We start from the raw sequence: 57,671 nt of genomic DNA, 5'->3' as shown, positions 1-57,671 counted from the left end.
GCCGTACTACATCCAGCCCTAAATTTACTTTTCCATAAGCTTTCAGAACTACCTTTTTCATCTGTACTCCTCACTGTCTCCTGCCGCTGAAACTTAGTATTGTATACAGAACATTATAATATTGTTCCTATAAAAATGCAATCCTATTTATCAATTCCATTCAATTTCTTTGACTATTAACAGTTTATCACCTGGCTTTACTTCCTCAATGCCTTCATTTTGATCACGGATATCGTCAACGGTAGTAAAATAACGTTTTGCTATGGACCACAGAGTATCCCCGTCCTTCACGATATATCCGACGATTCCCGGGATCTTCTGCAGTTCTTCATAATCCAGAGGCTGCTCAGATACATTTGTCATAATCTTTTCCGCTTTTTTGTGGAAAGAGATGAAGTCAAATATAACATTTGCTTTGATCTCGATCTCATCCCCTTCCGTTGGAGTGGCGCTGATATGATCCAGCATAACATCCAGCTGATAATCGTCCTCTTTCATCAGACCCTTAGCCTCGATAAAGTAAGAAAACGGTTCCATATATGAGCTGCTCATTACCGGGTTCTGGTCCTCGCTGGACAAAAACAGCACATCCGCCATCAGGACACCCTCCACCTGGAGCCCCTGCTCTTTGACTTCCACATCGTCTAAATTGCAGCTTCCTTTGACAGAAAGCACCTGCAAAAGCTTTCCAGGCTCCTGCTCGATGGAAAAACGCTTCGCCATCTTCATGGTAGCCTGATTTTTTCCGATCAGGGATTCAAAAGCAAAGTCTTTATATTCCGGCACCAGAGTCTTCTGCATCGTATAGCAGTCTCCCACGTAAGAAAGCACCTGATCTTCGTAGACTTTAATATCACACTCAAGAGTTGCGTCAACCGATACCACTCTCTCTTCTCCGTCCACATCCGGACGGATCTCCAGCTGATGGTTTCCAAGGGAAATGTGGATCTTGCCGATCATTCCCGGTGCACATTCATAGCACTCCAATTCTGTGTGCAGCGGGATCTCCCACCTGGCATACTGGACCGGAAGCTGTTCATCCTCTCCGAGATATAAAATAAACACATGCATATCACCCTGTATGTCGATGCTGTGGTCTTTTAACTTTCCCTGTACATTCTCAAGCTCCACCTGGCTCCAGAGAATCTCATAGATGTTGGATTTGTTGGCCGGCAGAACCAGCTCCTCTTTCATTCTGGCAATATCCTTTTTATTGACAATCAGGTCTGTCACCTGAACTTCCTTTTTCAGGGAAGATATCCCGTCACCAAGAACATCGATAATGCCTTCCTCTTTAATCTCCTCGTTGACATGGAGGGTCAGGGTCAGAAGAATCCTTATACTCAGTTTCCTGGAATTGATCAGCACTGTGTTGATGTCATCAATGACATAAGAAACTTTCACATAATCTGTCGGCACAGCGCCGTCCATATGTATATACTCCTCAAAAGGGAGAACAAAATCCAGAGACTCTAAATAGGTCCTGGCGTCAATTGTCCCGTACAGACCTGAAAAATGGAATTCTCCTTTGATCCGGATACGGTCCACCATCATCTCTGTCTCCTGCATGATCACCAGCCCTTTGGTCTGGATCATCTTCTCCACATCCGGCTTCGTATCAGGCACATTGCAGTCCTGGTCGATTGTTATTTGTACCTGCTTTCGTTCTTTTGCAACGATTCCATAAAAATCCTTTTTGTTAAAATCCATAAAAAATTCCTCCCTGTCTTGTATATACAAATATATTCAGACAGGAAGGAATCTATTCCTTCAAGATTAAAATTGTATCCGGTACAGTGTCAGCCTTCCAGCAGCATCATCCTGACATCTTTCGTGATCACGTCCTGATAACTGAAACTGACAGTTTTGCTTTTAGTGCTGCTGTCGTCTTCAATCTCTACCAAAAAAATGTTCGGATATGTCTCCGTAATGACTCCCTGTGATGTTACAAACTTGTGTCTACCTTTATTTGAGCTGATCTTGATTTTGCTGCCAATGCGCTTCTGAATTGACTTACGAATGCATTGAATATCCATCTGTGTCATTCTTTCACCCCATTCTATCTATACAGAACTCGTGACACCTTCTGTATACTGTGAACTTTATTGTATCATTATAACCGAATCCTGTCAAATCTATACATGGGATGTCCAGAATGTTACATATCCTGAGAATTTTTTTCCATATCTTCCGACGGCTGTTCCTGTGCAGGCTCATCCTCTGTCGTGGAGCTTGAGGCATCTTCCCTGGAATCTTCCTCTTCCTGTTCAGAATTTTCTTTCTTGGCATTGAAGATTTCCATAAACTCTTTTCCTGTGATCGTCTCTTTCTCGATCAGGAACTGTGCAGCCTCATCCAGTATGTCCATGTTGTCCCGGATCAGGTAAAGCGCTTTTTTATATGCATCTTTCAAAATTCCCATAACCACCTCGTCTACCTTTGCCGCGGTGGATTCCGCACAATTCATAACGGGACGTCCGTCCAGGTAACGGTTGGTAATGGATTCCAGGCCGATCAGGCCGAATTCTTCGGACATACCGTACTGTGTCACCATAGCTCTCGCGATGGCCGTAGCCCGTTCGATGTCATTGGACGCACCGGTTGTCACCGTGTGGAACTTGATCTCCTCGGCCGCACGGCCTCCAAAGAAGGATACCAGGTCTGCCAGCATCTCGTCTTTTTTATTCAGGTACTTCTCTTCCTCCGGCCTCTGCATCGTATATCCGAGGGCTCCCATGGTCCTTGGCACGATGGTGATCTTCTGCACCGGCTCAGACTCCTTCTGGAGAGCCATGACAAGCGCATGTCCCACCTCGTGGTATGCAACGATCTGTTTTTCTTCCTTGCCGAGGATACGGTCTTTCTTTTCTTTTCCGGCGATGACCACTTCCACAGCCTCAAACAGGTCTGACTGAGACACATACTCCCTTCCTGCTTTGACAGCAGCCAGGGCCGCTTCGTTGATCATATTGGCCAGATCCGATCCCACTGCCCCGGATGTAGCCAGGGCGATCTCTTCAAAGTCTACGCTCTCATCCATCTTAACGTCTTTGGAATGGACTTTTAAAGTCTCGATTCTTCCTTTCAGGTCCGGGCGCTCTACGATGACGCGCCTGTCAAAACGTCCCGGGCGCAGAAGTGCTTTATCCAGTACTTCCGGACGGTTGGTAGCAGCCAGAATGACAAGTCCTTTGGAAGTATCAAATCCATCCATTTCAGATAAAAGCTGGTTTAATGTCTGTTCACGCTCATCGTTTCCTCCGCCCTGGATGCCCGTGTCACGGCTTTTTCCGATGGCATCGATTTCGTCTATAAATATAATACACGGAGCCATAGACTGGGCCTGCTTGAACAAGTCACGGACTCTGGACGCACCGACACCAACGAACATCTCCACGAAATCAGAACCGGACAGGGAGAAAAACGGAACATTCGCTTCTCCCGCCACTGCTTTGGCGAGCAAAGTCTTACCGGTACCCGGAGGTCCCACAAGAAGTGCTCCCTTGGGCAGTTTTGCACCGATCTTTAAATACTTGTCAGGGTGATGCAGAAAATCCACCATCTCGGTCAGGGACTCCTTGGCCTCCTGCTGTCCCGCAACGTCGGCAAAGGTGACGCCTGTCTTCTTCTCCACATAGACCTTGGCGTTGGACTTTCCTACGCCCATCATACCGCTCTTTCCGCGCATCATAAACATCAGCAGTCCAAAAATAATGATGGCAGGCAGAATGCTCACGAGAACACTCATGAGAACCTCAGATCCGTCCTTTGCCTTTGCCTGGTAATTTTCGATCCCTGCCTTCTCCAGCCGGTTGACCAGCTGATAATCAGGTACGGGAAGCTGGACTACTTTGTATGTAGTCTTATACAGCGGGTTCTCTGATTCTTTCGGAATAACGGTGATCACATCACTTTCGAACACAACCTTTTTAATTTCTTTTTTCTCGATCATCTTGACAAACTTGCCGTAGGAAATCTCGGTCTCTGTACCGTTTTTCCATTTGCCCACTACAAAGTTGAACAAGACAGCCACTAAAATAGATGTAATCAAAATCGATATGATCATCTGAATGGAATTCTTGTTATTTTTATCCGGTTTCTTCTGTCTATTATCCACGAATGCTTTTCCTCCTTCGATCTTCTCAAGCATTTATAGACTCCATTATATGGTTTCACTGCTTGAAAATCAATAAAACAATTCTAAAGTTTTTGTGACATATCACAAAAATACTACGTCTTTTTCATAATTCTGGCTCTTGATCACGATATATGGATATGAATATCCTTTTTCCTGCTGCCGCTTCGGAACTCCGATCAGGTTCGTGTCAATATAGACATGGCCTTCATCCATGGTCATCTTTTTCACCCGGACCTTATATCCGCTTCCTGTCTGTTTCCCATATCCGATCACATAGTACATTGTCTCTTTCATAGAATACGTAAAATGAAAAACTTTATCCTTCTGTTCATTAATTCGTGCCGCTAATTCTTTCGGCAAATTTTCTTTTTTGCAGACTGCATAGTCTACATTCTCTTTTGCGCCGTGCTTTTCCTGATTTAAGCATCCGACACACAAACAGCAGCTTACAGCCATCATGATAAAAACGATATATCTTTTCATAGTGCGCTCCGTTTTTTTATTAACTTATGAAAAAAGAAGCCCTCTCATGAATTCTTTTAAGAAAGTATCTCTTTGATCAGCGGCCCCGGCTCCTTCATCTCAGACTCAACCGTCACATTTTTCAGAAAATGCTCTTTTGCTTTTGCCAGTTTTTCTTTATCGTTGGCGTATATGACTGCCAGTCCTTCCCCTTTTCTTACTGCCTCTCCTTTTTTCTTCCGGAGCACCAACCCCACAAACGGATCGACCGCGCTTTCCTTCGTTTCTCTTCCTCCGCCCAGCAGGAGAGAACAGACTCCGATCTCCTGTGTGTTAAAAGCAGTGACAAAACCGTTTTTTACAGAGGGGATTTCTTCTATATAATCTGCCTTGCAGAAATTTTCCGGATATTCGATCCATGACGGATCTCCCCCCTGTGCCGTGACAAATTCCGTGAATTTATGCAGCGAGCTTCCGTCCGAGATCTTCTGTTTTAATATCTTTCGTGCCTCCTGCGGTGTTTCCGCTTTCTTTGCCATACAGAGCATCCGGGAGCCAAGCGTCAGCACAAGCTCCGTAAAATCTTCGGGACCTTCTCCCTTAAGTGTATCAATGGCCTCTTTTACCTCCAGCGCGTTGCCGACTGCTCTTCCCAAAGGCTGATCCATATCCGATATGACCGCTGCCATATTTTTTCCGGCAGTTTTCCCGATCCGGATCATAGCCTCCGAAAGCTTCCTGGCATCCTCAAAGTTTTTCATAAAAGCACCGCTGCCGCACTTCACATCCAGCAGTATGGCATCCGCGCCGGCCGCAAGCTTTTTGCTCATAATACTGCTGGCGATCAGCGAGATCTGATCTACGGTTGCCGTCACGTCACGAAGTGCATATAAAAGCTTATCCGCCGGTGCCAGGTCTTTTGTCTGTCCCATGATCGCTATGCCCACAGATGCTACCTGTTCCATAAACCGCTCCTCTGTGAGCGCTGTCTGAAATCCCGGAATGCTTTCCAGTTTATCAATGGTTCCTCCTGTATGTCCCAGTCCTCTTCCCGACATTTTTGCAACAGGAACACCACAGGACGCCGCCAGCGGTCCCAGCGCAAGAGAGGTCTTATCCCCCACTCCTCCGGTGCTGTGTTTATCTGCTTTGATGCCCGGAATCCCTGACAGATCCAGCCGGTCTCCGCTCTCTGCCATGGCCATCGTGAGTTCAAAAGTCTCCTGTGTGTCCATTCCCCTGAAATACACTGCCATCATCATTGCCGACATCTGGTAATCCGGAATTTTTCCATGTAAATAGTTGTCTGTCATCCACCTGATTTCTTCTTTTGCAAGGGAATATCCATCTCTTTTTTTCAAGATCAGATCATACATTCTCATAGGGGCCGCCTCCTTTAAGCATACATTGCGTCCATTAATTGAATATTTTATCCTTATTGTACCATAATAATAACAGAGTATGTATTGACTTATATACTTATATCTGAGACAATAAAACAATAATAATTACTATTATAAAATTAGGAGGTTATGTGAAATGCCAAATTTAAAAGGAACGAAGACAGAACAGAACTTGATGGCTGCATATGCGGGGGAGTCACAGGCACGTACAAAATACGATTTTTATGCAAGCCAGGCAAAAAAGGACGGCTATGTGCAGTTCGGCAATATCTTTGCTGAAACCGCATTGAATGAAAAAGAACATGCAAAAATCTGGTTTAAACTACTGCATGACGGAATGCCTTCAACAGAAGTCAACTTAAAAGATGCTGCTGCGGGAGAAAATTTTGAATGGACGGATATGTATCCGACTTTTGCCAAAGAAGCAAAAGAGGAAGGTTTTGATGAAATCGCAGCCCTGTTTGAGATGGTTGCAGGCATCGAAAAACGCCATGACGAACGCTATCAGCAGCTTACAGAGAATATCGACAAAGGAATTGTTTACAGGAGAGATACAGAACAGGCATGGATCTGTACAAACTGCGGACATGTACATTACGGAACCGAGGCGCCTGAAGTATGTCCGGTCTGTGCACATCCGAAAAAATTCTTCCAGATTCATTCAGAAGACTATTAAAAAGAAACGGAGACAAAAAGCCGCGGCAGACTATGATGTTCTGCCGCGGCTTTTAAGTTAAAAATTAGCCTTGACAAGCGACCATTGGTCGCTATATAATAAAAGCGAAACAAGAAACGACCGATGGTCGCTATGGGGAGGTATCATAAATATGCCAAAAGGAATTATGCTTACACCAGAACAACAAGAAGAACGCCGAGAAGAAATAATCAGTGTTGCTTTGCAGCTCATAGAGAAAAATGGATTCCAAAAAACAACAATGAGGGAAATTGCGATTTTAGCAAACATGGGAAAGTCCAGTCTGTATGATTTTTTCAAAACGAAAGACGAGATTGTTGTATATGCAGTTGAGAAAGAAATAGAAGAAACAATTAAAAAGGTTCATAGGATTATTGCCGATGAATCCTCGCCGGAACAGTGTCTTAGAAAAATCATGCTGAATCATCTTGGAGTACCAAAGCAGTATCGAACGGTGCTGATGTGGTTAAATACAGAATCTGACTATTTAGAAGAAGATTATCGAAAGCGGCTGAAAACTGCGCGTTACGCATATCAGGATATTATAAAATCTGTAATTGAAAATGGAGTGGAATCAGGCGTCTTCCGTAAGACGAATGCCGATCTTATGACGCATTTGTTAATTAACTCCATTATATCAATCATTTACACATCCCGACCATCAGCCAGTCCGGAGAAAATGCTTGATGAAACAATGGATATATTTCTACACGGAATTATGAATGATCGAGGTTAATTATTATGATTTATTATACTCTACCCTTGTTGCATAAACAGGCAACCCTTGAAATGGTCGGCGGAAAAGGTATGTCTTTATCAAAACTTTTGACAGCGGGTATCCCTGTGCCGGAGGGCTTTCATGTTACGACTACTTCATACAAGATTTTTGTTGAAAAGAACCATATTCAGCCTCACATTAATAAGTTGCTGGACGGTATTGACTCTAACAATACCAGCCAGCTTGAAAATGTATCTACGCAGATAGGGATGCTTTTCCATAATGGAGAAATGCCGCAGGAAGTATCAGATGCAATTAAAACCGCATATGCCGGATTGGGAAATATAGCGGTGGCTGTCCGTTCCTCCGCAACCGCCGAGGATTTGCCCGACGCTTCTTTTGCAGGCCAGCAGGAAACCTATCTTAACATACAAGGTGAGAATGAAGTTCTTGACGCTGTAAAGAGGTGCTGGGCTTCCCTATGGACAGCTCGCGCTATTGCTTACCGCATGAAGAATGATATAAAGCAGGAAATTGTCGCACTTGCTGTTGTAGTACAAAAGCTTGCGTTTTCCGATGCGTCCGGCGTTATGTTTACGCTAAACCCCACCAATGGCAGACGTAGCGAAATGATTGTTAACGCCGCGTGGGGACTTGGCGAATCGGTGGTTTCTAGCTTAGTCACCCCTGATACAATCGTTGTAGATAAAAATGCTGAACGAATTGTATCGTATGAAGTAGCAAACAAAGAGATTATGACAGTCCGCAACTCAGATGGAACAGAAGAAATCCCAACTCCTGAACAGTTGAGGAAAAAACATGCTCTTACTCGCAATCAAGTTATGCGATTGACACAGCTTGGAAAAAAAATTGAGAAGTATTATGAAATGCCTATGGATGTAGAGTGGGCACTGGAAAAAGATAAGTTGTATATTGTTCAGGCTCGCCCCATTACTGTCCTACCGCCGGAATGGACGTTACCGGAAAAGGATGTTATATATACAAGAGGCAGTCTAGCGGAACACTTGCCAAATCCTGTTTCGCCCTTATTCGCCACACTTGGGCTTGAAATAGTCAACCGTGCGTCGGCGCTTTTATGGATAGATATGTTTGGTAAAAGTGCGAAAAAGCTACTGCCAGAAAACGGAGCATATACGATTATTAACGGATATGTTTATCTTTCCGCTAATTCAAAGCCTCTTTTGATTGCTGTCAAATCCCTTTCACCCCGATCTTTACGCCGTGCGCTCACGAACAGTGTTGCACGCTGGGAAACAGCACGAAAAGAATTTGAGAATGTGATTAAACAATGGGAAGAAAAGCCCTTGCATATGCTGAATGCTCATCAAATAATGGAGGGGATTCAGACTGTATTTTATGGAGCGTGTATTTATTTCACGAGGATTCAGCTTACATTGCCAGCCGCCTCTATCAGCGAAACATTATTTACAAAATTTTTTCAGGGAGCGGCTCGTCGCGCTGGTATGACAGATACTTCTGTTTTCCTGCTTGGATTTGATACGATTGCTCTGCAAGCCGAAAAGAACCTGTGGAGTCTCTCGGAATGGGTAAAGCAAAATAATACTCTCAACCTTTATCTGCAAAGTAATCCAACAGCAAAGATAGCGGAAAATTTTATGTCCTCAGTTCCGCCTGACGAAGTTTCGCTGGAAGTATGGATAGAATGGAAAAATCGAATCAATCAGTATTTTAAAGAGTTTGGTCGTACCGCTTATGAATTTGATTTTGCATATTCCACACCGCAGGAAACACTTACACCAACCTTTGAATCCATAAAAACCTTTGTAGAAGGCAAAGGTGAAAGTCCTTTTTTACGTCAATCCAAATTTGAAAAGCATAGGAAACAGGCAGAAGAAGAAATTTTACAACGTATAGGTAGCTCACGCAAAAAACTGTTTTTGAAGTTGCTCCATTGGGCGCAGGAAACTGCTCCTATGCGTGAAAATGCTATTTATTTGATGGGAATGGGGCATCCTCTGATTCGCCAGATGTTTCATGAAATTTCAGCACGCCTTATACGTGGCGGAGCTACTTCGCATATAGATGATATTTATTGGCTCACAAAATTGGAATTGGAAAAACTCATAATACAGTTAGACGAAAATATACCTTTATCCGATAGAAGAAATTCGATACTTGAGCGAAAAGCGGAACTCAAAAAGTATCAGGGCTATGTGCCACCAGCTCAGTTACCTGAGAAGAAAGTAAAAAGCATATCACATGCACCACAGAAACAAAAAGATGGAAAAACCGTGTTGAGGGGTATAGGAACCAGTTCTGGTGTCGTGACGGCTCGTGCCTGCGTACTAAATAGTCCGGCAGATTTTAAAAATTTCCAGCCGGGAAGTGTTTTGGTTGCCGTTACTACAACTCCGGCTTGGACACCCTTATTTGCCTCTGCAAGTGGAATTGTAACGGATATTGGAGGTCCTCTCAGTCATTCAAGTATTGTTGCACGGGAATGTGGTATCCCTGCCGTTATGGCGACACACACAGCCACGAGAAGTATTAAAAATGGACAAATGATAACGGTGGACGGCTCGGAGGGGACGGTGACGATTGATGAATAAAAAGCCGATTTTCGCTTTAAAGCTTGCTACTTTGGTGATTGCGTTAGGATATAGCTTAATTCTTCCGGTCATGCCATTTTACATGGAAAATCTAGGTGCTGGCGGTCGTGAGCTTGGATGGCTCACTGCCGTATATGCTCTGGCACAAACAGTATGCGCACCTTTTTGGGGTGCACTGTCCGACCGAATTGGTAGAAAGCCGATTATCAGCATTGGTATTATAGGATATTCCATCAGTTTGTTCCTGTTCGGTTTGGCTTCATCCTTTTGGACACTATTTATAGCTCGCAGTTTATCGGGTATTTTGTCATCTGCTACGTCCGTTGCATCTTTGGCATATGTTGGAGATTCCAGCTCGGAGGAAGAAAGAAGCAAGAATATGAGTCAACTTGGAGCTTCAATGAGCGTTGGCGTAATGATGGGACCATTATTGGGAGGCATTCTTGCAGGCTATTCGCTTGCGCTCCCATTTTTTACAGGAGCTGGCATTTCATTTATTGCCTTTCTGCTAATTCTAACACTTTTGCCAGAGTCAATTGAGCGTTCAGGACAGACGGAAAAAAGAAAACCCTTTGATTTTTCAGACCTGAAAAGTATAATTTTTGGCTCAGCAGGAATGGTTTTGATACTTATTTTCGTCGTGCATTTCTGTCAAACAGGCTTGCAAGGAATTACGGGGCTGTATGTCGTAGATAAGTTTGGATTTTCCACTAAGCAAGTTGGTGTTATTTGGATGGCTCTAGCAGGTATTTTGATTGTAGTACAAGGCTTTTTGACTGGTCCTTTAGCAAAAAAAATTGGTGAGAAGCGACTAATACTGATAGGTATGTTTTGCAAAGCCTTAGTAGCGTTTGCCATGGTATTGACAACTGGGTTTGTTAGTGTGTTGGTGGTTTTTGGCTTATTTGCGGTATCTTCTGCTATTACAGTACCCACATTAAACGCAACCCTTTCAAAAACTGACAATCAGCATAAAGGAACACTGATGGGATTTGCCAGTACCGCCGGAAATCTTAGCAAAGTTATTGCTCCTTTATTAACTGGGTATCTGTATGAAAGCAATATTGAATTACCATATATAACCACGGGAGGGATAGCCTTAATCGGAGTGGTTATCTGCTATATCTGGATAAAAAATCAAAAGAACAAATGATGGAAGAGGACGTTTATATGGAGGTTATACACAGTAACTAATCTGGTATAGAAATTCAATTGAGGCTTTTCTGCTTTATTAAAGTCTTGCTACTACTTAAACCTATAAAAAGAACTGTCAGCCTCCGAAATATTTTTCCTCATTTTTTCATACTTATGCTTTTCCCCTCTATGTAATAAAAAGCACACAGGAACTATAAATTCCTATGTGCTTTTTATACTTATTTTTTCTTCACGGATAAAATCTGCATGTTTGCCTGGCCTTCTAAGGCTCCATAAGTAAAGGAGATCTTTGTGCCCGGTTCCATGTCATTTAAAGCGTCCATGACCTTCTCATCCTCTATGATGAACGTCTTGTATTCCCCGCTGGACATCTTTACTTCCACTGAATTACTGTCGCCGAAACCATTGTATACTCCAGTTGCACTTATCGGTTTCTTCTGCTCATCCTTTTTGTCTGCGATCGTAGCTTCAGTTGTGGATTTCGCAGCTTCAGTGGTTGCTTCGGTCTCCTCAGTAGCTACCGTGGACACTTCCTCGCTGGCGGTTGTCTCCTCTGTTTCAGCCGTTGTGGCTTCTGTGGAACCCTCGGAGCTTGGGCTCTTCTTTCCACATGCCATCAGGCCAACAGCCCCGATCATCAGCATACATGTTATAAATAAATATTTTTTTCTCATATTTTTGTTCCTCCAATTGTACTTCTGTAACATTTGTAACATTTAGATTAATACCAGTATACCTCATTTTTTTCCGAATTACAAGACGATATCATATCCGGCACCCCGGGCACATACAATTAGAGGTAGAACTTTGAGGAGGGCATATTGTGAACGACAAATACAAAATACTTTTAGATCAATATGATCTGCATATTGATTATTTAAAAAGAGGCCGCGGCGAGATCATCTGCGGCACTGATCAGGGGTTATTTGCCCTGTCTGCTACGAAACTGTCCGAAGAACGTCTGGCTGTCGAACATCAGTGGAAAGAAGAATTGATTGACCAGGGATTTACAAAAATTGACCAATATATCGTAAACAAAGAACATGAATTTATTTCTTATGATAAATACTATGAGCCTTTTGTTATGAGAAGGACTTTCAATGGTACAGAATGCAATATCCACTCTCCTTCCGATCTGTCTTCCGCCTGCAGGAATCTTGCCTCTTTCCATCGCGCGTCAGGCAGAATTCCCTACCATGCGGACTACGGGACGCCTCATTTCTCCCTGACAAAGAGCTATCATCAGCGGAGACGGGAGCTTAAAAGTATTTGGAAATATATCGGGAGCAGAAAGAACAAAGGAGACTTCGAGTATCTTTTTTTGCAGGAGATTCAGCCTTTTTGGAAACAGCTTGAGGATTCCAGCGCGAAAATGGAAAAACTTACAGGGTTAAGGGAAGGCTGGTGCCACGGTTCCTACAACCATCACAATGTGCTGATAGGACCCCATGGGACTGCCACACTTCACTTTGAACATTTTTATTATGGCTATCCTCTGACCGATCTGTATTATTTTATCCGAAAGGCTCTGGAAAAAAATGATTATCAGTTCAGTATCTGTGAGACTATGCTGAAAGGCTACAATAAAGTTCAGCGCCTCACAATGAATGATTATTCTTTTTTGTATGTGCTTTTTTTATACCCGGAAAAGCTTTGGAAAATCTCAAATCAATACATGAATCATAAGAAACACTGGGTATCTCCAAGATATCTCAATAAGCTTCAGGATATTGTTGATTTAAAAGAAAAAAGAGAGAAATTTCTTTTACAATATCACAACTTTTATAATGTTTTTTAGGCCCAAATAAGTTATAATAAAACATAAGGAAAAACGTAAAGGAGGAGCACTACTATGAACTATCAGGAAACATATCAGGAATGGCTTAACAATCCATATTTTGATGAAGCTACAAAAGAGGAACTTAAGAACATTCAGGATGATGACAACGAGATCAAAGAGCGGTTTTACTCTGACCTGGCTTTTGGAACAGCAGGCCTTCGCGGGATCATCGGTGCCGGCATCAACCGTATGAATATCTATGTTGTCCGCAAGGCGACTCAGGGACTCGCAGACTATATCCTGGAACAGGGCACGGACAAAAAGCGCGTTACCATTGCTTTTGACTCCCGGCATATGTCTCCGGAATTTGCTGAGGAAGCAGCCCTGTGCCTGGCAGCAAACGGCATCAAAGCATATATTTTTGAATCACTTCGTCCGACTCCGGAATTGTCCTTTGCAGTCCGTTACTATAACTGCATTGCAGGAATCAATATTACCGCCAGCCACAATCCTCCGGAATATAACGGCTATAAAGTATACTGGGAGGACGGTGCCCAGTTTACGCCGCCTCACGACAAAGGGGTAACCTCCAAGGTAAACGCCATCACAGATATTTCCAAGGTTAAGACAATGTCCAGGGAGGAGGCGATCAGAGCTGGATTATATGAAGTAATCGGCTCCGAAGTCGACGATGCATACATCACCGAAGTAGAAAAGCAAGTACATAATCAGGATGCGATCGACCAGATGGCATCAAAATTAAAAATTGTCTATACTCCTCTGCACGGAACAGGAAATCTCCCTGTCCGCCGCGTATTAAAGGATTTAGGCTTCCAGAATGTCTATGTAGTGCCGGAGCAGGAACTGCCCGACGGGGCTTTCCCAACCGTAAGCTATCCAAACCCGGAATCCAAAGAGGCATTTGAACTTGGCCTGAAGCTTGCCAAAGAAAAGGATGCCGACCTTGTATTGGCAACAGACCCTGATGCCGACCGCCTCGGAGTCTATGTGAAAGATTCAAAGACCGGAGAATATATCGCACTGACCGGCAATATGTCCGGTTCTCTTCTGTGTGAATATGTTTTAAGCCAGAAGAAAGCCATGAACGGATCTCTCCCGGATGACGGAGCCATTGTAAAATCTATTGTCACAACCAACCTGGTGGACGCAGTGGCCGAGGGCTACGGCGTAAACCTGATCGAAGTGCTCACAGGCTTCAAATTCATCGGACAGCAGATGCTGAACTTTGAAAATACGGGCAAAGGAACTTACCTGTTCGGTCTGGAAGAAAGCTACGGCTGCCTGATCGGAACTTATGCAAGGGATAAGGATGCGGTATCCGCAACCGTAGCCCTCTGTGAAGCTGCCGCATATTATATGACCCAGGGTAAGACCTTGTGGGATGCAATGACCGACATGTATGAGAAGTACGGCTATTATCTGGATAAAGTCAAAGCCCTTGAATTTGCAGGGCTGGACGGAGCTGAAAAGATCCAGAATATGCTCAAGTCTCTGAGAGAGAATCCGCCGAAAGAAATCGGAGGACTCAAGGTATTAAAATCCCGGGATTACCAGAACGACACGATCACTGATCTTACCACTGGTGAGACAGTTCCAACCGGTCTTCCATCTTCTAACGTGCTCTACTACGAACTGGAAAACAACACATGGCTTTGCGTGCGTCCTTCCGGAACAGAGCCTAAGATCAAGTTCTACTATGGAGTGAAAGGTTCCTCCATGGAAGATGCAGAGGCCATCGGTGGCAAGATCGAGACCTGGGTAGGACAGTTTTCTTAATCATTAAACTATGACGGAAAAGACGGATCAGGAGGATGCCTGCTCCGTCTTTTTTCTGCCCTGTTTATGTGATAAAATAAATGTAATAAAACTTCTACACAAGCATTGCAGACAGTGGGTTGATTATGGGCGGATATCAGATAAAAAACAGAAGAAGCCGCTCCCTCTTTCTCTTCCGATTCCCTCAAGGATGCTTACCTTCAGTATACAAAGGATGATCTTCTGGAGATCGCCCATATCCATCAGCTGGATCACTGTTCACAGATGGAGAAGCCTGATCTGGCCTCATATCTTTCTGAATACATCTTAAAACCCGGCGCCATGAATACAGAGAATTTCAGGAAACGCAGGGAACTGACATGAAAACAGATCCAGTACTGCTACTACTGTGTCCGTATTTACGGAGCCGCACCGCTTGAGCATATCGCCGAACTGTACAACGAGTATGAGCAGGCAGATACCTTTGCCGGGAAGATGATGGGTCTGTACGCAGACACCCGTCTGTTCATAGCTTCCGGCCATACCCCGGCAGAACTGGAGCATATGAAACACCGGGAAAATTCCTGAAATCATTCACCTTTTTATGATTACAAATGTTTCTATACTAGAAGGTATCATGGAAATTATAAAAACTTTTTCCCCTGAATATCATATCATTGGCCACAAACTCTCAAAAACGTGATATTTACATATTCAGGCATATACTTTCTGTCAAAAAAAAGACCCTGCCCTTTAAAGGCAAGGTCTTTTTTCTGTTATTTGGTTGTGCTGCCGAATCCGCCGTTGCGGACTTCCTTTGCATCATCGTCTATGGTCACACCATATTCCATAAAAATGCCCTGTACGATCCCGGTTCCCGCTTCTACTCTGACAACCTTTCCTTCATTAGAATCGTTGGTGAGCTTTACAAAGATATGTCCCTCGTTGTCTGAATAAAAGTAATCACTGTCAATGATCCCTACCGTATTGTTCATCTGAAGGCGGAATTTAAACCCAAGGCCGCTGCGCGGAAACAGGTTCAGTACCCAGCTTTGCTCCATATACACACGGATGCCTGTCGGGATCTTGATCGTCTCACCCGGTTTGAGTTCAAAATCAACCGGACTGTAAAAATCGTACCCGGCGGAACCTCTGGTAGCCCTTCTGGGAAGCTCAATGCCGTCAAAAATCTGTCTCACTTCATCCTCGGAGGTACCTTCAAAGGTATCCTGCCAGCTTTCTAAAAACTGTCCAAAACTTACTTTATGGAACTGTGCAATCTTTTTCATTTGTTCTCCTATAATCTCTTTAATAAGTCTTCTCTTCTGTCTTCAAATCCAGGTTTTCCAAGCAGGGCAAACATATTTTTCTTGTATGCTTCCACTCCCGGCTGGTCGAATGGATTCACGCAGTTTAAGTAACCGCTCATACCGCACGCAGACTCAAATGTGTAGAACAGCTGCGCAAGATGGTATGCATCCATCTTAGGAATATCAAATCTTAAGTTCGGAACGCCTCCGTCCACATGAGCTAAGATGGTTCCCTTCATAGCGTTCTGGTTTACGAAGTTCATAGACTTGCCTGCCAGATAATTTAATCCATCCAGATCGTTTTCTTCTGCTTCGAGCACAATATCTAATTCCGGTTCTTCCACGTTCAGCACGGTCTCAAAGTGGTTGGAAGATCCGTCCTGGATGAACTGTCCTAAAGAATGAAGGTCTGTGGAGAAGTCAACGGATGCAGGGAAGATACCTTTTCCGTCTTTTCCTTCGCTTTCTCCGTATAACTGTTTCCACCACTCAGAGATAAAGTGGAGGTTCGGCTCGTAGTTTGCAAGTATCTCCATGCCCTTTCCTCTGCGCATGAGAATGTTTCGGATCGCAGCATACAGCATAGCCGGATTTTCCTTAAACGGCGCGTTAAGGAACATCTCTCTTCCGTCCTGGAATCCTTTTACGAACTCATCAATATCAATTCCCGCAGCTGCGATCGGAAGGAGTCCTACGGCTGTCAGGACTGTAAAGCGTCCTCCTACATCATCCGGCACAACGAAGGTCTCGTATCCCTCGTCTGTGGCAAGTGTCTTCAATGCCCCCCTTGCCTTGTCTGTGGTAGCGTAGATGCGCTTGTTTGCTTCTTCTTTTCCGTATTTGTCTTTGAGAAGTTTTTTGAAGATACGGAATGCAATTCCGGGTTCTGTCGTCGTTCCTGATTTGGAGATAACATTTACAGAGAAATCTCTGTCTCCGATCACGTCGATCAGCTGTTTTACATATGTACCGCTGATATTATGTCCGGCAAAATATACTTCCGGAGCTTTTCTCACTTCTTTGTCCAGCTTGTTGTTAAAGTTGTTGGACAGCCCTTCGATCACGGCTCTGGAACCAAGGTAGGATCCTCCGATCCCAATGACAACCAATACATCGGAATCGCTCTTAATCTTGTCAGCAGCTTTTTTGATTCTCACAAACTCTTCTTTATCATAATCCACAGGAAGATCTATCCATCCTAAGAAGTCATTTCCCGGGCCTTTTCTTGACAGCAAATACTCTTTCGCATCCGAAACCTGCTTCTCGATCATATCGATCTCATGGTCCCTGATAAAATCTTTTGCGTTGCTGTAATCAAACTTAATTTTTCCCATGTCTTTCTCCTTTACTGTTGTCTCTCTTGTTTAAATGCGTTATCTATATTTTAACAAATAACACCCTTCTATTCAATAGTCCGGGAGCTTTTTCAGCGACCGGAATTCAAATCCTTTTGCCCTCATATTCTTGATAACGGTCTCCAGTGCTTCCGCGTTAGACTGGGATACATTGTGCATCAGCGGAATGGCTCCATTGTGGTAATTTTCTTCAAAATGCCGGACCACATAGTCTTTGCCCGGCTGGCTGTTCACATTAAAATCCACATATGCCATACTCCAGAAAACTGTCTTATATCCGAGCTTCTTTGTCAGCGCCAATGTATGTTCGCTGTATTCTCCCATAGGCGGGCGCATAAACATATCCATATCATAACCGGTTGCTTTTTTGCAGTATTCCGCACAGTCAATGAGTTCCTGCTTATTGTCCCTGTCTGAGACCGTCGGCATGCTCTTATGGTGGACCGTATGATTTCCCACCACATGTCCCTCTTTCTTCATTCTCTTTACTAAATCCGGATTTTCCCGGATGAAAGGCTTTGTCACAAAAAATGCCGCCGGCACTTTCTCTTTCTTCAATACATCCAAAATTTTGGGCGTAAAACCATTTTCGTATCCGCAGTCAAAGGTCAGATACATCACTTTCTTATTTTTCGCCTTCGTATCCACCGAGTATGCATCATATTTGGACAGATCCACATTCTGTGAAAATTCCGGCTGCTGATGTTCTTTATTTCGTTTCAGCCACCATCCTTCTTTTGTATTGCTTCCCTGGCTGATCACTTTCGTAGTCTCCACCTGTGCCTCTTCCTTTTGGCAGCCGGCGAGACCAAGCATGCAAATGATACAGAATAATAAAAAAACTTTCCTCATGTTTTGATTTCCTGCTTTTTTATTATTCTATTATGTATACATTAGATTTATAATCCATTTATAAAATCTTTCACCGCCTGCATTTCCTCATCAGTCAGTTCAAATTCTCTGGATGCGGCAGCTTCCTGCCAGTGTCTTTCTATTTTTTTTGCCTCTTTCTTTTCTTCCTTTACCTGCTCCTTTTCTTTCTGCTTCTCCTTCTGCTTTGCCTGTTCTTCTTTTTCCTGTTTTTTCACTGATTTCAGATAGCGGTTAGGGAGGATATTTTCGAGGAAATGGATCAGATTGGCCCTGACGAGCTGTTTTCTGCCATCAAAGGTGATCAGCCTGTCCACAAACACGAGAAACAATCCGGCCGACAGGCTTAAAAACAGACTCTCTGCCACAACACTTAAATCGGCTCCTTCTATGTACCCCCAGACTGTGCCAAGACAACCCATGAAAAAACTCAGGACAGCACACAGCCCGGTGATCTGTTCCATAATCTCGGAAGACACTCCGGCTATCTTGTGATTTTTCATATACTTGTCCACAACACAGGGAATGTTGTTCAGGTTTGCTTCCAGCTGATAGTAACTTTCAAACTTTTTTTTCAGCACTCCCATCCACTGTTTCTTATTCCCGTCCATCTCATAAGAATCTCTCAAAAGCCTGCGGTAATTTCTCCAGACAATAAGCTTTGACAAGACACCTGCTGCCATGACTGCAATCAGTCCCGGTAAAAAAAATGCGTTTTTTAATACATCCATGATATTTCTCCTTCTTCCTTTATGATTCTTATATTATAGAATCACAAAGAGGGGAATACACGGATTATTGCCTTACAAAGTTTGACGCTTCTTTGTCTAAAATACCGTGAATGAGTCTAATTATATGCTTTATTGCAGCTTCCTCAAATTCGCTGTAATTTACTGTTGCTGTGTCGTCGCACTTGTCGGAGATGGCTCTTAAAATCACAAAGGGTACGTCATTTAAGTATGCTGTCTGGGCCATGGCCGCCCCTTCCATCTCCGCACAGTACCCGCCAAAATTTTCGATCAGCCAGTGTTTCTTTTCGTCGCTGGAGATAAACTGGTCGCCGCTTAAAACCCGCCCGGTAAAGCATTGGATATCCGGATTGGCCTTTTTGCAGGCTTCCTCCGCCTCTTTTATCAGTGCAGCATCCGCCTGGAACACAGAACACTCCATACGCGGGATCTCTCCCAGCTGATAACCAAATCCCACGGCATCCATATCGTGCTGTACAGCATCGCTTGAGATCACAATATCCCCGATCTCAATATCCTTGTACAGGCCGCCTGCGACCCCGGTATTGATCAGTTTTTCCACACCAAAGCTGTCGATCAGTATCTGTGCGCAAACAGCCATGTTTACTTTTCCAATGCCGCTCATAACAACAACCGTGTCATTTCCCCAGAGCCTTCCCTCATAAAAATCCATGGAGGCTTTTGTCTTCTTTTTTACATTCTCCATAGAAGAGATCAGGGATTCCACCTCTTCTTGCATTGCCCCGATAATTCCTATTTTCATAAATCATTCTCCTTTTTACTGTCATTATTTCCGTCTGATAAAAATTATAACACAGCTTCCCCATCTATGTATTCTCCGATTTTTATGATATAATACGGATTACCCATTTGGTATACAATAAAAAAATCAGGAGGTAACTACGATGGTTTACAAAACAAAAGGCGTCTGCAGCAGCGCTATTGAATTTGAGATAGAAGACGATATAATAAAAGACATACAGTTCCGGGGAGGCTGCCAGGGAAATACCACAGGCGTGGCAGCCCTTGTAAAAGGAATGTCAGTAGACGAGGTGATCGAACGGCTTTCAGGCATCCAATGCGGTTTCCGCGGTACCTCATGTCCTGACCAGCTTTCCAAAGCTTTAAAGGAATATAAAGAGACTCATTAACATCTGTTTAATTGATGGAGGTATTATGAAACGAATCGTATTGACCGGAGGGGGTACTGCCGGACATGTCACTCCGAATATGGCATTGGTACCTGCACTGGAGAAAGAGGGATATCAAATCAGCTATATAGGCTCCAAACAGGGGATGGAAAAGAAGCTGATCGAAGACATTGGTCTTCCCTACTACGGTATTTCCTCCGGTAAGCTCAGAAGATATTTTGATGTGAAGAACTTTACGGATCCCTTTCGGGTCATGAAAGGTTATTTTGACGCTAAGAAAATATTAAAGCAGTTGAAACCCAATGTCGTGTTTTCCAAAGGCGGATTCGTCACCGTACCTGTGGTCATGGCGGCTAAGCATCTGCGGATCCCTGTCATCATCCATGAATCTGACATGACACCAGGTCTTGCAAATAAATTAAGCATTCCAAGTGCCAATAAGGTTTGCTGCAATTTTCCGGAAACCGTAAAACATCTCCCAGAAGGAAAAGCTGTACTTACTGGTTCACCGATCAGAGAAGAGTTGTTTACCGGTTCTAAGGAAAAAGGCCTTAAGCTTTGCGACTTTACATCTTCAAAACCTGTACTGCTGATCATCGGCGGAAGCCTTGGTTCCGTTGCCATCAACAATGCGGTCAGGGAAAATATTGATGAGCTGTTGGAGGATTTTCAGATCATCCATATCTGCGGGAAGAATAACCTGGAATCCATGCTTGCAGGCAAAAGCGGTTACCGCCAGTTTGAGTACGTGAAAAAGGAACTGAAGCATCTCTTTGCCTGTGCAGACGTTATCATCTCCAGGGCAGGGGCCAACGCCATCTGTGAGCTCCTGGCCCTCAGGAAGCCAAATATCCTGATTCCGCTGGGATTAAACGCCAGCCGGGGAGACCAGATCTTAAACGCCCAGTCATTCCAGCGGCAAGGCTACAGCTATGTACTGAACGAGGAGGAGGTCACCTCTAAGTCCCTGCTGAACGCAGTGCACGAGGTTTATGACAACCGGGCAAGCTATGTGAATGCCATGAATCAGAGTGAGCTTTCCGATCCCATCGGAACCATCGTTAAGCTGGCCAACGAGCTCGCAAGAAAATAGACGGATCAATTAAGTATTCCATGCAAGAAAATAGTCAAGCCCTTCAAAATGATAGGAAGGGCTTGACTATTTTTATTCTTGATTATTTTTTTCTGTTGAACTGTCTACTTCACGATGCTCTCAAGCTGGGGCAGGATTTCATCTTCCGGATGGCTGCAGCCGTGCTGTCCGATACAAATAGACGACTTGGTCTTCCCGTGGTAATCACTTCCGCAGGTCACAAACAATTCATACTTTCCGGCCTCATGGCTGAAAAACATAGCATCCTCCGGTGAGTGATAGCTGCTGAAGGCTTCTACCCCGTCAATGCCGGAAACGGCGATCTCTTTCCAGAGTTCCATGTGGTCCTTTAAGTTCACTCCCGGATGCGCCAGCACTGCCTTTCCCCCGCTTTCATGGATCTGAGTTATCACCTCTTCCATAGAAGGGAACTTTATACCCACATGACAGGGTTTATCCTGGGAGTAATAATCCCAGTAAAAATTCACGTAGGGATTGCTGCTTCTGTCTCCTCCCGGACGGTAAGGCAGGAGCAGTTCATGTTCCTTATATTCCGGTTTATTTAATAGAACTTCCGCAAACATCTCCCCTGTCCACCGGTTTTTCCAAAACATAGTTTCCGTCAGGGCTTCCATGTCTTTCTCAGACACATCAAATCCTAATTTTCTCGTCCCCTCAAGCATCTTAACCGATGCTTCACTGCTCTGCTCTGATATATTGTCCTCGATCTTTTGAAAAGCCGCGTCCCTTTCATCTATTCCATACCCAAGAACATGCAGATTAACCCCTTGAAAGGTGCAGTCGATCTCTATCCCTGAGATAAAATGAATCCCCTCTTTCTGGGCTGCCTTTCTTCCTTTCTCCACGGCCCGGACACAGTTATGGTCTGCAATGGCCATATACCGGATGCCCTTTTCCTTGCATTTTTGCACTAATTCTTCCGGCTGAAACTCCCCGTCATCACTGTAATAAGAATGCATATGTAAATCTATCATAAAAACCCATACCTCCTGTATATCTGCACACCAGTCACCTTAATATATAAATACCGTCTTTTGCTGATTGAAACAATATAAATTTGGACCTATAATATAAAAAAAGCGACAAAAAGGAGGAATCTCTATGCCTTTGCAGGATTGTACAATCTATACTGACCAGGACAGGCGGGAAGTGCGGCCCCATGGAACCATCGAATTCCCGTGTGCCGGCTATGACTCTGTCTATTCTGTTGACAACGTCAGCAGGATCCCTTGGCACTGGCATGAAGAACTGGAAGTCATCTATCTGTACTCCGGGACTTTAGAGATAAGGGTCCCCGGCAGATCCCTGCGCATGAATGCAGGAGACAGCCTGATGATCAATTCTAATATCCTTCATGAGGCTGAAACCTCCGGCACCTGCCGGCTTCATTCTCTTGTATTTCATCCGGATTTCATATGCGGCTCTGAAAGCTCTGTTTTCTATATAAAATATATCCAGCCGCTCATCAGCTCCTGTGCCATAGACTGTCTGCAGTTTTCTCCAGTAGACGATACTGTGCCGGAATCCACACAGTGCATCTTAAAGGCTTTCGAGGCCTTTTCTGAAGGTTCACAGGGCCATGAATTTACAGTCAGGGAACAGCTCTCCCGCCTTTGTTTTCTTCTATATCAAAGCCATGAATCTGTGATCTCAGAAACCACGGCGAGGCCGGACCAGGATTCCTGCCGCATCAAAACAATGATTCATATGATTGAGGAGCGGTTTGCGGAACCATTAAAGTTATATGACATCGCAAAATCCGCCAATATTGGTGAAAGGGAATGTTTACGGTGCTTCCGACGGACACTGGGGATCCCGCCCATGCAGTATCTGATCCGCTACCGTCTGTCCAAAGGCGCCCTTCTGCTCACCAAGACCAGCCAAAGCATCTCAGAGATCTCCATAGGATGCGGTTTTGACAGCCCCAGCAACTTCTCCCGGATGTTTAAAAGGACTTACCAGTGCTCGCCCCGTGAATACCGGAACCGTAATAAAGAACAAAGTGGGCAAGCCCGCCGTCCTGTTATAATATAAAATGCAGGGAGGAAACCTGATTCAAAGGCTCCTTCCCTGCTGTTCATTTATAGCTGACCCTGAAGTTCCCGTTCTGTCAGTTCCTCCATGATCGTTTCATATTTTTTGTCCAGTTTGTATAGGACAAGTGTTATGATGACTACGACCCAGACAATGATCGGTCCCATTTTATAAATGTTTATAATCATATCAATGGCCGACTGGGGCTGGGTGACTGCTCCTGCCGCAGAACTCAGATAGCCTGCCAGTGAGAGAAGTCCCGTCATGATGGCTGAGGCCAGGCCGGAACCAATCTTTGTTCCCACTGACCCGCCGGCAAATATCAGGCTCTCCTGGCGGATATGGTGCTTCCACTGTCCGAATTCCACCACATCGCCCAGCATGCCAAAGACAATAGCATTTAACGGCGATAATCCGATACCCCTGATGATACAGCACAAAAGCATCCACTGAAAACTGTAGGGATTGGCAAAGAACACAAGCTGTCCGGCCAGCGCTAACACCGCCCCCGCAAGCGCCATATTTCTCTTGCCGAAGTGTTTTAGCAGGATAGGGCATACGATACACGTGGATGCCACGATGGTCAGAGTTTCCGTCAGATACAGTGTACTGTACATCCATGTATCGTTGTGGAATATGTACTTGCAGTAATATGGCAGAATGGTCCCTGTCACACCGTAGATCACATTCTGCATCATCCAGAGGACCAATACGGCCCAAAAATACTGATTGGTCACTAAAAGCTTTAATGCCTTGAGCGCAGGTATCTTTTCCTGCTTCTCACGGGCTTCGATCTTTACGGTCTCCTGGCAGTTGGCAAAACAGATGATTAAAAGGACCATGGCGATCACAGCCCATATGCCCATGACGATCACCCATGAGGACTGGGTATCCCCGAACAGCTTTACTAACGGCATGGTGCAGGTTACTGCCAGAATACGCCCGAACGGTGACATTCCCATTCTCACGATACTGAGCATGCTCCGCTCCTCAGAACTTCTGGACATCATAGCAGATAGGCTTCCGTAGGGCAGATTGATGGCCGTATAACAGATGGTCGTACAAAAATTATACGTCACAAACATATACAGAAACTGCAGAAAGTTTGTCGTGTGGGGCACTGTGAATAACAGCACGGCTGAGACGGCATACGGTGCCGCCATCCACAGGATCCACGGCCTTGATTTCCCCCATTTGGAGTTGGTTCGTTCCACAATAAATCCCATGATAACGTCAGAGAATCCGTCAAATACTCTGGAGAGCAGCATGACCATTCCGACTGTTGCGGCAGAGACTCCCACGTAATCTGTGTAAAACAGCGTCAGCACCGTGCTGATCATCCCAAAAACCACATTGCACGCCGTATCTCCGCATCCATAAGAGAATCTTGTTTTCCATGATAATTTTTCTAATATCGTTCCTTGCTTCTTTTCCATTCTCACTCTACCCTTTCAGCAGTTCCCGTTCAATGCGTTCTCTTGCCTCCGGCGCCTGCTTCTCCATCTTTTCCGGGAATCCGAACATGGATACACATGCAATGTTGTCTCCTCCGGCTTTCGGTGCATCTTCCCTTAACTGGCTGTTTGCGAAGTCCATCTCTCTTAACGTCTCAAAGATACCGTCAAAGTCCACGTCTCCCTCTCCCATGGCTAAATGCTGGTGGATGGTCACATCCGCTTTTCCTCTTCCGTTTAACCACGGCGGGTTGGCGATATAGCGGCAGTCCATGGTCTGGTTGAACGTATCCGCAAACAGTACGTGGGTCAGTTCTTCCCCTGCGTACTGTAACATGGAGCGCACATCCCCTTTTCCCTCGTCATAGAAGAATCCATGTGGGGAAGAATACACATATCCAAGGTTCGGGGAGCGGAAGGATTTCACCAGATCACAAGTCTCATTGTTTAATTCGCAGAAGTCATACGGATGGGACTGGATCTCCACCCGGAGCCCTTCCCTCTCAATGATCGGCAGAAGTTCTTCCATAGAATGGAACCACATGCCGTTGCAGATCTCCTGCTGGTTGGGATCCCCGGAGAGTTCCGTGTTAATCACCGGCACACCCATGTCCACGGCAATCTCAATCATCCGCTTCCAGTTGGCTACTGCCATCTGTCTCTGCTCCTCTGTAGGTCCGGACCAGCGGTACACTACGATAAAGGAGGAGATCTCCACTCCGGTTTCCCGGAGTGCTTTCCTGTATTCTGCCTCACATTCCCTGGAGAACAGCGGGTGTTTATAGAATGGATTGATCCTTGGATGCGGAGACTGTTCGATGTATTTATAACCCCAGTCTGCCACCTGATGCACCATCCGGTTGATATCCATCTGCTTTGCCAGCACATCCACGTCAAATGCTATTTTCATCTCATCAGCTCCTTACTTATAATCTACCCACTGTGCGCCCTGATCTGCGGATTGTACACAGTTTTCTACCCAGCGCACGCCCTCTGCCCCTGCGTGTACATTGGGATACCAGAACTCCACGTTCTCTCCTCTGTCACATGCGTCCATGGCCTGCGCAAAGCGGCTATATAAGTTACTCCATGCCTCAAACAAACCTTCCGGATGCCCTGCCCCAATACGGTCTTCCTCCAGGGCAGAAGGTGCCAGATATCCCATGCCTCTTTCCAGAACACGTACAGGTTCATTCTGCACTTCATAGGTCAGCTGGTTCGGATGCTCATCCCACCACTCAATAGATGCCTTTTCACCGATGACACGAATCTTCTGCCCATGCATGGAACCGCAGTTTACACAGCATGACCAAACGTATCCCACGGCACCATTGTCATATTCCATGATGGTCATAGCGTTGTCCTCCAGAGGTTTTCTGGACTCGACGAAGGACTGTCTGCTGCACATCAGCCGTTTGATCTTCATATCCGGAAGCATGACTTCAGATAAGTACAGCGGATGGGTTCCCACATCACCCAGCACATAGGACGGTCCTGCAACCTTTGGATCTACCCGCCATTTTGTGGAGGCTGTATTTTTTTCGACTGCCACGTTGTGGAATCCATGGGAGAACTGCATATTGACAATACGAATCTTTCCCAGCTTTCCTTCGGCGATCAGCTGTCGTGCCTCCTCGATGACCTGATGTCCCGCATAACCGTAAGTAACACCTACGATTTTATTTTGTTTTGTGGCCAGTGCCTCTAATTCCTCCGCCTCTTCGGTTGTAAAACAGAGAGGTTTTTCACATACAACATGAAGCCCGGCAAGCAAGGCTGCCTTTGTGATCTCAAAGTGTGTTCCGTTGGGAGTTGCAATGGAGACCGCCTGGATCCCGTCCTGGCGCTTAGCTTCCTTTGCAAACATAGTCTTATAATCTGGGTAACATCTGTCCTCATCCACATGAAGCTGCTTACCAAACTCTCTGCCCCTCTCCGGGTCAATGTCAAAGGCACCTGCAACCAGGTCAAAATTAAAATCTCTCATTGCGGCAGACCGGTGGATATAGCCAATCTGGCTTCCCTTTCCTCCCCCTACCATAGCCCAGCGGATCGGTTTTTCAATTTTCTTTTCTCCGTAATACATAGTTTTGCTCCTTTTCAGAATTAGATTTCATATCCTACACTTTTTAAATATGTAACACTGGCCTTCACGTCCCGGAGGCTTGTGTCTGAATTTCTTGGATCACGTTCCTGTTCTATGGTGATATATCCGCTGTACTGGATATCCTCCAAGGTCTGCTTGATCTCAGGGTAGTCCAGTGCGCCTTTTCCTATGGGACACATGGCTCCTTTACCACAGCCCTCAAAAAAGCGGATATGTTCTCCCAGAACTTCCCGGTATACCTTTTCATCCACATCTTTAAAGTGGACATAATCCAAGCGGTCCGCATACTTTTTCAGCCATTCTGCCGGATCCATGCCGGAGTAATAAAGATGCCCTGTATCCAGGCAGAGACCTGCCAGCTCATAAGGAATGTCCCTTACCACCGCTTCGATCTCATCTGCAAACTCAATATAACCTCCAGCGTGAGGATGAATGACCGGCCGCACACCGTATTCTTTTGCTTTTTCACAGATTCCCCTGATGTGGCCCATCATCGCTGCCCATTTTTCTTCTGAAAGCCTCGGCGCTTTGTCAGGATGTCCGGCCGCATAATCCCTCTCATCATGACCCCAGTCCATGATGGTCATATAAGGCGCAGCAAAATGCTGGCCCTCATGTACCGGAAGCGGCGGAAGCTTTGTGACCAGAGAACAGATCTCTTCTGTCTGTCTCAATACGTTTTCATAGTTTTCTTCACTCAGCAGATCGTCGAAGATCGTCCCTGCCACAATGGCTAATCCATTCTTTTTTAACTCCTCAGAGACTGTCTCCACATCAATCGGAAGATATCCGTAAGGTCCAAGCTCAATGGCCCGGTAACCCGCCTGGCCTGCCTCCTTAAGTACCCTCTGCCATGGCGGCAGATAAGGGTTCTTTACATCATCCACGCCCCAGCAGCAAGGAGCTCCGCAGATATTCATACTCATGTTAAAACCTCCTGTTTTGTTTGTTCAGCATCGCTTTCTGTAATTATTATTTTAGAAAAAACAAAGGTCCTCCGCCTTTACTATTTTGTTCGCTGTGAGATCAAAAACAGGGGCATTTCAAAGAAATATATTAGAAATGAGAACAAGGACTCCACTATCTTGTATAAGACACAAACAAAGTACCCACAAATTACTCATATAATGATTTTTAAAAAGACATGAAAAACCATTGACTCTCACGTAACGTGATAATGTAAGATAGAATCAAAGATACACAACAGATTGGAGATGATGTCTTGAGAACCATAAAAGAAGTTGCAGTACTTTCAGGCGTCAGCGTGCGGACCTTACAGTATTATGATGAAATCGGTTTATTAAAACCCGCAAAGGTCACCGGCGCCGGTTATAGACTATACAACGATGAATCCATAAACACTCTACAGCAGATATTACTTTTTAAGGAGTTGGAATTTCCTCTGAAGGATATTAAAAGGATCATGGAAAATCCCAATTTTAATAAAAAAGAAGCTCTTAGCAGGCAAAAAACACTGCTAAAAGCAAAACGAGACAGGCTGAACAGACTGTTAGACCTGATTGGCAGACTGGAACAAGGAGAAACCTATATGAGTTTTAAAGAATTTGATTTAAGTGAATATATCCAGGCATTGGAGCAGTTTAAAAAAGAGAATACAGAGGAGATTATGAAATACTGGGGAAGTACCGAAGCCTTCGATGAATTTATAAAAAGAGCCAGGGATCATAAGTCCAGCATCGCTCAAACGGCGGTGGAGTATTACGGCAGTGTTGAAAAATACACAGATGCCATGAAAGAGAGCCTAAGCCATTTCTCTGAGAATATGGAGAAGATGCGGAAGATCAAAGAAAAAGGGTATGTAGAAAAGAATAAAGACTTGATGGAGCAGCTGACAAGTGACGTTTCAAGGGATGTCAAATCTGAAGAAGTACAGAATATCATCGGCCAGATGTTAAACCTGCTGGATGAAGAAGACCAGCCTACAATGGATCTGGGCGAGAACTACTATGATAAGCTGATTGACGGATATCTCCACAATCCAAAGCTGATCGAGGCTATGGATCAGCAGTACTGTAAAGGAGCTTCAAAGTTTATAGGGGAAGCATTACAATATTATCTCAAGAAAAAAACATGTAACTCTAAGTTTAGAATTATTTGATTGCTATCTGTCCTACTACCTTTTTAGAATTAGAATCTATCAGAAGTATTCTGAAATCATGCCCTCTTGTATGTATTCCTGCTCTTTTCACTCTCATGACTGGTCTCTCCTGCCCCTCAGCTTTTCCAGATACATGTTCCGGTACCGGATCGGCGTCATACCAACGGTCTTTGTAAACAGTGTGCTGAAGTAATTGGTGTTGTCGTATCCCACCATAGTGGCGATCTGGGTCGCCGTGAGATCGGTAGAGATCAGCATTGTCTGGGCAAGGCCGATCCGCCTGCGGATAATATAATTGATGGGAGTCATACCCGTGGCTTTTTTCAGGCCGTGGGAGACATAAGTGGCAGAGCAGTGCATGTCCTCAGCGATCTTGTCCAGATTTAATTCCTCCGTGAAGTGTTCATTCAAATAATCCAGAATTCTTGAGATAAACTCTTCCTCCCTCGTCTCCGCGGCCATAGCCTGCGGAAATGTATCCAGCTGGCTGGCAATGACCACCATGGAGGCGCAGAAAAGCTGCGATGCCAGCTGGCCTGCCGGATTCAGCTCTTCCATCATGTAGATCTGATCACACATCATCTTTAAAAACGGAAACAGGGATCCTGCATGGCGGATATAGGGCCCTCCCTCCGGCACCATCTGGTTTTTCTTAAGTTCCTTTAAGTGAAGGTTTGTAATACCGATACAATAATGGCCGATGTTGGTCTTCTCAGCCGTTGCGATCTCATGAAGGTCTCCCTGGTTATAATAAGCCATACAGCCTTCTTCTATGGGATAAATACTGGTGCCTACCTGATAGGTTCCGGTCCCCTTATATACAAGCAAAAGTTCACAGATAGATTCATGGCTGTGCAGCGGACGGCTTATTTTCTCCGGGGTGCTCTCCTGTCTGGATATGTATACCATGGCTGGCAGCTTTCCGTCCTCAAAAACTTCTTTTAAATTCTGGTTAATATCAAATCGAATCAAAGTTTCACCCCTTCTCCGTGACCACAAGGTCCATTGGCACATCATAGCTGTCTGTAGGAATCTCCTCCCACAGAAGCTCTTTTCTGCATAAAACCACCTTCAAAAATTCTGTATCGCTTAGATACCGGTCATAATACCCGGCTCCATGTCCGAGACGTTTTCCACAGAAGTCTGCGCTGATACAAGGAATAATCCCCAGGTCAATCTCTCGTTTCTCCACAATGGGAGTATTTCTTTTTGGCTCCATGAGTCCGTAGATGCCGTGTTCTAACTGGTCCATACAGGTGATCTGCCTTACTTCCATGATTCCGGGAGCTGTGCACAAGGGCACTCCCACCCGTTTTCCCTGTCGGAAGCATTCTGTTAAAATCAATTCTGTGGATACTTCCTTTCCCACGGATATGTAGCAGAAAACAGTCTCCGCCCTCTTAAATTCCGGCAGCATAAGGATCTGTTTCTGAATCTCTTCTTCCGAATCCCGAAGATATCTTGTGGATAACTTCTCTGTTTTTTGTTTGATCTGTTGACGGATGTACTGTTTTTCTTTCATATCCTCCACACCTCTGTCTGACCTTTCTTTACCAAAAAGGATAGCATATGAAAACAAAGTGGACAAGCCCATCATCTTTCCATCCAGCCATACAGACCGGTACTAAAACATATTTGAGATCACCTCACCTGCGATCTCACAGATTAAATCCGCTTCCTCTCTCATCTGTATAAACGGCTCAGTGATACAGGATATCGCAACTGTAAGCTTTACTTTGTTCTTCATTGTATCCTCTAAAAGTCCGGTAGACATTAACCTTTCAGACAGGGTGTTCGTTACGATCAATGGAAGCGGCAGTTTATGTTCGTCTTCATGCAGATATGGAAAAGTCTTTTCCAGACGTCCAAAATCAAAATCCTCCAGGAACTTTTTCACAAACATCTTTGGGTTTGTAAAGAACTCCATATAATAATCCAGATTTCCAAGAGTTCCTTCTATGTGCTCCAGGATCACTTCTTCATATAAGTCATAGATATCTGAGTAATGCAAATAAAACGTTCCCTTATTGATCACAGCCTCCCTGGCCAGTTCCGTCACTGTGATCTTACGGATGGGCTTTTTTCTCAGAAGCTTCTTTAAGACCCCTTTTAAATTTGCCTTTGTCTTTACAACTCTTAAATCTTCCCGTTTTTTCATGGTTTCAGAATCCCTCCTAAAAGTTCTGTATTCCTATCTGTGAAAGGTAATGAACACATCGTACGATGCCGTAGATTAATCAACGATATTTAAAAACCGTTGATTGAATAATAGACGATTGTTGATTATTATATTAATTTGTATAGAGAAAAAAGTAAAGGAGAAATGTTATATGATTCAAACATTAGGAAAAAGTATAAGGCAATATAGAAAAGAATCTATTAAAACACCGGTTTTTGTGACCTTGGAAGTTATCATGGAATGTATCCTTCCTCTGGTTATGGCAGAACTGATTGACGAAATGACTGCAAATTCAATGAATCCGGTCATAAAATACGGGATTGCTTTATTTATCATGGCAATGCTGTCGCTTGTTTTTGGTATCCTGTCCGGAAAATATGCGGCAACTGCATCCTGCGGATTTGCAAAAAATCTGCGAAAAGATATTTATTTTAAAATACAGGATTTTAGCTTTGCTGATATCGACAGGTTCTCGTCATCCTCTCTTGTGACCAGACTTACAACAGATGTCACCAATGTACAAAACGCTTACCAGATGATTATCCGTATTGCGGTGAGGACTCCGCTGATGATGATTTTTTCAGTGATTATGAGTATGGCGATCAATGTAAAAATGTCTCTCATTTTCCTGGCTATGATCCCTGTCATCGGTCTGGCTCTTTTAGGAATCGCATGGTTTTCCTTTCCGGTTTTTCAGAGGATTTTCCGAAAGTACGATGCATTAAATAATTCGGTTCAGGAAAATGTCTCCGGCATCAGAGTTGTGAAATCCTTTGTCCGAGAAGACTATGAGAAAACAAAATTCCAAAAAGCGTCTGAGGATGTCTGCAATGACTTTACAAAGGCCGAAAAACTGCTCGCCCTGAATAACCCGATCATGATGTTTGGGATTTACCTTGCAATCTTCCTTGTAAGCTTGATCGGTGCCCAGATGATCATCAAAACACAGGGGAGTGTGTTAACTACGGGCCAGCTTTCTTCTCTTATCAACTATGGCGTTCAGATCCTGTCCTCCCTCATGATGCTGTCTATGGTGTTTGTCTTATGTTCCATGGCCGCAGAATCTGCCAATCGTATCTGTGAGGTGCTCACCCACGAAAGCAGCCTGGTATCTCCTGAAAATGGTATTACAGAAGTGAAAGACGGCAGTATCCGATTTGACCATGTTTCGTTTAAATATAACAAACACAGCAAAAAGGACGCTCTATCTGATATTGACCTTATGATACCGTCCGGCGCTACTATAGGGATTATGGGCGGAACAGGCGCTTCCAAAACAAGTCTGATCCAGCTTATTTCAAGACTTTACGATGCCACAGAAGGGACCGTGTATGTCGGCGGAAAAGATGTACGTGAATATGATCTTGAAGCGTTGAGAAATGAAGTGGCGGTTGTACTGCAGAAGAACATTTTATTCTCCGGAACTATTAAAGAGAATCTCCGATGGGGTGATCCGAATGCAAGTGACGAAGAACTCAGACACGTATGCAGGCTTGCCCAGGCAGATGAGTTTATCAGCCAGTTCCCGGACCAGTATGACACCTACATAGAACAGGGCGGAACCAATGTTTCCGGCGGGCAGAAGCAGCGTCTCTGTATTGCCAGGGCACTGTTAAAGAAACCGAAGATCCTGATCATGGATGACTCTACTTCAGCGGTAGACACCAAGACCGATGCCCTGATCCGGCAGGCCATGAGAACAGAAATCCCTAACACCACAAAGATCATAATCGCACAGCGTGTTTCTTCCATAGAAGATGCTGACTTAATCCTTATTATGGAGGGCGGCCGGATCAAAGAATCTGGAAGCCATCAGGAGCTCATGAAACAGAAAGGTGAATACTATGATGTCTATGTTTCACAGAACAGCGGAAAGGAGGAACAATAGATGGACGAAAAAAAGAAGATTCATAGTTTTAGAAGGCTGATAGCCTATATTTTTCATCATTATCCGGTTCAGTTAACCGTTGTAATGATTTGTATCGTAATCAGTTCCTGCGCTTCAGTGGTAACTACATTTTTTCTTCAGAGACTGATTGATGATTGTATCACCCCGGGAATCACTGGAGGTTTGTCCAGCGTGTGGGTTACCTTCACCTCTATCCTCTGTATTATGGCTGCATTTTATGTGACGGGCATTGTCTGTGCATTTCTGTATACCAGAATCATGGCCGTTGTGACACAGGGTACACTGCGGAATCTGCGCGATGATATGTTTAAGCATATGCAGAAGCTGCCTATCCAGTACTTTGATACCAATGCCCATGGGGATATTATGAGTACCTATACCAATGATACGGATGCGATCCGCCAGCTGATCGGACAAAGCCTTCCGGCCCTGATACAGTCTATGCTGACCGTAGCCGTTATGTTTGTCATGATGCTTTACTACAGTCTTTGGCTGACGATTACTGTTCTGGTCATTCTGGGAATCATGATTGCTTTAACCAAACGGCTGGGAGGCGCCAGCTCCAGATACATGATGCTTCAGCAGAAATCCCTGGCCAAAGAGGAAGGCTTTGTAGAAGAGATGATGAACGGGCAAAAAGTAGTAAAAGTCTTTTGTCACGAGGAAGAAAGCAAGGAAGCTTTTACTGCGCTGAATGAGCAGTTATTTATCAATGGGGAAAAGGCAAACCAGTACGGCAATATCTTAATGCCGATCCTAAATAATATTGGAAATATCATGTATGTGTTGTTGGCTGTAGTTGGCGGACTGCTGGTTTACTTCCATGCCTCTAATTTCTGCCTGACAGGTGTAAGCCCTGTCACCGTCGGTATTATTGTTTCATTTTTAAGTATGGCAAGGCAGCTGTCGCAGACCATCGGGCAGGCCTCTATGCAGATTTCTATGATCGCTATGGGAGTTGCCGGAGCCGGAAGAATCTTTCAGCTTTTAAATGAAGAAATTGAAGAAGATCATGGATATGTCACTCTTGTGAATGTGACAAAAAATGAAAACGGAGATCTTAAGGAATCTTCTGTCCCTACAGGAATGTGGGCATGGAAGCATCCTCACAGAGAACAGGGCACCCTGACCTACACAGAATTAACAGGAGATATCCAAATGGAAGAAGTGGATTTTTCCTATGTACCGGAGAAGCTGGTCCTTCATGATATCTCATTGTATGCAAAGCCAGGACAGAAAATCGCTTTTGTCGGAGCCACCGGGGCGGGTAAGACTACGATCACAAACCTCATCAACCGCTTCTATGATATTCCTGACGGAAAGATCCGTTATGACGGAATCAACATTAATAAAATCTGCAAACCGGATCTGAGAAGGTCCCTTGGTGTAGTGCTTCAGGATGTAAACCTTTTCACCGGAACGGTGATGGAGAATATTCGTTATGGAAAACTGGACGCCACAGATGAAGAGTGTATTGCTGCTTCAAAACTGGCCAATGCAGATGATTTTATCACAAGGCTTCCTGACGGGTATGATACGGTTCTCACGGGAAATGGCTCAAGCCTGTCACAGGGACAGCGGCAGCTGATCTCTATTGCAAGAGCCGCTGTGGCTGATCCTCCGGTAATGATCCTGGATGAAGCTACTTCCTCCATTGATACAAGAACAGAGGCTTTGGTACAGAAAGGAATGGATAATCTGATGAAGGACCGGACCGTATTCGTCATTGCACACCGCCTGTCCACCGTAAAAAACAGTGATGCTATCATGGTTCTGGATCATGGCCGTATCATTGAACGCGGAGACCATGATGAACTCATTGCACAAAAGGGAGTATATTATCAGTTGTATAGCGGTGCCTTTGAACTTGAGTAGGTTGTTCGCAATACTCTTGTTTTAGGAGTATCCTCATATTATAATAAAATTGAATACTTGCTTTGGCTTTGCCCATAATCTTTATGAAAGGATGTGTTTCCATGCCCTTAGTAAAAGAAAAACTTTATACAATAGAAGATATTTATGGTCTTCCTGACGGTACGAGGGCAGAACTAATCAACGGGCATATTTACTATATGTCTCCGCCTTCAAGAAATCATCAGAAAATTGTAAGTAAGCTCAATCAGAAAATTGCAAATTATATAGACAGCCACGATGGTTCCTGTGAAGTATATCCTGCTCCATTTGCCGTTTTTTTAGAAAATGATCATATAAATTATGTGGAGCCTGATTTATCCGTTATCTGTGATAAAGACAAACTGGATGATAAAGGCTGCCATGGGGCTCCGGATTGGATCATCGAAGTTGTCTCCTTAAGCAGCAGACGGATGGATTACAGTATTAAGCTTTTCAAATACCGCACTGCCGGTGTACGGGAATACTGGATTATTGATGTTGAGAAAAACAGAATCATGGTTCATGATCTTTCCCATGAAGATATCCATGAATATACGTTTAATGATTCCGTACCCGCCGGAATATATGAGGATTTGGTCATAGATTTTAATCAATTTAATTTATAAAAATTTAATAGAAAAACACATTGGATCTCCGTACACAACATCCAATGTGTTTTTCTTTTTTACAGTTCTCTCGTTATCTCACTTAAATCTTTCACAATGAGATCTGGTTTTATATCTCCATTCTCCACATCTTTCAGGGTACTCTCACCGCTTAACACAAGAATGGATGTCACTTCGCTTTGATCGGCCACGGCAATGTCTGTATACAGCCGATCACCTACAATGGCGATTTCATCCGGGCGGTATCCCGTCTCCTGAATCATATAATTTAATGTATATTTTGAAGGTTTTCCGAAAAACTCCGGGTACCGTCCGGTGGAAGCCTCCACAAGCCTTGCCATGGAACCGCAGTCCGGGATAAACGTACCTCCCTCCATGGGACAGTTTAAATCGGGATTGATTCCGTAATAGATGCAGCCGTTCCGGATAGAATGGCAGGCCCTGGACAGCTTTTCATAGGTCAGAGTCGTGTCAAATCCCAGAACAACAATATCCGGATCTTCTTCCACCAGAGGTATCCCAAAGCTTCTGAATTCGTTCAGCAGAGAAGGTGTTCCCACGACATAAACACTTTTTCCAGGATGGTTTTCCAAAAGAAACCGTATCATCACATGGCTGGAGATCATCATCTGCTCTTTGGAGATAGCAATGCCCATATTGGAAAGCTTTTCAATATAGGCCTGCTGGCTCTTGGAAGAGTTATTTGTGAAGAAGTAAAATTTTCTGCCTGTCTCCTCCACTCTGGAAAGAAAGTCCTTCGTAAACGGAAACAGTTCATTTCCAAGATAAATCGTTCCGTCCATATCCAGGACAAAAGCTTTGATATTTTCTAACATAGCCCCTCACTTTCCGGCGTTTCCGTAGTAGGCATTGGGGCCGTGTTTCCGGAAAAAATGCTTATCCTGGATGGTCTTGGGCGCCTCACCCACTTCTATCTTCAGCTGCTCTGTCCTGGCAGCCATTTTTGCCACCTCTTCCATCACGACAGCATTGTGTACTGCCTCCTCTGCATCCTTTCCCCAGGCAAACGGTCCGTGGTTTGTGCAGAGAACTCCTGGAACATAGGCTGGATTCATTCCCTGAAATGTCTCGACAATGACTAGCCCTGTATTTTTCTCATATTCCGTTTCAATCTCTTCCGGTCTCAGACTTCTGGCACACGGGATCTCCCCATAAAAATAATCTGCATGTGTGGTTCCGTAACATGGGATTGGCCTTCCTGCCTGCGCCCAGGAGGCTGCCCAGGCAGAGTGGGTGTGGACAATGCCTCCCACCTGCGGAAATGCTTTATACAGTTCCAGATGGGTCGGTGTGTCGGAGGAAGGCTTATAATCTCCCTCCACACACTCTCCGTTTAAATTCATAAGAACCATATCAGATGGTTCCAGGTCTTCATAGGCAATGCCGCTTGGCTTGATGGCAAACAGCCCTTTTTCACGGTCGATGCCACTTACGTTTCCCCAAGTATAGGTAACCAGTCCCTTTGCGGGAAGTTCCATATTTGCCTCATAAACCTGCTGTTTTAATTCTTCCAGCATATCTTTCACCCTCCCTGATTCTTGATCACTTCTTCATAAAAACTATAGAACTTGAGAAGCCTCATAAACGTGATCCTGGCTCTCACATAAGGAGACAGCCTTGCGGTCTTTTCCTGGAAGCTCTCGTCAAATCCAAGATCCTCAAGGGATCTGACCCCGTCCACCTTTGCGAGCATCTCCGTAAGAGCCTCGGCAGAAGGAATCTCGTCAATGACAGCTGCGATCTCATTCTTTTTATCCAAAAGCTTTTGGGAATCAACCTTTTCCAGAAGATTCGGTGTATTTTCCTCCATAATGGACTCGTACATACCGAGCTTTGTAAAATTCACTCTGATCAGTTCTTCTTCCACCGGCATGGATTCTTTTACCGTAAATGCCCCGCTGCGCATTTTCTGGGCTGCCTTGTGATAGATCTTAGAAGCGAGGATCAGACCCACGCCCACTTTTTCTCCGTGGTAAAAATCAATGTAATCATTCAGCACTTCCATCTCCCACAGATGGGACATATGATGCTCCGCCCCTGAGGCCGGCCGGGAGTTTCCTGTCATCTGCATAGCCAGTCCTGAGAGCAGAAGCCCATACATAAGCTCCTCATAGGCTCCGGCATCTCCCCTGGCCAGCCCGGAAAGACTGTTTGTCAGCGCATCCAGCGCCTTGTACTCCATCTCACATATTTCTTCACAAATGTATTCCCCGGTCAGGATATGTGTGATCTTCCAGTCTGCCAGAGCCGTATATTTTCCAAGCAGATCTGCAACCCCGGAAGCTGTCAGACGCATCGGCGCCTTGCTGAAGATATCAGTGTCCGCGATCACCACAACCGGTGACACGGCAGTAAAGCTTTTTTTAAATCCATGCCATGTCATAGCTGCCACCGTGGACACATAGCCGTCCACACTGGCCGCTGTAGGTACAGAGAAGAACGGGATCTTTCTCTCATAGGCATGATATCTTGTGATATCGTGGATCGTTCCTGATCCGACGGCGATCATCAGATCCACGTCTCCGATCTGGTCAAGCTGGTTTTTGGCTGCCTCCACGCCGTGTTCATTGGCGTGAAGGTTGGCTGGGTCAAGAACTGCCTTTTTCAGACCCGGCACAAGGCGTTCCACCGTCTTTCCCGCTGCCTCATAAGTATTTTCATCACAGATCATGACAATATTCTGGAACTTCTTATATGCGTCCCTTGAAAGGATTTCCGGGAGCTTTGAGACTGCCCCGCTTTCTATGATTATATCGTCCACGACGATCTCATGTTTTCTGCCGCAGCTGCACGGTTTCAAAAATTCTTTTACATCCACTTTCATACTCTACACCCCTGCCTCTTCTGCTGATTCATTTTTATCTGCCTGACGGTCTAAGTAAGCTACGATTTCCTTGTTTTTTAATTTAAATACTGCAAACATTGCCGCATAAACTGCCACCGCGATGGCGATGAATACCGGATTTCCGGAAAGGAACGCGAGGAATACGAAACCAAGCATCGGTTTTCCAAGAATGTTAAAGCTGGTGATCATAGCTGCTCCTGCCGGAATGGCAAAGCCTGCAGCCATGGCTACCTGTGTGAACAGCGGCGCTGTGTAGGTACACATCAAAAGCCCTAAACTGAACCAGATGGTTCCTGCCACAAGAATCTTTGACATATTTCCTTTATACACGGCTACCAGACCCTGTACCATGTATGGAATTGCCAGCAGATCCACGACCGGCAGCACCTGGTTGCCCGGAAGAATGGTGGAAACCACGATCATGATCGGGATCAGGAGAAGTCCGCTTGTAAGAGTCGCAGGTTCTCCGTATCCTACCGCGTCATTGACTGCAATGTACCATTCTCTGTCTCCCGCTTTTCCCATAAATCTTCGTGCGGCCTCTGTGATCGGCGCAAACGCCTGGGCAAACATACTGGCGATCTTAGGGAAAATGGCCATGACTGCACTCGTTGCAATGGCAGCTTCTAAGATATCACCCCATCCAGCAATCGTTCCGAGCTTATTTACGCTTCCAAGTATTCCGATAAACATTCCAAGGAAAAATCCAAGTGTCATCGGCTCACCGAGGAAACCAATTTTCTTTTCTATGGATTTCGGGTTCAGCTTTAATTTATTGAATCCGAGTTTATTTAAGATCGGGTCAAACAAGATGGCAAAAATAGCCGGTTCCACGTTGTGCATGGCGATGATCGTACAATTCGGATAGTTATAATACTTGGACCACCGCTTTGCCACCAGCTCGGATATGAGCAGGCTGTACAGATTCAAGAGAATCATACATGCGATTCCGAGGAAAAAATTATGGGTCTTGAAAATAACCATGGCACCCCAGACAATATAGGAATAGTTATTCCAAAGGTCAGACGGCTGAAAAATATTTGTCCACTTCACAAGGAACAGGATCGTCTGCAGCAAAATACCCAGGCCTAAATAAATCATTCCCGCACTGGTGGCAAAGGCAACTACTGATGTTGCCTGCCAGCCCACATCGAATGTATTTAAGTTGACTCCCGTGATACCTGCCATAACCTGGGACATATTTTTAACCATCGGTGTGATGATTGGTGTAAATGCTCCGAGAATCAGCGTAAATCCCATCAGGGATACTCCTGCATAGAGCGCCGATAAAAATGCTTTTTGAACTTTTACTTTAAATATTAATGCAATGATAAAAATAATAAATGGTACGATGATAGCCGACCCGAAGTTGTCAATGATTGCTTTCAATGTTGTAAGAATTGCTTCCATATGTATTTCCTCCGTTTTACTCTCTTTTTACTTTCCGACAGACTTCAGTGCCTCCACAATCTGATCAAAAAATTCCTCCTCTCCCATACCGGTAATGCATGCGAAAGCATTGACTGTCGGGATGCCGTAATCCCCGTCCGGAAGCGGACTGGTATGGGCAAGGATATGAAATCTACCTGACTGTGCTAAATTTAAAGCCTCGGTAGGTCTTGCCTCCGTGGTGGATACAGAGTATCCTCTCTCTCCTAATTTTTCTTTCAGCTTTGCTGCTACCATGGATGAAGTTACGGTTCCTGATCCGCAAACGGATAAAATATTTACAACTGACATAATATATCTCCTTTCGGTTTTCCCTGTTTAGGAAAGTGACTGTTCTTTGTCTTTAATTATTTGGATCACGTCCTGTTTCGCCTTGCATTCAGTCAACCCTCTCAATGTCTCTGGATCCTGCAGTACCTGCAGTATTTTTTGTAAAAATACGAGATGTTCCTCTGGATCGTCCACGGCGAGCATAAAGATGAGCCTTGCCATGACAACTTCATCTGTGGTGCCCATCTGATAAAACTTCACAGGCTTTTTTAACACTCCGATAGCCACAGCGCCCTTATGCACATGGCTTTTGTCCGTATGCGGTATGGCGATCCCGATTCCTGCCATATTAACTCCTGTAGGAAAATCCTTTTCTCTTGCCTTCAGAGCGTCAATATAGGAATCCTTACAATAGCCTTCTTTTATCAATGTCTTACCCAGACGTTCAAAGACTTCCCCGGAGCTTTCGGCATCCAGGCCTGTGAGCACCAGTTCTTCTTTTAAATCTTCCCAAATCATGTTGAATTACCTCATTTCATATTCATATCGTTTGATCGCGTTATAGACTTCTTCCCCGCTCCCTGCATCCCGTATCTCATCTCTGAACTTCTGGTTATGGAACAGGTTCACCAGATGGAACATAGCCTTTAAGTGGGTTTCCTTGTTGATAGCACTTAAACAGCAGACCCATTCAACCGGGTCAAATTCAGGCTTGCCGAACACTACCGGCTCTGCCAGTCTGATCAGGCTCATACCCACCTTCTTAGCCCCCGCATTTAAGGCTTCATGGGGAAGGGCGAAGCCCGGCGCCACCAGAATATAAGGGCCGTTCTTTTCCACGTTCTCAATCATAGAGCTTATATACCGCTCCTCGATGCAGCCGTTTCTAAGAAGATACTGCGCAGACTGCCTGACAGCTTCCTGCCAGCTTTCACAGCTTACATTTAACCTGACTGCCTCGCTGGGAAGCATAGCTAAAAGCGGCATGCTCACTTCCTTGTGGCAAAACTCATTTACAACCTCTTCAATTTGAAATACCATCTGTTCCGGGGGCGTATCCGCGGCAAGGATCTCCTTGATCCGCTTCATGTGCACAGCCTCCGGCTTCTCTTTTACCTTTGGCCTGCTGATGGCTTTATGGCTTCCCTTCAGCCGTGAAAGCTTTTTTCCCACATTGATACAGTCCTCATCATTTAACAACGGGTCCACTTGGATGTATTCCATATCGGTATCCAGCGCTACTGTGGAAAGGATCACATCCGCCTCGTTTATGTCTGCGTTTTTCAGGTCATGTGCCGGTATGATGTCCGCCACGTCGAAATTAAAATACTTCTTCAGCCTGGCCAGCAGAAGCTGGGATGTTCCGATGCCGCCGTTGCACACAAGGATCACGGAATAACGCTCCGTAGAGTTTTTGTTCCGTTCCATGGCAGCACAGATATGCACTACAATGTACGAGATTTCCACCTCATTCAGCTTCCGTCCGATATATTCTTCCAAAACAGATACGTTATTCTGCACTGCTTCCTGAATCTTCGGATAACGCTCCAATACTTCTGTCACAACTGAATTTACCGTGTTATCCTGGATAGCCGATGAAAACATGGATTCCAGATGGTTGATCAGATTTTCATAGAAAATATAATCCCCCTGTAAATTCAGGTCGATGTCAATGGACACATGTTCAATGAAGGTTCTTGTGATCACCTGCATCTTTACGATTTCCTGGTTGCTGGTCGTTTTTTTGATATAACGCATCTCATTTAATATTCTGCCGAGAAACTTAATCTCCTCCTCCATAACCTCAATCCCTGCAAAATCACTGAGCTGTTTTAAGATGTAACCAGCCATCTCGTATTTGCTGTTCTTCTTGCTGTCCTGCTCCGCATACTTTTTTAGTCTCATGCGGTACAGGCTTAACACCAGGAAGTATTTCAGGTTTGTAAAAGAGGTATCTGTGAGAAACCTTCCTGAGAAATGTTCCGCCAGATTAATCACCTTTTCCATAGTCTTCAGATCTTCCATGTCCACCCGGCACTCTTCTTTCAGAGAACGGATGAGCCTCTCAAAGACCGGTGCCTCCCGGTAGACAGATTCGTTGCTCTTTATCATGGATAACAACAGCAGCCTTTTATTTTTTTCCTCACCTTCCAGTATCAATCCTTTGTTGGAATGGGAAACAACATACAGCTTATGTTTCTTAAAAAATGCCTTCAGTCCGTCCAGGTCCTGGACCACTGTGGACCGGCTCACATACATGCAGTCCGCCAGATTCGAAAGGGTCCGATAGTCCCTTTCACAGATTAATAAAGTTGCCATAAACATCTTTCTTTCATGTTTCTCCAGCTTATAGGAGTAAAAGTCATCTTGGAAAAGGTACTGCCTGGCTCTTTCCATGTCTTTTCCTGTCTCAATGACTCCCTGTTTTCCGAGACTTACGCCGGATAGTTTGTTCTTATTTAGAAATTCATTAATCTGCTCCAAATCATTCCTGATGGTCCTTGTGGATACTTTGAACTGCTCCGCAAGCTCTTTCATATATGCCGCCTGCCCATATTCTTTTTTCTGAATCAGAGTAGATAAGATTACCCGAGATCTCTTGTTCATATTCATCACCTCATCTATGTTTTGAGTATATCATTCCAACCCTTTTAAAAACAGTTTGAGGTATTTCATCTTTTGTGAAAAGAAATGTCACCCGTACATTTTCTTTCACAAAAAATGAAACAAAAAGAGCAGGGTATATGGTTTTATACATACCTTGCTCTTTTCGCAGTCTCTAAATTATAAACCTGCTTTAGCGGTATTGCCGCAATACAGGACCTTTTATTTGTTGAGTGGTTTTCTTGTGACGGACATAATCAGCATACCGATCACGGCCCCGATGGCTACTGCGGCCAGATACATCCAGCGATTTGTTACAACGCCTAAAACAAACAGTCCGCCGTGAGGTGCCGGAAGCCCACACTTAAATGCCATAGACAATGCTCCTGCTGCCGCAGATCCTATGATACACGGAGGCAGGATATGGATCGGATCCCCAGCCGCAAATGGAATCGCTCCCTCTGTGATGAAGGACAACCCCATGACGTAGTTGACAATACCTGATTTGCGCTCACTCTCTGTAAAGCGGTTTTTAAAGAATGTGGTGCACAGTGCGATGGCCAATGGAGGAACCATACCTCCGGCCATGACTGCTGCCATGATCGCATACTGTTCCGGTCCCGCATTTGCAACCGTAAGCTGTGCTGTTCCGAACACATAGGCCGCTTTGTTAAACGGTCCGCCCATATCCACAGACATCATTCCGCCCAGCACTGCCCCTAATAAAATAGAACTTGTGCCGCTCATGGAGGATAAGAAGTTGTTAAGGCCCGTATTGATGGCTCCCATGATCGGGTTGATAGCGATCATCACAACACCCATCACTAAAATCCCGCACACAGGATAGAGGAGGATCGGCTTAAGCCCTTCCAGAGCGTTTGGAAGCTTATTAAAGATCTTCTTTAACAGGACAACAATATATCCGGCCAGGAAACCTGCCAGCAGTGCACCGAGGAAACCTGAGCTTACCGGTTTTGCCTCTGCAAAATTCATTACATTGCCAAAGGTATAGCCGGCATTGGCCAGTGCGCCGCCCACAAAACCTACCGCTAATCCCGGGCGGTCCGCAATGCTCATGGCGATGAAGCCGGCCAGTACAGGCAGCATGAATCCGAATGCCTGCTCACCGATGGTCTTTAAGACCGCCGCGAGCTCCGTGTTCTTTCCGAAGTTGTTTGGATCAATGGCCTGGTTATCAAATAGGAATGCCAGTGCGATCAGGATACCTCCGCCGATAACAAAGGGAAGCATATGGGACACACCGTTCATCAGATGCTTATAAATGGTTCTTCCGATGCCTTCTCCCTCTTCGTTGGCTGTATCACCCTCAGCGGCTCCGCTGTGGTGGTAGACAGGGGCTTTTTCATCGAGGATGGTCTGGATCAGTTCTTCCGGCTTATGGATGCCGTCAGCGACCTTTGTCTGAAGCACCTGTTTTCCGTCAAAACGTGCCATCTCTACATTTTTATCCGCCGCAACGATGATACCGTCGCAGTGCTCGATCTCTTCCTTTGTGAGAACATTCTTTGCCCCGCCGGAGCCGTTTGTCTCGGCCTTTAAGGCAATGCCCATTTCCTTGGCCTTGTTTTCCAATGCTTCTGCGGCCATAAATGTATGTGCGATACCTGTCGGGCAGGCAGTGACCGCCAATACCCTGAACCCGTCCTTTTTCTCTTCCCGGACATCAGGCTCCGCCTTATCTTCTTTTGCCTCTTCAGGAAACTTTGCCGTCTCCTTCTCGTCGATATACTTTAAAAACTCTTCCTTTGTGCTGGCATTAATCAATTTGTCCAGAAATGCCGGATCCATTAAAATCGTTGAAAGTCTTGCAAGAGCCTCCAAGTGTACATCACTTCCCTCTGCCGGGGCGGCGATCATAAAAAATACCTTGGTAGGTTCCCCGTCCATAGAGTCGTAGTCAACTCCGTCCGGCACTGTCATAGCCGCAAGACCTGCTTTTTTTACTGCTGCGTTCTTTGAATGGGGAATGGCGATTCCTCCTCCGATCCCGGTGGTGCTCATTTCCTCTCTTGCGAGGATCCCTTTTTTATACTCTTCCCTGTCAGATAGATTGCCTGTCTTATCCATAAGTCCGGTCAGACGGTCTATGGCATCCTCTTTTGAGTCGACCGAAACCCCAAGTTCGATCCCTTCTGTCTTCAATAATTCTGTAATACGCATGTAATCACTCCTTTTCATCAATATCCCTCACACATTAAGTCATATATCAGTCAGCAGAAAGTCAATTATAATTGCTCATATAATTCCATGATCTTTTCTTTTGTTGCAAGATCCTCAGAAAATGCGCTGGCGCTTCCTGTTGCGATCCCCATCTTTAAGGCCTCTTCATAATCTCCGTTTTTCAGATAACCGGTCAGGAAGCCTGCAACCATGGAATCCCCTGCTCCCACTGAGTTCTTCACTTCTCCTTTTGGACAAGGTGAGATGTGCACATCACCCTTTTCCGTGATCAGGATCGCTCCGTCTCCCGCCATGGAGATCAGTACATTTCTCGCACCCTTCTCCTGAAGCTTCTTTCCATACTCAATGATCTCTTCATTATTCTTCAGTTCTACCCCGAACATTTCTCCCAGTTCATGATTATTCGGTTTGATCAGGAACGGATGGTATTTCAGAACGTTTAATAACAGATCTTTTGTAGCATCCACGACAATTTGGATCTTTCTGCCCTGAAGCCTTTCCATAATCTTTTCATATACATCTTCAGGAAGAGTGTTCGGAATACTTCCGGCCAAGACCAGAATATCTCCGTCTTTTAATGTATCCAGCTTCTGATACATCATTTCCAGCTCATCTTCATGGATATCCGGTCCCTGCCCATTGATTTCGCTCTCCTCATTTGACTTGATCTTGACGTTGATCCTTGTCATGCCTTCTCTGAGGCGGATAAAGTCCGGCTTAAATCCCAGCTGTTTTGCCCCTGTCTCAATGGCATCTCCCGTAAAACCTGCAATAAATCCGAATCCCACACTGTCGATTCCTAAATTGGCAAGTACATTTGATACATTGATCCCTTTACCGCCGCAGTACATATCTTCCTTTTTGGTCCGATTTACCTTCCCAAGAGTGAGATCATCCACCTTGATGACATAATCGATTGCCGGATTAAATGTTACTGTGTAAATCATTCTAATACCTCCTTGATAGCTGCATATTTTAAAAAGCTTGGTTCCTTAAGTTTCCCTGTGACTATGACTGCCTGATCCAGCTCGGCCACGCAGACTGCCGAAATCCTGCCAAATTTAGATTCATCCGCTAAGATATAGGCATCCAGACAATGACTAAGAGCTGTTTTTTTTACCAATGCTTCGGTTACATCCGGTGTTGTAAAACCGGTTTTTTTCGAAATCCCGTTGATTCCAAAAAATCCTTTCGTAAAGTTATACTTTCTAAGACTTTCCAAAGCTTCTTCTCCGACTACCGCTTCAGTTACCGCACGAAGTTCTCCTCCGATCAAATATACCCTAAAACCATTGTCCATGAGTTTTTTTGCATGCATAATTCCATTGGTGACATAAGAGGCTTTTTTCTCTGTAAGAAAATCAATCATCATCTCTGTGGTTGTTCCGGCATCCAGATAAATAAAGTCGTCCGGCCTGATGATCTCTGCACAGTATTGTGCGATCCGGCGTTTTTCATCCACATTTTTCAAAGATTTCTTCGCAACTGTTTCTTCTACGCCAAATCCTGCATCAATAGAAGTGGCTCCTCCGTGAACCTTATGAAGCAGACCTTTTTTATCCAGAGCCGCCAGGTCTCTTCGGACCGTTGACTCAGATATCCCGATCTGTTTTACCAGTTCCTGCACTGTGACTGACTGGTTTTTCCGTATTATCTCTAAAATCCTCCGAAACCGTTCATCTGGCAGCATGAAATCACCTCTTTTTCTTTTATTATAGCACCATTTCATTCAAAGTCAATCAATATCATGCATTTTCAGTCATTCAAATTTTTCAAAGGCCAGCATGATAAGCTCCTTTTAAGAAATAAAAAACAGCAGATATATAAAAATCTGCTGTTTTTTATGATTATAAAGTATTTATCTGTTTTTATCCTTGATGACAGCCTTGCTTCCAAGATATGTTGCCAGCATATATCCTCCGTAAATTACAAGGATAGCGCCTCCCGAAGCCAGTATGCCGTTGAAAGCATTTACATTTCCCAATGTTGAGATAACATTGCTGGCAACCTTCACACCGATATAGGAGTGTACGAGAGCGAGGCTCAGCGGAACCATGAAGTAAATAACAATCTGTGCCAGCATTGCATGATTGATCATTCGTTCATCCGCTCCTATCTTTCTCAGCAGATTATACCTTTCCACGTTATCTGAATTTTCACTGAGCTGCTGCAGTGCCAGAACGGCAGCACATGTAATCAGGAAGACGGCTCCTATATAAATAGCAATGTAGGTAATCACGGTGCTCAGTCCCGCGCTCTGTTCGATCATCTCTACCTTATAGATTGCTGTGTGATACGGCGCTTTATTTCTTTCCTCCATTGTTTTATTCGGATACACACTTTCCATAAGTTTACTTAGTTTATGGGTATTTTCTTCTGCATCGCCTTTTAACTGACAGTTGTACACAACTGTATGCACAGGGATCTTTTTTGCAACATCGTCAGGAACGATCAAAGTTCCCATGTCCATTGGCAGAGCAGATGCAGAATAATAGGTGCTGTCGATCATAGAACTTTTTGCAGTTAGAGCTTTGCCGCCCATTTTGATCTCTACCCTATCTTTACATACGTCTTCCCACAGCTTCCTCATATTTTCAAAATTACAGTTTACTGCGTATTCATCCGACTTCAGACTGATCGTCTGTTTCCCCTGCTTTCTCATTGCTTCATTGTAGTCTGATAAACCTATAATTTCAGGTGATGACTTTTCCATCGATGCTTTTACACCTTTAGGATAATCTACAAGTTTATCACGGCCGTTTAAAAATATCTTAAATTTAAGTTTTTCGTAGAGCCTTGTGGAAATCATACATGATTTATCAACAAATTTGTTCATATCGATTCCTTTTGACTTAAACTCTTTTCTCATGTCTGTCTTTACTTCAGAGTTCTTTTCATCTTCCGGGAAGTATTTAACATAAGATACATCATATGGTGTTGCCTTCTTCATATCTCTGCCCATTGTCGTTGCCAGTCCGGCCCCGGTAGAAAATACACCGATTGCCACTAAGAGCATCAGACAGAGCAGTGTCATAGACACGAAGGTTGTAGTAATCTTTGAATTGATCTGTCTTAAAATAAACATATTAAGCTTCCGGTAATAAAACTTCTTGTTTGTTTTCAAAATTCTTAAAAAGAATCCGGAAAGAGACAGGAAAAACAAAAATGTCCCAATCGTACCAAATATAATACTCATCCAGAACTGATCGTCTGTCTGCATCATGCCGTTTTCCCGGATACAGTGATATGCAAATCCGATGCAGACCACAGAAATCAAAAACAATACAACAGAAACTCCCAGTTTCTTAACTTTTAAAGCTTCATTTTTTTTGTTCGCTGTTAAAAGTTCAATGACCTTTACCTTGGATATACTGAACGTATTAAAGATCATAACAATCAGAAAAATAACTGCAAAATAAATGATCGTCTTTATAAATGCTTCTCCGGAAAATACAAAAGTAAATTCCTTCATCTCTACCATAAACATTTTTGCAGTTACCGCAGCCAGTCCCTGAGATAAAAATACTCCGGCCAAAAGTCCTGCTGCCAGTGCAAACACTCCAATGAACAACGTTTCAATGATCAGTACTTTAGAAACCTGGCGTTTATCCATTCCCAGACACAGGTAAAGTCCAAGCTCTTTCTTCCGCCTTTTGATCAAAAACCTGTTGGCATAGATCACAAGAAATCCAAGAATCACTGCAATAAACACAGATAAAGAACTGATTGCCATCTGAAGCATTTCAATGATACTTTTCTGTGACTCATTAATTTTAAGCATCGCTTCCTGACTGCCAATAGAGTTAAATACATAAAACAGGCAGACACCGAATGTCAGTGTCAAAAAATATACCGTAAAATCTTTCATGCTCTTTTTTACATTTCCAAATGCTAATTTAGAATACATTGGTACTGTCACCTCCAAGCAATGTCACCACTTCAATGATGCGGTCAAAAAACTCTTTTCTGGAATCCCTGCCTCTCACAAGTTCATTAAAAATCTTACCGTCCTTGATAAACAGAATCCGCTTACAGTAGCTTGCCGTAAACGCATCGTGAGTTACCATGAGAATCGTGGCATGAAGTTCCGCGTTCATAGTTTCCATACTGTCTAAAAGCATTCTTGCAGACTTGCTGTCCAGTGCTCCGGTGGGCTCATCGGCCAGGATCAGGGTCGGGTCGGTCACCATAGCCCTTGCACTTGCCACTCTCTGCTTCTGTCCTCCGGAAAGCTGATACGGATACTTGGACAGTTCTTTTGTTATCATTAATTTTTCTGCGATTGATTTTACCCTGTCATCAATTTCTTTGGCCGGAGTTTTCATAATTGTCAGAGCCAGCGCTATATTTTCATAAGCAGTCAGTGTATCCAGCAAGTTGAAATCCTGAAAAATAAATCCCAGCTGTTCCCTCCGGAACTTGGAAAGATGTTTTCCTTTAAGTTTTGTAACATCCATTCCGTCGATATAAATGTATCCTGATGTTACACGGTCGATTGTGGAAATACAGTTTAGAAGTGTGGTTTTTCCGCTTCCGGAAGCTCCCATAATACCGATATATTCACCCTTTTCCACGTCAAAGCTGATACCGTCCACGGCCTTTGTCACATTTCCTTTGTTTCCATAATATTTTTCCATATTTTGAACTTGCAATACTGTTTTCATATCCCAATTCTCCTTTGCTTTCTTTATGTTATCCTTACTATATCACTGTCTGTGCACTCTATCCATCGAACTTCCTTACAGCAAGCTTACACTTTTGTCACTTTCTATTTTGATTGTAATTTAAAAAGCTATCCTCTATACTGATACTATAACCAAGAAAAACGGAGGTAAAGCTATGTATTTAAAAAATGAAGATGTAAAGTATGAGAGCGTAGAAAATGCACGGGGAGGCAAAGGAACGATCCGGAAGACTGCTTTTCTTACAAATGAAGAGATGAAAGACAGCAGTCGTCTGTTCGGCAAGATCATCATCCCTCCGGGATGTTCCTTCGGATACCATGTCCACGAGAATGAAGGAGAAGCCTATCATATTTTAGCCGGAAAAGGCATGTACAATGACAACGGTACCGAATATGAAGTTAATGAAGGGGATACTACATACACTATGAGCGGATGCGGTCACGGCATTGAAAATATCGGTGACACAGACTTAGAAATCATTGCGTTAATATTGTTAGACAAGTAAAAAATTTAGAAAAATCTTCTTGAATGATATTTTTTTCATAGACCAACCATACTAATTGTATCTCAATAAGGAGGTTGATGTCATGAAAAAGAAAAAAGAGCTGACCAATGAAGAGATCGACGAAAATATTTTTGACATGTGTTCTACCTGTTCTACTACCGACTGCACCGGACTGATTCCTGCAAAACCAGTATCCGATGCGGAGATGGAATCCTATGAACAGCTGTATCCATTCCGTCCGCCGGTAATGAATATCGAAGACTGTCCAAATACAGACGAACATGATCCTGAATAAAATAAAACCGCTGACATCCACGTGTGCAGCGGTTTTGTTTTACATAGAGGTTGGGTATTTTGACCCTGGTATCTTACATATAAACAAATGAATTTTTTGGAAATGTTATTTTTATCTGTGTTCCTTCTCCTTCTTTTGACCGGACAGCAAATCCAATCCCAAGCTTATCTGAGAGCTTTTTGCAAAGATACAATCCCATTCCCGTGGATTTGGCATACTTCCTTCCTGTGGTCCCTGTATAACCCTTTTCCATGACTCTCGGAAGATCTTTCCCTGATATTCCGATACCGTTATCCTTTATAAAAAGCTGTACCTGTTCCTTTTCGTCCACTGCCGTAAACTGAATTTCAGGATGATCTTTGCGGTACTTTACTGCATTGATCAGCACCTGCTTTAAAATAAATGACATCCATTTTTCATCTGTATAAACATCATAATACAGATTTTCAAGGCTTACCTTTACCTTTGACTGGATCAGAATCTTTGAGTTACTGCGGATCAGTTCCTGAACCATAGAATTAAGATTCATACGTTTTACAATATAGTCCTTCTCTACTCCGTTGCTTCTGGAATAATACAGTGCCTGTTCAAGATAGTATTCCACTTCCTCCAGTTCTTCGCTGATATTTTTTGTTACCTCAGACGGATTATTTTCTATCATCAGCCTGGAAGCGGCGATGGGAGTCTTCACTTCATGAATCCACATTTCTACATACTCTCTGTAATCCTGGGCAGAGATCTTATACTCTGCCACCTCATCGCTCATAGATTTATTGGTCTGCGACAGACAGTCATAAAATATTTTCCCCTCTGTAAAATCGGGCCTGTCAAGAAGCTCTGGCAGCATGAATTTTTTATCTAAGGAATCCATACTTTCCAGTGCCGTCTCATAAAAACGTTTTTTCTTAAAATATTCATTTCCCAGTGCAAGAACCATAAGAATAAAGTACAGGCAAAGCAGGTAAATAATAGCAAAGGTTGTGGCGTGGAACAGATTCAGCATCCATACAAGAAAAGCCAAATAAAATATTTGAAGTCCGAAAAATAATGACTTATCTCTTAAATATGCCCTGAAGCTCATACAAGATACCCCTGCCCTCTCTTTGTGACAATATAATCGGCAAGCCCGATGGAATCCAGTTTCTTTCTGAGCCTGTTGATATTTACCGTCAGTGTGTTGTCATCCACAAATTCATTGGACTGCCACAGTTCTTCCATCAGATTATCTCTGGATACGATCTCCTCTTTATGCTTCATAAGTACAGACAGTATCTTCAATTCATTTTTGCTCAGTTCTATCTGCTCTTCTCCGTGGCATGCCGTACTGTTTGACAAATTAATCAAAAGTCCTTTATGGGTGATCTGCCAGTCTTCTTTCACATGCTTTGTGCGCTTGAGCAGAGAAGATATCCGGGCCACAAGAATCTGCGTATTATATGGCTTAGAAATAAAATCATCGGCTCCCAGATTCATGCTCATGAGCTCGTCCATCTCGCTGTCTCTGCTTGTGACGACGATGATCGGGACATCCGATTTTTCTCTGACCGCACGGCATATATAATATCCGTCGTACACAGGAAGATTGATATCCAGAAGGACCAGGTCAGCCCCTTCCTTCAAGATATCTTCCACTATATTTTCAAAGTTATTGAGTGCTTTTGTCTCATAATCATATCTTCCCAGAAACTCACAGAGTTCTTTTTGGATCTTCTGATTATCTTCCACTAAAATAATCTTTGCTTTTTCCATATAAAATCCTTTACTGAATGACTTTCATTCCGCCCATATAAGGCTGAAGTGCCTCCGGTATCTTCACACTGCCGTCTGCCTGAAGATTATTCTCCAAAAATGCAATCAGCATCCGAGGCGGCGCAACGACCGTGTTGTTCAATGTATGCGCGAAGTACTTGCCGTCTTCTCCATTAACACGGATCTTTAATCTCCGTGCCTGTGCATCTCCGAGATTAGAACAGCTTCCCACCTCAAAGTATTTTTTCTGGCGCGGAGACCATGCCTCTACATCTACTGATTTTACTTTGAGATCAGCCAGATCTCCGGAACAGCACTCTAATGTCCGGACCGGGATATCCAGAGATCGGAACAAATCTACAGTGTTTTTCCACAATTTTTCGTACCAGTCCATACTTTCTTCCGGTTTACATACAACGATCATTTCCTGTTTTTCAAACTGATGGATTCTGTAAACTCCCCTCTCTTCCAGTCCATGAGCTCCTTTTTCCTTTCGGAAACATGGAGAATAACTTGTCAGAGTCTTTGGAAGTTCTTCTTCCCGGATCATTGTATCAATAAATTTACCAATCATGGAGTGTTCGCTCGTTCCAATCAGATACAGGTCTTCTCCTTCGATCTTATACATCATGGCATCCATCTCGTCAAAACTCATGACACCGGTCACTACATTGCTTCTGATCATAAACGGCGGCACACAATAAGTAAACCCTCTATTGATCATAAAATCACGGGCATAAGATATGACTGCGGAATGAAGCCTCGCAATATCTCCCATCAAATAATAAAATCCCTGGCCTGCCACTTTTCTTGCGCTGTCGAGATCAATACCGCTGAATTTTTCCATAATTTCCGTGTGATAAGGAATCTCAAAGTCAGGAACAACCGGCTCTCCGAATTTCTCGATCTCTACATTTTCACTGTCATCTTTTCCAATCGGCACTGAAGGATCAATGATATTCGGAATTGTCATCATGATTTTTAAGATTTTTTCTTCTACTTCTTTTTCTTCCTCTGTCAGTTCCTCAATCCTGCCGGCCTGATTTGACACTTCCTGTTTCAGCTGTTCCGCTTCTTCCTTTTTTCCCTGTGCCATCAATCCGCCAATCTGTTTGGAAATCTTATTCCTGTTGGCTCTCAGAGACTGTACTTCCTGTTTGATCTCCCTGTTTTTTTCATCTAATTCTAAAACTTCATCTACCAGAGGCAGTTTACGGTCCTGGAACTTATTTTTAATGTTCTGTTTTACTGCTTCCGGGTTTTCTCTCACAAATTTAATATCTAACATGACTTCCTCCTGATATATTTATTTATTCATACAATCTTCCAACACAATCTGCTCTTCCTTTGAAAGCGCCACCTCTGAACGGCCCTCTTTAATTTCTTTTACATACATATAACTTCCGTAGCGGTTGCTCATGGCATTCAATACGATTCCATTGTTCCTGTGATCCAAAAGTGCAATCGCGAAACTCGTCTCTCCGCCCATCTCTTTAAATGCATTATATTTTAAAACCTGCATTTTGGAATATGATAATTGAAGCTTATCTTTCAGTCTTCCCATTTCTTCATCAAGTATTTTATGATTCTCTTCAATTCTTTCCAATTCATCAAAATGTTTTACAAAAGTCTTTTCAAGGGACTTTCCATTTTCCCCCTTCATAAACATGCGGTACTTCTTTTTTAAGCTGCTGGTCTTCACCAACAAAACAACAATCAGCAGTAATGCCAGGGCACATACGCCGGCCAAACCACATAAAATATAAAATAAGTCAATCCCAAAAATTGTAATACCTGTTGTCATTTTATTCCTCCTATAACGTTCTCAGCATATCTACTAAACGGTCCAGTTCTTCTTTTGAGTAATACTCTATCTCAATCTTTCCTTTGTTATTTCGATTCTTTATATTCACTTTACTGCCGAGTGCCTGTTTCAAGGATTCTTCTATATTGGCAAACAGATATTCCTGAATTTTATCCTCCTCTTTAGGAGTTTCCTTCTTTTTCTTTGACATTTGTTTTACAAGCTTTTCAATCTCTCTGACACTGAGTTTTTCATCGAAAACTTTCATCGCAGTCTCATACTGCTGATCGGGATCATCGATTGCCAGAAGCGCACGGGCATGCCCCGTAGTGATCATTTCTTCCGACAGCAAATTTTGGACTCTCTGATCCAGCTTTAAAAGTCTCAGTGAATTCGTGATGGCAACACGGCTTTTTGAAACTTTGGCTGCCACCTGGTCCTGCTTCAGCGAGAATTCTTCCATAAGCCTTTTGTAGGCCAACGCTTCTTCGATAGGATTTAAATCTTCTCTTTGAATATTTTCGATCAGTGCAATTTCTACTATTTCATTTTCTGCATAATCTCTGATTAGTACCGGCACTTCCTTTAAGCCCGCCAGTTTGGCCGCTCTCCATCTTCTCTCTCCCGCAATAATCTCATAAAATTTTTCGTGTTTTTTTACGATTAGCGGCTGAAGAATTCCATACTGCTTGATCGAATCTGCCAGCTCCTGAAGAGAGTCTTCATCGAACTGTCTCCTGGGCTGATCTGGATTTGGTTCTACTTTCAGTATCGGTACCATAATCTCCGATTTTATCTGCTCCTCTTTTTTTAAAATCTTCTCTGATTCGGCATCTTTGGCGGGAGCACTTGGTATCAGTGTATTCAATCCCCGTCCCAATCCTGTTTTCTTTTTCGTCGTCATTCCTCTTTTCCTCCGTTTGCAATTACCTCTTCTGCCAACATCTGATAGCTCTCTGCACCGACTGATTTAGGATCATACAGATTAATTGGAAGTCCATGGCTAGGTGCCTCTGCCAAACGCACATTTCTCGGAATAATTGTCTTATAAATATTTTGGTTCAAATATGATTTTACATTTTCCACAACTTGCAGCGATAAATTCGTTCTGGCATCATACATGGTAAATACCGCTCCCTCAATTTCCAAATCAGGATTGAGACTCTTTTGTATCAATTCAATGGTATACATTAACTGGGTCAATCCGTCCAAAGCATAAAATTCACATTGAATCGGTACAATTACGGTATCCGCAGCCGTCATAGCATTAACTGTGAGCATTCCCAGGGCAGGCGGACAGTCTATGATAATAAACTCATAGTTTTCCACAGTCGGCTGAAGTTTCTCTTTTAGTATGTACTGCATCCGATCCACAGTCATCAGTTCAATTTCTGCCCCTGCCAGATTACGGTTAGCCGGAGCCAGCGACAAATTTTCAAAAACTTCAGGACAAATACATTCATCAAATGTAATTTCATCTGAAATCACTTCATAAACTGTATGTTCTAATTTGTTTTTGTCCAAGCCCAGACCGGTTGTTGTATTTCCCTGAGGGTCCATATCTATGATGAGTGTCTTTTTTCCTGCAGCAGCCAGGGCAGCAGAAAGATTCACCGCCGTCGTTGTTTTTCCGACGCCGCCCTTTTGGTTAGCAATTGCGATAATTCTTCCCATATTATATATTCTCCTTTTAAAAAATATTATATCACTTACAACTTTTCATTTCCATATGTTTCACGTAAAACATAAAAATAAGTACAATAATGTTTCACGTGAAACAAAAAAGCAGATATGAAATTTCATATCTGCTTCAAACAACTTTATACTCTTACTACATCTGTTCCGGACATTTCATTCCAAGAAGATCAAGGCCATCTTTGATTGCTTTCTTTGCAATTATCACTAACTTAACTCTTGCTCGTTTGAGTTTCTCATCTTCCACATTGCACTGATTTTCATGATAAAAATGATTGAATGCCTGGGCAACCGACATAACGAACCTTGCGACAACCGATGGTTCCAGACGTTCAGCTGCTGTCTTCACGACTTCTGGAAAACGAATCAATTCTTTTAATAAAGAAACTGATGCTACGTCTGTCAATAAAGAAGGATCTATATCTTCAGGCACATCCGTTATCCCTGTCTTTCTCAAAACACTGGCGGCACGCGCATAAGTGTATTGAACATAAGGTCCTGTCTCACCGTCAAAACTATGAATCTTATCCCAGCTGAATGTGACATCCTTTATTCTCTGGTTATAAAGATCATTAAAAATGATAGCACCAATACCAACCATCTTTGCAACTTCGTCTTTGTCCTGAAGATCCGGATTTTTATCATTGATGACTTCTTTGATCTTTGATACAGATTCACGGAGAATATCTTCTGCATAAATAATATTTCCGCTTCTTGTAGAAAGCTTTCCGCCTTCCAGACTTACCAACCCATAAGGAACATGAATTAGATCTGTTTTGGCCCACTCATACCCCATAAGTTCCACCACTTTAAATACCTGTGCGAAGTGAAGTTTTTGTTCCATACCTGTGACATAAATACATTTTTCAAAATCATAAGTTTTTTTGCGGTAAAAAATTGCAGCCAGATCCCTCGTAGCATAAATAGAACTTCCGTCTTTTTTCATAATCAGACAAGGAGTCATATCATACTCTTCCAGATCAACAATAAAAGCGCCTTCGCTTTCTTTCAGCATTCCTTTTTCCTTTAACTCATCTACCACGGCAGAAGTCTTGTCCCTATAAAAACTTTCACCAGCATAAGAATCAAAATCCACATTCAAAAGTTCATAGATCCTTTTGTATTCGATTAAACTAATATCTTTAAACCACTCCCAAATGGAAAGAGCTTCTTGATCACCTTGTTCCATTTTGACAAACCATGCCCGGGCCTCATCATTTAAAGTATCGTCTTTTTCTGCTTCTTCATGAAATTTTACATAAATCTTCATCAGTTCAGAAATACCGTTCTGTTCTACAGCCTCTTTGCTTCCCCACTTTTTATAAGCCACAATCAGTTTTCCAAACTGGGTTCCCCAGTCACCCAAATGATTGATTCTCTCGACCCGATAACCAAGCTTTTTATAAATACGGTAAATAGAATTGCCTATCAAAGTGGTCCTCAAATGACCGACATGAAAATTCTTTGCCACATTCGGAGAAGAATAGTCAATACAGATAGTTTTTCCGCATCCCATCTCAGAACTGCCGTAATTATCCACAGAAACCTGATTCAACATCTCACTTACAAACATCGTTCTGTCAATAAAGAAATTTACATAAGGACCCATAGCCATAACTTTAGAGACAAAATCTGTTTTCTTTATTCTTTCTGCTACCTCTTCTGCTATCATATTCGGAGCTTTGCGGAAAATCTTAGCCAGCTGAAAGCATGGGAATGCAAAATCGCCCATATTCTCCTGGGGAGGTATTTCTAAAATTCTGCTTACTGTCTCTCTGTCCAATTCTTCAATAGAATCTGTGATTAAATCAATTATCTTATCTTTCATTTTTATATCCATTCCTTTCGCTTCGCTCAGGCACAAAACGTTATGAAAATATTTCCCTGAGCTTATTTTTTCTTTATAATTCTTCTTTGTAGGGAACTCGGTATACTACAAATCACGAGGAGGTGAGTGGGC

At 43.7% G+C, this 57,671-nt stretch carries 55 protein-coding genes (1 of these 55 running past the window's edge); 15 read left to right on the top strand and 40 right to left on the bottom strand.

Annotated elements, in window-relative coordinates:
* The 6 genes from ispE to CI597_RS10555 form a co-directional block, all read right to left on the bottom strand.
* Positions 1-61: the beginning of a 4-(cytidine 5'-diphospho)-2-C-methyl-D-erythritol kinase gene (gene ispE / locus CI597_RS10580; RefSeq protein WP_024729116.1), read on the bottom strand. Its footprint begins 812 nt before the window's first position; 61 of the gene's 873 nt are visible here — the first part of the coding sequence; its start codon is at positions 59-61; its stop codon lies off the left edge, out of view.
* Between the two features lie 89 nt (positions 62-150).
* Complete coding sequence (locus CI597_RS10575) at positions 151-1,710, bottom strand: DUF3794 and LysM peptidoglycan-binding domain-containing protein (RefSeq protein WP_024729115.1); 1,560 nt, start codon at positions 1,708-1,710, stop codon at positions 151-153.
* Positions 1,711-1,799: 89 nt separating this feature from the next.
* Entirely contained in the window at positions 1,800-2,045 is a 246-nt protein-coding gene (locus CI597_RS10570) for a Veg family protein (protein WP_024729114.1), read from the bottom strand.
* A gap of 113 nt (positions 2,046-2,158) precedes the next feature.
* Positions 2,159-4,150 carry an ATP-dependent zinc metalloprotease FtsH gene (ftsH, locus tag CI597_RS10565; RefSeq protein WP_034550578.1) on the bottom strand — a complete coding sequence of 664 codons (1,992 nt, stop codon included), beginning with the start codon at positions 4,148-4,150 and terminating at the stop codon, positions 2,159-2,161.
* Positions 4,151-4,219: 69 nt separating this feature from the next.
* A complete protein-coding gene (locus CI597_RS10560) occupies positions 4,220-4,621 on the bottom strand; it encodes a protease complex subunit PrcB family protein (protein ID WP_024729112.1) in 402 nt (133 codons plus the stop codon).
* A gap of 56 nt (positions 4,622-4,677) precedes the next feature.
* The gene (locus tag CI597_RS10555) at positions 4,678-5,982 is read right to left on the bottom strand and encodes a pyrimidine-nucleoside phosphorylase (protein ID WP_024729111.1); all 1,305 of its coding nucleotides are present in this window, start codon (positions 5,980-5,982) and stop codon (positions 4,678-4,680) included.
* Between the two features lie 157 nt (positions 5,983-6,139).
* Here CI597_RS10555 and rbr point away from each other — a divergent pair, with 157 nt between their 5' ends.
* From rbr to CI597_RS10535, 4 genes are all read left to right on the top strand, one after another.
* A complete protein-coding gene (rbr, locus tag CI597_RS10550; protein WP_024729110.1) occupies positions 6,140-6,679 on the top strand; it encodes a rubrerythrin in 540 nt (179 codons plus the stop codon).
* Positions 6,680-6,830: 151 nt separating this feature from the next.
* Positions 6,831-7,433, top strand: a complete 603-nt coding sequence (locus CI597_RS10545) for a TetR/AcrR family transcriptional regulator (RefSeq protein ID WP_034550574.1) — start codon at positions 6,831-6,833, stop codon at positions 7,431-7,433.
* A gap of 5 nt (positions 7,434-7,438) precedes the next feature.
* The gene (locus CI597_RS10540) at positions 7,439-10,006 is read left to right on the top strand and encodes a PEP/pyruvate-binding domain-containing protein (RefSeq protein ID WP_024729109.1); all 2,568 of its coding nucleotides are present in this window, start codon (positions 7,439-7,441) and stop codon (positions 10,004-10,006) included.
* Positions 9,999-11,159: an MFS transporter gene (locus CI597_RS10535; protein ID WP_024729108.1), complete on the top strand. Its 1,161-nt coding sequence runs from the start codon at positions 9,999-10,001 to the stop codon at positions 11,157-11,159. Before CI597_RS10540 ends, CI597_RS10535 begins: the two co-directional genes overlap by 8 nt.
* A 220-nt stretch (positions 11,160-11,379) precedes the next feature.
* Here CI597_RS10535 and CI597_RS10530 read toward each other — a convergent pair whose 3' ends face one another.
* Positions 11,380-11,835: a nucleolar protein 3 gene (locus CI597_RS10530; RefSeq protein ID WP_235824603.1), complete on the bottom strand. Its 456-nt coding sequence runs from the start codon at positions 11,833-11,835 to the stop codon at positions 11,380-11,382.
* A 149-nt stretch (positions 11,836-11,984) separates the two neighbouring features.
* Between CI597_RS10530 and CI597_RS10525 the strand changes: the two genes are divergently transcribed.
* Complete coding sequence (locus CI597_RS10525) at positions 11,985-12,959, top strand: phosphotransferase (protein WP_024729106.1); 975 nt, start codon at positions 11,985-11,987, stop codon at positions 12,957-12,959.
* 54 nt (positions 12,960-13,013) lie between these two features.
* Positions 13,014-14,738 (top strand): phospho-sugar mutase, encoded by a 1,725-nt coding sequence (locus CI597_RS10520; protein WP_024729105.1) that lies wholly within the window; start codon positions 13,014-13,016, stop codon positions 14,736-14,738.
* Between the two features lie 306 nt (positions 14,739-15,044).
* Here the strand turns inward: CI597_RS10520 and CI597_RS18160 are convergent, their stop codons facing one another.
* From CI597_RS18160 to CI597_RS10490, 6 genes are all read right to left on the bottom strand, one after another.
* Entirely contained in the window at positions 15,045-15,311 is a 267-nt protein-coding gene (locus CI597_RS18160; protein WP_024729104.1) for a hypothetical protein, read from the bottom strand.
* A gap of 182 nt (positions 15,312-15,493) precedes the next feature.
* Complete coding sequence (locus CI597_RS10510) at positions 15,494-16,006, bottom strand: deoxyuridine 5'-triphosphate nucleotidohydrolase (protein WP_024729103.1); 513 nt, start codon at positions 16,004-16,006, stop codon at positions 15,494-15,496.
* An 8-nt stretch (positions 16,007-16,014) separates the two neighbouring features.
* A complete protein-coding gene (locus CI597_RS10505) occupies positions 16,015-17,361 on the bottom strand; it encodes a glucose-6-phosphate isomerase (protein ID WP_024729102.1) in 1,347 nt (448 codons plus the stop codon).
* 72 nt (positions 17,362-17,433) lie between these two features.
* A complete protein-coding gene (locus CI597_RS10500; RefSeq protein WP_024729101.1) occupies positions 17,434-18,234 on the bottom strand; it encodes a delta-lactam-biosynthetic de-N-acetylase in 801 nt (266 codons plus the stop codon).
* Between the two features lie 47 nt (positions 18,235-18,281).
* On the bottom strand, positions 18,282-18,983 hold the full coding sequence (locus CI597_RS10495; protein ID WP_024729100.1) for a hypothetical protein: 702 nt from the start codon (positions 18,981-18,983) through the stop codon (positions 18,282-18,284).
* A 64-nt stretch (positions 18,984-19,047) separates the two neighbouring features.
* Positions 19,048-19,764, bottom strand: a complete 717-nt coding sequence (locus CI597_RS10490; RefSeq protein WP_024729099.1) for a 5'-methylthioadenosine/adenosylhomocysteine nucleosidase — start codon at positions 19,762-19,764, stop codon at positions 19,048-19,050.
* Between the two features lie 142 nt (positions 19,765-19,906).
* Here CI597_RS10490 and CI597_RS10485 point away from each other — a divergent pair, with 142 nt between their 5' ends.
* Together CI597_RS10485 and CI597_RS10480 are read left to right on the top strand one after the other, a co-directional pair.
* The gene (locus CI597_RS10485; RefSeq protein WP_009290204.1) at positions 19,907-20,152 is read left to right on the top strand and encodes a TIGR03905 family TSCPD domain-containing protein; all 246 of its coding nucleotides are present in this window, start codon (positions 19,907-19,909) and stop codon (positions 20,150-20,152) included.
* A 25-nt stretch (positions 20,153-20,177) separates the two neighbouring features.
* Positions 20,178-21,245 (top strand): undecaprenyldiphospho-muramoylpentapeptide beta-N-acetylglucosaminyltransferase, encoded by a 1,068-nt coding sequence (locus tag CI597_RS10480; protein ID WP_024729098.1) that lies wholly within the window; start codon positions 20,178-20,180, stop codon positions 21,243-21,245.
* A 104-nt stretch (positions 21,246-21,349) separates the two neighbouring features.
* On the opposite strand, the gene CI597_RS10475 is transcribed toward CI597_RS10480, so the two are convergent.
* Positions 21,350-22,240: a PHP domain-containing protein gene (locus CI597_RS10475; protein WP_024729097.1), complete on the bottom strand. Its 891-nt coding sequence runs from the start codon at positions 22,238-22,240 to the stop codon at positions 21,350-21,352.
* Between the two features lie 127 nt (positions 22,241-22,367).
* Between CI597_RS10475 and CI597_RS10470 the strand changes: the two genes are divergently transcribed.
* Positions 22,368-23,300: an AraC family transcriptional regulator gene (locus tag CI597_RS10470; protein ID WP_024729096.1), complete on the top strand. Its 933-nt coding sequence runs from the start codon at positions 22,368-22,370 to the stop codon at positions 23,298-23,300.
* A gap of 47 nt (positions 23,301-23,347) precedes the next feature.
* Here the strand turns inward: CI597_RS10470 and CI597_RS10465 are convergent, their stop codons facing one another.
* From CI597_RS10465 to CI597_RS10450, 4 genes are read right to left on the bottom strand one after another with little or no spacing between them, the layout of a single operon-like run.
* Positions 23,348-24,736, bottom strand: coding sequence for an MFS transporter (locus tag CI597_RS10465; RefSeq protein WP_024729095.1), 1,389 nt, complete (start codon positions 24,734-24,736; stop codon positions 23,348-23,350).
* 7 nt (positions 24,737-24,743) lie between these two features.
* Positions 24,744-25,664 carry a sugar phosphate isomerase/epimerase family protein gene (locus tag CI597_RS10460; RefSeq protein ID WP_024729094.1) on the bottom strand — a complete coding sequence of 307 codons (921 nt, stop codon included), beginning with the start codon at positions 25,662-25,664 and terminating at the stop codon, positions 24,744-24,746.
* Positions 25,665-25,676: 12 nt separating this feature from the next.
* On the bottom strand, positions 25,677-26,840 hold the full coding sequence (locus tag CI597_RS10455; protein ID WP_024729093.1) for a Gfo/Idh/MocA family protein: 1,164 nt from the start codon (positions 26,838-26,840) through the stop codon (positions 25,677-25,679).
* Positions 26,841-26,860: 20 nt separating this feature from the next.
* Positions 26,861-27,787, bottom strand: coding sequence for a sugar phosphate isomerase/epimerase family protein (locus CI597_RS10450; protein ID WP_024729092.1), 927 nt, complete (start codon positions 27,785-27,787; stop codon positions 26,861-26,863).
* Positions 27,788-28,083: 296 nt separating this feature from the next.
* Between CI597_RS10450 and CI597_RS10445 the strand changes: the two genes are divergently transcribed.
* Entirely contained in the window at positions 28,084-28,980 is an 897-nt protein-coding gene (locus CI597_RS10445) for a MerR family transcriptional regulator (RefSeq protein ID WP_024729091.1), read from the top strand.
* Positions 28,981-29,073: 93 nt separating this feature from the next.
* Here CI597_RS10445 and CI597_RS10440 read toward each other — a convergent pair whose 3' ends face one another.
* From CI597_RS10440 to CI597_RS10430, 3 genes are all read right to left on the bottom strand, one after another.
* Complete coding sequence (locus CI597_RS10440; protein WP_095142943.1) at positions 29,074-29,952, bottom strand: AraC family transcriptional regulator; 879 nt, start codon at positions 29,950-29,952, stop codon at positions 29,074-29,076.
* Positions 29,953-29,956: 4 nt separating this feature from the next.
* Complete coding sequence (locus CI597_RS10435) at positions 29,957-30,502, bottom strand: 5-formyltetrahydrofolate cyclo-ligase (protein WP_034550594.1); 546 nt, start codon at positions 30,500-30,502, stop codon at positions 29,957-29,959.
* A 102-nt stretch (positions 30,503-30,604) separates the two neighbouring features.
* Positions 30,605-31,138 (bottom strand): TetR/AcrR family transcriptional regulator, encoded by a 534-nt coding sequence (locus CI597_RS10430; protein ID WP_024729088.1) that lies wholly within the window; start codon positions 31,136-31,138, stop codon positions 30,605-30,607.
* A gap of 172 nt (positions 31,139-31,310) precedes the next feature.
* Between CI597_RS10430 and CI597_RS10425 the strand changes: the two genes are divergently transcribed.
* From CI597_RS10425 to CI597_RS10415, 3 genes are all read left to right on the top strand, one after another.
* Complete coding sequence (locus CI597_RS10425) at positions 31,311-33,047, top strand: ABC transporter ATP-binding protein (protein ID WP_024729087.1); 1,737 nt, start codon at positions 31,311-31,313, stop codon at positions 33,045-33,047.
* Positions 33,048-34,943, top strand: a complete 1,896-nt coding sequence (locus CI597_RS10420; protein ID WP_024729086.1) for an ABC transporter ATP-binding protein — start codon at positions 33,048-33,050, stop codon at positions 34,941-34,943.
* Positions 34,944-35,044: 101 nt separating this feature from the next.
* Positions 35,045-35,587 (top strand): Uma2 family endonuclease, encoded by a 543-nt coding sequence (locus CI597_RS10415; protein WP_024729085.1) that lies wholly within the window; start codon positions 35,045-35,047, stop codon positions 35,585-35,587.
* A 59-nt stretch (positions 35,588-35,646) separates the two neighbouring features.
* On the opposite strand, the gene CI597_RS10410 is transcribed toward CI597_RS10415, so the two are convergent.
* The 12 genes from CI597_RS10410 to CI597_RS10355 form a co-directional block, all read right to left on the bottom strand.
* A complete protein-coding gene (locus CI597_RS10410) occupies positions 35,647-36,423 on the bottom strand; it encodes an HAD-IIA family hydrolase (RefSeq protein ID WP_024729084.1) in 777 nt (258 codons plus the stop codon).
* A 6-nt stretch (positions 36,424-36,429) separates the two neighbouring features.
* Positions 36,430-37,125: an L-ribulose-5-phosphate 4-epimerase gene (locus CI597_RS10405; RefSeq protein ID WP_024729083.1), complete on the bottom strand. Its 696-nt coding sequence runs from the start codon at positions 37,123-37,125 to the stop codon at positions 36,430-36,432.
* A 5-nt stretch (positions 37,126-37,130) separates the two neighbouring features.
* A complete protein-coding gene (locus tag CI597_RS10400; protein ID WP_024729082.1) occupies positions 37,131-38,432 on the bottom strand; it encodes a sn-glycerol-1-phosphate dehydrogenase in 1,302 nt (433 codons plus the stop codon).
* A 3-nt stretch (positions 38,433-38,435) separates the two neighbouring features.
* Positions 38,436-39,863: a PTS galactitol transporter subunit IIC gene (locus CI597_RS10395; RefSeq protein ID WP_034550561.1), complete on the bottom strand. Its 1,428-nt coding sequence runs from the start codon at positions 39,861-39,863 to the stop codon at positions 38,436-38,438.
* 27 nt (positions 39,864-39,890) lie between these two features.
* Entirely contained in the window at positions 39,891-40,193 is a 303-nt protein-coding gene (locus CI597_RS10390) for a PTS sugar transporter subunit IIB (RefSeq protein WP_024729080.1), read from the bottom strand.
* 27 nt (positions 40,194-40,220) lie between these two features.
* Positions 40,221-40,691, bottom strand: a complete 471-nt coding sequence (locus tag CI597_RS10385) for a PTS sugar transporter subunit IIA (protein ID WP_024729079.1) — start codon at positions 40,689-40,691, stop codon at positions 40,221-40,223.
* Between the two features lie 6 nt (positions 40,692-40,697).
* Entirely contained in the window at positions 40,698-42,779 is a 2,082-nt protein-coding gene (locus CI597_RS10380; protein WP_024729078.1) for a BglG family transcription antiterminator, read from the bottom strand.
* 219 nt (positions 42,780-42,998) lie between these two features.
* Positions 42,999-44,957 carry a PTS fructose transporter subunit IIABC gene (locus tag CI597_RS10375; RefSeq protein WP_024729077.1) on the bottom strand — a complete coding sequence of 653 codons (1,959 nt, stop codon included), beginning with the start codon at positions 44,955-44,957 and terminating at the stop codon, positions 42,999-43,001.
* Between the two features lie 65 nt (positions 44,958-45,022).
* A complete protein-coding gene (gene pfkB, locus CI597_RS10370) occupies positions 45,023-45,925 on the bottom strand; it encodes a 1-phosphofructokinase (protein WP_024729076.1) in 903 nt (300 codons plus the stop codon).
* Positions 45,922-46,668 carry a DeoR/GlpR family DNA-binding transcription regulator gene (locus CI597_RS10365; protein WP_024729075.1) on the bottom strand — a complete coding sequence of 249 codons (747 nt, stop codon included), beginning with the start codon at positions 46,666-46,668 and terminating at the stop codon, positions 45,922-45,924. The genes pfkB and CI597_RS10365 overlap by 4 nt, the downstream gene beginning before the upstream one ends.
* 168 nt (positions 46,669-46,836) lie before the next feature.
* Positions 46,837-48,885, bottom strand: coding sequence for an ABC transporter permease (locus CI597_RS10360; RefSeq protein WP_024729074.1), 2,049 nt, complete (start codon positions 48,883-48,885; stop codon positions 46,837-46,839).
* The gene (locus CI597_RS10355; protein WP_024729073.1) at positions 48,875-49,642 is read right to left on the bottom strand and encodes an ABC transporter ATP-binding protein; all 768 of its coding nucleotides are present in this window, start codon (positions 49,640-49,642) and stop codon (positions 48,875-48,877) included. Before CI597_RS10355 ends, CI597_RS10360 begins: the two co-directional genes overlap by 11 nt.
* A 175-nt stretch (positions 49,643-49,817) precedes the next feature.
* On the opposite strand from CI597_RS10355, the gene CI597_RS10350 reads away from it, so the two are divergent.
* Together CI597_RS10350 and CI597_RS10345 are read left to right on the top strand one after the other, a co-directional pair.
* Positions 49,818-50,168, top strand: coding sequence for a cupin domain-containing protein (locus CI597_RS10350; RefSeq protein WP_024729072.1), 351 nt, complete (start codon positions 49,818-49,820; stop codon positions 50,166-50,168).
* A gap of 82 nt (positions 50,169-50,250) precedes the next feature.
* The gene (locus tag CI597_RS10345; RefSeq protein WP_024729071.1) at positions 50,251-50,463 is read left to right on the top strand and encodes a hypothetical protein; all 213 of its coding nucleotides are present in this window, start codon (positions 50,251-50,253) and stop codon (positions 50,461-50,463) included.
* A 73-nt stretch (positions 50,464-50,536) separates the two neighbouring features.
* Here CI597_RS10345 and CI597_RS10340 read toward each other — a convergent pair whose 3' ends face one another.
* The 7 genes from CI597_RS10340 to argS all read right to left on the bottom strand — a co-directional run bounded on the left by CI597_RS10340 (position 50,537) and on the right by argS (position 57,539).
* Entirely contained in the window at positions 50,537-51,544 is a 1,008-nt protein-coding gene (locus CI597_RS10340; protein WP_024729070.1) for a sensor histidine kinase, read from the bottom strand.
* Positions 51,541-52,212 (bottom strand): response regulator transcription factor, encoded by a 672-nt coding sequence (locus CI597_RS10335; RefSeq protein WP_024729069.1) that lies wholly within the window; start codon positions 52,210-52,212, stop codon positions 51,541-51,543. The genes CI597_RS10340 and CI597_RS10335 overlap by 4 nt, the downstream gene beginning before the upstream one ends.
* A gap of 10 nt (positions 52,213-52,222) precedes the next feature.
* Complete coding sequence (serS, locus tag CI597_RS10330) at positions 52,223-53,500, bottom strand: serine--tRNA ligase (RefSeq protein WP_024729068.1); 1,278 nt, start codon at positions 53,498-53,500, stop codon at positions 52,223-52,225.
* Between the two features lie 18 nt (positions 53,501-53,518).
* Positions 53,519-54,016: a DUF4446 family protein gene (locus CI597_RS10325; protein ID WP_024729067.1), complete on the bottom strand. Its 498-nt coding sequence runs from the start codon at positions 54,014-54,016 to the stop codon at positions 53,519-53,521.
* Between the two features lie 10 nt (positions 54,017-54,026).
* Positions 54,027-54,920 (bottom strand): ParB/RepB/Spo0J family partition protein, encoded by an 894-nt coding sequence (locus CI597_RS10320; protein ID WP_024729066.1) that lies wholly within the window; start codon positions 54,918-54,920, stop codon positions 54,027-54,029.
* A complete protein-coding gene (locus CI597_RS10315; RefSeq protein WP_024729065.1) occupies positions 54,917-55,690 on the bottom strand; it encodes a ParA family protein in 774 nt (257 codons plus the stop codon). Before CI597_RS10315 ends, CI597_RS10320 begins: the two co-directional genes overlap by 4 nt.
* A 157-nt stretch (positions 55,691-55,847) precedes the next feature.
* Positions 55,848-57,539 carry an arginine--tRNA ligase gene (gene argS / locus CI597_RS10310; RefSeq protein ID WP_024729064.1) on the bottom strand — a complete coding sequence of 564 codons (1,692 nt, stop codon included), beginning with the start codon at positions 57,537-57,539 and terminating at the stop codon, positions 55,848-55,850.
* Between the last annotated feature and the right edge of the window lie 132 nt (positions 57,540-57,671).

The sequence above is a fragment of the Anaerostipes hominis (ex Lee et al. 2021) genome (genome assembly GCF_002270485.1).
In the GTDB taxonomy this organism is placed as follows: domain Bacteria; phylum Bacillota; class Clostridia; order Lachnospirales; family Lachnospiraceae; genus Anaerostipes; species Anaerostipes hominis.
This window is presented reverse-complemented; position numbering and strand designations above follow the sequence as displayed.

Coding starts and splice junctions, on each gene's coding strand:
- CI597_RS10420 (WP_024729086.1), top strand. CDS start 33,048: ATGGACGAAAAAAAGAAGATTCATAGTTTTAGAAGGCTGATAGCCTAT.
- CI597_RS10520 (WP_024729105.1), top strand. CDS start 13,014: ATGAACTATCAGGAAACATATCAGGAATGGCTTAACAATCCATATTTT.
- CI597_RS10450 (WP_024729092.1), bottom strand. CDS start 27,787: ATGAGTATGAATATCTGCGGAGCTCCTTGCTGCTGGGGCGTGGATGAT.
- CI597_RS10455 (WP_024729093.1), bottom strand. CDS start 26,840: ATGTATTACGGAGAAAAGAAAATTGAAAAACCGATCCGCTGGGCTATG.
- CI597_RS10350 (WP_024729072.1), top strand. CDS start 49,818: ATGTATTTAAAAAATGAAGATGTAAAGTATGAGAGCGTAGAAAATGCA.
- CI597_RS10390 (WP_024729080.1), bottom strand. CDS start 40,193: ATGTCAGTTGTAAATATTTTATCCGTTTGCGGATCAGGAACCGTAACT.
- ftsH (WP_034550578.1), bottom strand. CDS start 4,150: ATGCTTGAGAAGATCGAAGGAGGAAAAGCATTCGTGGATAATAGACAG.
- CI597_RS10535 (WP_024729108.1), top strand. CDS start 9,999: ATGAATAAAAAGCCGATTTTCGCTTTAAAGCTTGCTACTTTGGTGATT.
- CI597_RS10570 (WP_024729114.1), bottom strand. CDS start 2,045: ATGACACAGATGGATATTCAATGCATTCGTAAGTCAATTCAGAAGCGC.
- CI597_RS10560 (WP_024729112.1), bottom strand. CDS start 4,621: ATGAAAAGATATATCGTTTTTATCATGATGGCTGTAAGCTGCTGTTTG.
- CI597_RS10435 (WP_034550594.1), bottom strand. CDS start 30,502: ATGAAAGAAAAACAGTACATCCGTCAACAGATCAAACAAAAAACAGAG.
- CI597_RS10375 (WP_024729077.1), bottom strand. CDS start 44,957: ATGCGTATTACAGAATTATTGAAGACAGAAGGGATCGAACTTGGGGTT.
- CI597_RS10320 (WP_024729066.1), bottom strand. CDS start 54,920: ATGACGACGAAAAAGAAAACAGGATTGGGACGGGGATTGAATACACTG.
- CI597_RS10360 (WP_024729074.1), bottom strand. CDS start 48,885: ATGTATTCTAAATTAGCATTTGGAAATGTAAAAAAGAGCATGAAAGAT.
- CI597_RS10365 (WP_024729075.1), bottom strand. CDS start 46,668: ATGCTGCCAGATGAACGGTTTCGGAGGATTTTAGAGATAATACGGAAA.
- CI597_RS10555 (WP_024729111.1), bottom strand. CDS start 5,982: ATGAGAATGTATGATCTGATCTTGAAAAAAAGAGATGGATATTCCCTT.
- CI597_RS10545 (WP_034550574.1), top strand. CDS start 6,831: ATGCCAAAAGGAATTATGCTTACACCAGAACAACAAGAAGAACGCCGA.
- CI597_RS10335 (WP_024729069.1), bottom strand. CDS start 52,212: ATGGAAAAAGCAAAGATTATTTTAGTGGAAGATAATCAGAAGATCCAA.
- serS (WP_024729068.1), bottom strand. CDS start 53,500: ATGTTAGATATTAAATTTGTGAGAGAAAACCCGGAAGCAGTAAAACAG.
- pfkB (WP_024729076.1), bottom strand. CDS start 45,925: ATGATTTACACAGTAACATTTAATCCGGCAATCGATTATGTCATCAAG.
- CI597_RS10505 (WP_024729102.1), bottom strand. CDS start 17,361: ATGGGAAAAATTAAGTTTGATTACAGCAACGCAAAAGATTTTATCAGG.
- CI597_RS10460 (WP_024729094.1), bottom strand. CDS start 25,664: ATGAAAATAGCATTTGACGTGGATGTGCTGGCAAAGCAGATGGATATC.
- CI597_RS10480 (WP_024729098.1), top strand. CDS start 20,178: ATGAAACGAATCGTATTGACCGGAGGGGGTACTGCCGGACATGTCACT.
- argS (WP_024729064.1), bottom strand. CDS start 57,539: ATGAAAGATAAGATAATTGATTTAATCACAGATTCTATTGAAGAATTG.
- CI597_RS10475 (WP_024729097.1), bottom strand. CDS start 22,240: ATGATAGATTTACATATGCATTCTTATTACAGTGATGACGGGGAGTTT.
- CI597_RS10495 (WP_024729100.1), bottom strand. CDS start 18,983: ATGGATGTATTAAAAAACGCATTTTTTTTACCGGGACTGATTGCAGTC.
- CI597_RS10490 (WP_024729099.1), bottom strand. CDS start 19,764: ATGAAAATAGGAATTATCGGGGCAATGCAAGAAGAGGTGGAATCCCTG.
- CI597_RS10415 (WP_024729085.1), top strand. CDS start 35,045: ATGCCCTTAGTAAAAGAAAAACTTTATACAATAGAAGATATTTATGGT.
- CI597_RS10410 (WP_024729084.1), bottom strand. CDS start 36,423: ATGTTAGAAAATATCAAAGCTTTTGTCCTGGATATGGACGGAACGATT.
- CI597_RS10405 (WP_024729083.1), bottom strand. CDS start 37,125: ATGCTGGAAGAATTAAAACAGCAGGTTTATGAGGCAAATATGGAACTT.
- CI597_RS10325 (WP_024729067.1), bottom strand. CDS start 54,016: ATGACAACAGGTATTACAATTTTTGGGATTGACTTATTTTATATTTTA.
- CI597_RS10430 (WP_024729088.1), bottom strand. CDS start 31,138: ATGAAAAAACGGGAAGATTTAAGAGTTGTAAAGACAAAGGCAAATTTA.
- CI597_RS10470 (WP_024729096.1), top strand. CDS start 22,368: ATGCCTTTGCAGGATTGTACAATCTATACTGACCAGGACAGGCGGGAA.
- CI597_RS10400 (WP_024729082.1), bottom strand. CDS start 38,432: ATGAAAGTGGATGTAAAAGAATTTTTGAAACCGTGCAGCTGCGGCAGA.
- CI597_RS10315 (WP_024729065.1), bottom strand. CDS start 55,690: ATGGGAAGAATTATCGCAATTGCTAACCAAAAGGGCGGCGTCGGAAAA.
- CI597_RS10380 (WP_024729078.1), bottom strand. CDS start 42,779: ATGAACAAGAGATCTCGGGTAATCTTATCTACTCTGATTCAGAAAAAA.
- CI597_RS10425 (WP_024729087.1), top strand. CDS start 31,311: ATGATTCAAACATTAGGAAAAAGTATAAGGCAATATAGAAAAGAATCT.
- CI597_RS10540 (WP_024729109.1), top strand. CDS start 7,439: ATGATTTATTATACTCTACCCTTGTTGCATAAACAGGCAACCCTTGAA.
- CI597_RS10510 (WP_024729103.1), bottom strand. CDS start 16,006: ATGAAAAAGATTGCACAGTTCCATAAAGTAAGTTTTGGACAGTTTTTA.
- rbr (WP_024729110.1), top strand. CDS start 6,140: ATGCCAAATTTAAAAGGAACGAAGACAGAACAGAACTTGATGGCTGCA.
- CI597_RS10485 (WP_009290204.1), top strand. CDS start 19,907: ATGGTTTACAAAACAAAAGGCGTCTGCAGCAGCGCTATTGAATTTGAG.
- CI597_RS10340 (WP_024729070.1), bottom strand. CDS start 51,544: ATGAGCTTCAGGGCATATTTAAGAGATAAGTCATTATTTTTCGGACTT.
- CI597_RS18160 (WP_024729104.1), bottom strand. CDS start 15,311: ATGATTTCAGGAATTTTCCCGGTGTTTCATATGCTCCAGTTCTGCCGG.
- CI597_RS10395 (WP_034550561.1), bottom strand. CDS start 39,863: ATGGAAGCAATTCTTACAACATTGAAAGCAATCATTGACAACTTCGGG.
- CI597_RS10530 (WP_235824603.1), bottom strand. CDS start 11,835: ATGAGAAAAAAATATTTATTTATAACATGTATGCTGATGATCGGGGCT.
- CI597_RS10385 (WP_024729079.1), bottom strand. CDS start 40,691: ATGATTTGGGAAGATTTAAAAGAAGAACTGGTGCTCACAGGCCTGGAT.
- CI597_RS10345 (WP_024729071.1), top strand. CDS start 50,251: ATGAAAAAGAAAAAAGAGCTGACCAATGAAGAGATCGACGAAAATATT.
- CI597_RS10465 (WP_024729095.1), bottom strand. CDS start 24,736: ATGGAAAAGAAGCAAGGAACGATATTAGAAAAATTATCATGGAAAACA.
- CI597_RS10355 (WP_024729073.1), bottom strand. CDS start 49,642: ATGAAAACAGTATTGCAAGTTCAAAATATGGAAAAATATTATGGAAAC.
- CI597_RS10500 (WP_024729101.1), bottom strand. CDS start 18,234: ATGAGGAAAGTTTTTTTATTATTCTGTATCATTTGCATGCTTGGTCTC.
- CI597_RS10575 (WP_024729115.1), bottom strand. CDS start 1,710: ATGGATTTTAACAAAAAGGATTTTTATGGAATCGTTGCAAAAGAACGA.